44 protein-coding genes and 1 pseudogene are annotated in these 44,471 nt (G+C 59.5%); 15 read left to right on the top strand and 30 right to left on the bottom strand.

Translation table 11 applies throughout. The features are described 5' to 3' along the window. Positions 1-47: 47 nt before the first annotated feature. Complete coding sequence (locus tag AB6804_RS27080) at positions 48-455, bottom strand: phage integrase N-terminal domain-containing protein (RefSeq protein WP_370889065.1); 408 nt, start codon at positions 453-455, stop codon at positions 48-50. A gap of 1,803 nt (positions 456-2,258) precedes the next feature. On the opposite strand from AB6804_RS27080, the gene AB6804_RS27075 reads away from it, so the two are divergent. From AB6804_RS27075 to AB6804_RS27060, 4 genes are all read left to right on the top strand, one after another. After that, positions 2,259-3,275, top strand: coding sequence for a PRTRC system protein D (locus tag AB6804_RS27075; protein ID WP_370889064.1), 1,017 nt, complete (start codon positions 2,259-2,261; stop codon positions 3,273-3,275). Positions 3,276-3,283: 8 nt separating this feature from the next. Beyond that, on the top strand, positions 3,284-3,643 hold the full coding sequence (locus AB6804_RS27070; protein WP_370889063.1) for a hypothetical protein: 360 nt from the start codon (positions 3,284-3,286) through the stop codon (positions 3,641-3,643). 280 nt (positions 3,644-3,923) lie between these two features. Next, positions 3,924-4,076, top strand: a complete 153-nt coding sequence (locus tag AB6804_RS27065) for a hypothetical protein (protein ID WP_370889062.1) — start codon at positions 3,924-3,926, stop codon at positions 4,074-4,076. Beyond that, the gene (locus AB6804_RS27060) at positions 4,063-4,299 is read left to right on the top strand and encodes a hypothetical protein (RefSeq protein WP_370889061.1); all 237 of its coding nucleotides are present in this window, start codon (positions 4,063-4,065) and stop codon (positions 4,297-4,299) included. The genes AB6804_RS27065 and AB6804_RS27060 overlap by 14 nt, the downstream gene beginning before the upstream one ends. Positions 4,300-4,368: 69 nt before the next feature. On the opposite strand, the gene AB6804_RS27055 is transcribed toward AB6804_RS27060, so the two are convergent. The 7 genes and pseudogenes from AB6804_RS27055 to AB6804_RS27025 all read right to left on the bottom strand — a co-directional run bounded on the left by AB6804_RS27055 (position 4,369) and on the right by AB6804_RS27025 (position 9,670). After that, a protein-coding gene (locus AB6804_RS27055) for an IS3 family transposase (RefSeq protein ID WP_370889069.1) occupies positions 4,369-5,732 on the bottom strand; the annotation gives its coding sequence in 2 pieces (ribosomal slippage) (positions 4,369-5,261 and positions 5,261-5,732; 1,365 coding nt in all). An 83-nt stretch (positions 5,733-5,815) separates the two neighbouring features. Next, positions 5,816-6,040: a hypothetical protein gene (locus AB6804_RS27050; protein ID WP_035511697.1), complete on the bottom strand. Its 225-nt coding sequence runs from the start codon at positions 6,038-6,040 to the stop codon at positions 5,816-5,818. A gap of 107 nt (positions 6,041-6,147) precedes the next feature. Continuing rightward, a complete protein-coding gene (locus AB6804_RS27045; protein WP_370889068.1) occupies positions 6,148-7,230 on the bottom strand; it encodes a primase-helicase zinc-binding domain-containing protein in 1,083 nt (360 codons plus the stop codon). Positions 7,231-7,483: 253 nt separating this feature from the next. Next, positions 7,484-8,024, bottom strand: a pseudogene (gene ssb / locus AB6804_RS27040) (single-stranded DNA-binding protein). 11 nt (positions 8,025-8,035) lie between these two features. Further along, positions 8,036-8,821: a hypothetical protein gene (locus tag AB6804_RS27035; RefSeq protein ID WP_370889060.1), complete on the bottom strand. Its 786-nt coding sequence runs from the start codon at positions 8,819-8,821 to the stop codon at positions 8,036-8,038. 7 nt (positions 8,822-8,828) lie between these two features. Continuing rightward, positions 8,829-9,263 (bottom strand): hypothetical protein, encoded by a 435-nt coding sequence (locus AB6804_RS27030; protein ID WP_077161675.1) that lies wholly within the window; start codon positions 9,261-9,263, stop codon positions 8,829-8,831. Between the two features lie 107 nt (positions 9,264-9,370). Next, positions 9,371-9,670, bottom strand: coding sequence for a hypothetical protein (locus AB6804_RS27025; RefSeq protein WP_370889059.1), 300 nt, complete (start codon positions 9,668-9,670; stop codon positions 9,371-9,373). Between the two features lie 383 nt (positions 9,671-10,053). Between AB6804_RS27025 and AB6804_RS27020 the strand changes: the two genes are divergently transcribed. From AB6804_RS27020 to AB6804_RS26995, 6 genes are all read left to right on the top strand, one after another. Further along, on the top strand, positions 10,054-10,773 hold the full coding sequence (locus AB6804_RS27020; protein WP_370889058.1) for a nuclease-related domain-containing protein: 720 nt from the start codon (positions 10,054-10,056) through the stop codon (positions 10,771-10,773). 214 nt (positions 10,774-10,987) lie between these two features. Further along, positions 10,988-12,373, top strand: a complete 1,386-nt coding sequence (locus tag AB6804_RS27015; protein ID WP_370889057.1) for a hypothetical protein — start codon at positions 10,988-10,990, stop codon at positions 12,371-12,373. Positions 12,374-12,431: 58 nt separating this feature from the next. Then, positions 12,432-13,622: a hypothetical protein gene (locus tag AB6804_RS27010; RefSeq protein ID WP_370889056.1), complete on the top strand. Its 1,191-nt coding sequence runs from the start codon at positions 12,432-12,434 to the stop codon at positions 13,620-13,622. Between the two features lie 21 nt (positions 13,623-13,643). Continuing rightward, entirely contained in the window at positions 13,644-13,814 is a 171-nt protein-coding gene (locus AB6804_RS27005) for a hypothetical protein (RefSeq protein WP_370889055.1), read from the top strand. Between the two features lie 3 nt (positions 13,815-13,817). Further along, the gene (locus AB6804_RS27000) at positions 13,818-14,192 is read left to right on the top strand and encodes a hypothetical protein (RefSeq protein WP_370889054.1); all 375 of its coding nucleotides are present in this window, start codon (positions 13,818-13,820) and stop codon (positions 14,190-14,192) included. 209 nt (positions 14,193-14,401) lie between these two features. After that, positions 14,402-15,400, top strand: a complete 999-nt coding sequence (locus AB6804_RS26995; RefSeq protein WP_370889053.1) for a CAP domain-containing protein — start codon at positions 14,402-14,404, stop codon at positions 15,398-15,400. A gap of 831 nt (positions 15,401-16,231) precedes the next feature. Here AB6804_RS26995 and AB6804_RS26990 read toward each other — a convergent pair. The 18 genes from AB6804_RS26990 to AB6804_RS26905 form a co-directional block, all read right to left on the bottom strand. Beyond that, positions 16,232-17,515, bottom strand: coding sequence for a hypothetical protein (locus AB6804_RS26990; RefSeq protein ID WP_370889052.1), 1,284 nt, complete (start codon positions 17,513-17,515; stop codon positions 16,232-16,234). A 33-nt stretch (positions 17,516-17,548) separates the two neighbouring features. Next, the gene (locus AB6804_RS26985) at positions 17,549-18,178 is read right to left on the bottom strand and encodes a type 4 pilus major pilin (protein ID WP_370889051.1); all 630 of its coding nucleotides are present in this window, start codon (positions 18,176-18,178) and stop codon (positions 17,549-17,551) included. A gap of 12 nt (positions 18,179-18,190) precedes the next feature. Continuing rightward, positions 18,191-19,309: a type II secretion system protein gene (locus AB6804_RS26980; protein ID WP_370889050.1), complete on the bottom strand. Its 1,119-nt coding sequence runs from the start codon at positions 19,307-19,309 to the stop codon at positions 18,191-18,193. A gap of 12 nt (positions 19,310-19,321) precedes the next feature. Then, a complete protein-coding gene (locus AB6804_RS26975) occupies positions 19,322-21,748 on the bottom strand; it encodes an ATPase, T2SS/T4P/T4SS family (RefSeq protein WP_370889049.1) in 2,427 nt (808 codons plus the stop codon). A 3-nt stretch (positions 21,749-21,751) separates the two neighbouring features. Beyond that, positions 21,752-22,327: a hypothetical protein gene (locus AB6804_RS26970; RefSeq protein ID WP_370889048.1), complete on the bottom strand. Its 576-nt coding sequence runs from the start codon at positions 22,325-22,327 to the stop codon at positions 21,752-21,754. Between the two features lie 34 nt (positions 22,328-22,361). Further along, complete coding sequence (locus AB6804_RS26965) at positions 22,362-23,642, bottom strand: hypothetical protein (protein WP_370889047.1); 1,281 nt, start codon at positions 23,640-23,642, stop codon at positions 22,362-22,364. A 19-nt stretch (positions 23,643-23,661) separates the two neighbouring features. Continuing rightward, a complete protein-coding gene (locus AB6804_RS26960; RefSeq protein WP_370889067.1) occupies positions 23,662-25,287 on the bottom strand; it encodes a type II secretory pathway protein in 1,626 nt (541 codons plus the stop codon). A 5-nt stretch (positions 25,288-25,292) separates the two neighbouring features. After that, positions 25,293-25,961, bottom strand: coding sequence for a toxin co-regulated pilus biosynthesis Q family protein (locus AB6804_RS26955; protein ID WP_370889046.1), 669 nt, complete (start codon positions 25,959-25,961; stop codon positions 25,293-25,295). Between the two features lie 5 nt (positions 25,962-25,966). Next, on the bottom strand, positions 25,967-26,392 hold the full coding sequence (locus tag AB6804_RS26950; RefSeq protein ID WP_086968998.1) for a lytic transglycosylase domain-containing protein: 426 nt from the start codon (positions 26,390-26,392) through the stop codon (positions 25,967-25,969). Continuing rightward, positions 26,389-27,651: a TrbG/VirB9 family P-type conjugative transfer protein gene (locus AB6804_RS26945; protein WP_370889045.1), complete on the bottom strand. Its 1,263-nt coding sequence runs from the start codon at positions 27,649-27,651 to the stop codon at positions 26,389-26,391. Before AB6804_RS26945 ends, AB6804_RS26950 begins: the two co-directional genes overlap by 4 nt. Continuing rightward, on the bottom strand, positions 27,648-28,448 hold the full coding sequence (locus AB6804_RS26940) for a transglycosylase SLT domain-containing protein (protein WP_370889044.1): 801 nt from the start codon (positions 28,446-28,448) through the stop codon (positions 27,648-27,650). The genes AB6804_RS26945 and AB6804_RS26940 overlap by 4 nt, the downstream gene beginning before the upstream one ends. After that, entirely contained in the window at positions 28,441-29,691 is a 1,251-nt protein-coding gene (locus tag AB6804_RS26935) for a TrbI/VirB10 family protein (RefSeq protein WP_370889043.1), read from the bottom strand. Before AB6804_RS26935 ends, AB6804_RS26940 begins: the two co-directional genes overlap by 8 nt. A 2-nt stretch (positions 29,692-29,693) precedes the next feature. Continuing rightward, the gene (locus tag AB6804_RS26930) at positions 29,694-30,566 is read right to left on the bottom strand and encodes a TrbG/VirB9 family P-type conjugative transfer protein (protein WP_370889042.1); all 873 of its coding nucleotides are present in this window, start codon (positions 30,564-30,566) and stop codon (positions 29,694-29,696) included. 2 nt (positions 30,567-30,568) lie between these two features. Further along, a complete protein-coding gene (locus AB6804_RS26925) occupies positions 30,569-31,222 on the bottom strand; it encodes a type IV secretion system protein (protein ID WP_370889041.1) in 654 nt (217 codons plus the stop codon). A gap of 516 nt (positions 31,223-31,738) precedes the next feature. Continuing rightward, the gene (locus AB6804_RS26920) at positions 31,739-31,930 is read right to left on the bottom strand and encodes a hypothetical protein (RefSeq protein WP_370889040.1); all 192 of its coding nucleotides are present in this window, start codon (positions 31,928-31,930) and stop codon (positions 31,739-31,741) included. Between the two features lie 369 nt (positions 31,931-32,299). Next, positions 32,300-33,460 (bottom strand): hypothetical protein, encoded by a 1,161-nt coding sequence (locus AB6804_RS26915; protein WP_370889039.1) that lies wholly within the window; start codon positions 33,458-33,460, stop codon positions 32,300-32,302. 319 nt (positions 33,461-33,779) lie between these two features. Continuing rightward, entirely contained in the window at positions 33,780-34,814 is a 1,035-nt protein-coding gene (locus AB6804_RS26910) for a ParB/RepB/Spo0J family partition protein (protein WP_370889066.1), read from the bottom strand. Positions 34,815-34,819: 5 nt separating this feature from the next. Then, a complete protein-coding gene (locus tag AB6804_RS26905; RefSeq protein WP_370889038.1) occupies positions 34,820-36,043 on the bottom strand; it encodes a ParA family protein in 1,224 nt (407 codons plus the stop codon). 698 nt (positions 36,044-36,741) lie between these two features. On the opposite strand from AB6804_RS26905, the gene AB6804_RS26900 reads away from it, so the two are divergent. The 3 genes from AB6804_RS26900 to AB6804_RS26890 all read left to right on the top strand — a co-directional run bounded on the left by AB6804_RS26900 (position 36,742) and on the right by AB6804_RS26890 (position 39,225). Beyond that, a complete protein-coding gene (locus tag AB6804_RS26900) occupies positions 36,742-37,788 on the top strand; it encodes a helix-turn-helix domain-containing protein (protein WP_370889037.1) in 1,047 nt (348 codons plus the stop codon). A gap of 631 nt (positions 37,789-38,419) precedes the next feature. Then, complete coding sequence (locus AB6804_RS26895) at positions 38,420-38,692, top strand: DUF1778 domain-containing protein (protein ID WP_370889036.1); 273 nt, start codon at positions 38,420-38,422, stop codon at positions 38,690-38,692. Positions 38,693-38,694: 2 nt separating this feature from the next. After that, positions 38,695-39,225 (top strand): GNAT family N-acetyltransferase, encoded by a 531-nt coding sequence (locus tag AB6804_RS26890; RefSeq protein ID WP_370889035.1) that lies wholly within the window; start codon positions 38,695-38,697, stop codon positions 39,223-39,225. Here the strand turns inward: AB6804_RS26890 and AB6804_RS26885 are convergent. Both AB6804_RS26885 and AB6804_RS26880 read right to left on the bottom strand, forming a co-directional pair. Beyond that, the gene (locus AB6804_RS26885) at positions 39,188-39,658 is read right to left on the bottom strand and encodes a type II toxin-antitoxin system RelE/ParE family toxin (RefSeq protein ID WP_370889034.1); all 471 of its coding nucleotides are present in this window, start codon (positions 39,656-39,658) and stop codon (positions 39,188-39,190) included. The genes AB6804_RS26890 and AB6804_RS26885 overlap by 38 nt on opposite strands. After that, on the bottom strand, positions 39,655-39,912 hold the full coding sequence (locus AB6804_RS26880; RefSeq protein ID WP_370889033.1) for a type II toxin-antitoxin system ParD family antitoxin: 258 nt from the start codon (positions 39,910-39,912) through the stop codon (positions 39,655-39,657). Before AB6804_RS26880 ends, AB6804_RS26885 begins: the two co-directional genes overlap by 4 nt. Positions 39,913-40,407: 495 nt before the next feature. On the opposite strand from AB6804_RS26880, the gene AB6804_RS26875 reads away from it, so the two are divergent. Then, on the top strand, positions 40,408-41,220 hold the full coding sequence (locus AB6804_RS26875; protein ID WP_370889032.1) for a hypothetical protein: 813 nt from the start codon (positions 40,408-40,410) through the stop codon (positions 41,218-41,220). A gap of 381 nt (positions 41,221-41,601) precedes the next feature. Here the strand turns inward: AB6804_RS26875 and AB6804_RS26870 are convergent, their stop codons facing one another. Then, a complete protein-coding gene (locus AB6804_RS26870; RefSeq protein WP_370889031.1) occupies positions 41,602-42,018 on the bottom strand; it encodes a hypothetical protein in 417 nt (138 codons plus the stop codon). A 443-nt stretch (positions 42,019-42,461) separates the two neighbouring features. Here AB6804_RS26870 and AB6804_RS26865 point away from each other — a divergent pair, with 443 nt between their 5' ends. Next, positions 42,462-43,142 carry a hypothetical protein gene (locus AB6804_RS26865; RefSeq protein ID WP_370889030.1) on the top strand — a complete coding sequence of 227 codons (681 nt, stop codon included), beginning with the start codon at positions 42,462-42,464 and terminating at the stop codon, positions 43,140-43,142. A gap of 312 nt (positions 43,143-43,454) precedes the next feature. Here AB6804_RS26865 and AB6804_RS26860 read toward each other — a convergent pair. Next, positions 43,455-44,471, bottom strand: a 1,017-nt coding sequence (locus AB6804_RS26860; RefSeq protein ID WP_370889029.1) for an IS5 family transposase, incomplete at its 5' end; no start/stop codon positions are given.

The following is a 44,471-nucleotide window of genomic DNA, read 5'->3' as shown; positions in this document are numbered from 1 at the left end:
CAAATCGGCAGCTTGATGACCCCGGCGCTTCCACTTATAAACTCGATCTAACTGTCCGAACCAACGGCGCCACCTCTCTCCGACATCTTTTTGACGAGGTTCGGCTTGTTGATCCAGCTCGAGAACGCGCGGAAGTACGTCAACTTGTTTTCGATGGTCCCAGGACTCTGGCCGTCTTTGTGCCATAGCGCCACCAGACGTTCGATGTGCTTTTCCTTGAGCGCATACGGTGTTTGTATCGCGTAGCCGCTCTGGCGAAGCTCAACAAACGAACGGCATAGCTTTCGCAGTCGTGGACCCTGTGTCACGACCGATATTGGCTTAGTGCTGACGCGGGTGCGGCTGTGAACGCGGTTAACGTTCGGAGTGAAGATGTTCTCCAGGACATCCCTGAACGCGGGGGGAAGCTCGGGATAGCCGGCAACGATGCCCTTCACATAGACGGTTACTGTCATTCGGATGCTCCTTCCTCGTTTGTTGATTGCCGCTTCTCAGCCACGACATACATTGCCCGGCCCCTTTCGAACGCCATTGCCAACTGACCTGAACGCAAGAAGCCATCCGGGACTCCGCCAGCCGCGCACGCGCCACAAATCCATCCAGCCATCGCCGCGTGCCGAAGTGCTGTTCGCTTGGATCGGGTATCGTCGAAACCGTAGGTAATCGACAGCCGCCATAGGGACCACGCAACTTCAGCCTCGAAGGCGTGATCTATCAGCGTGAATATCCGACGTCGTTGCCTTTGCTTCGGGGCAATCGAAAAATGCGGTGTATGTGTCTGTTTGCATCGCTTCCGTCTTAGCGGCGCTTTCGTGCCACGGTGGCGACGCTCGATACTAGTTCCGCCTTGGGCGTCCACTCACACAGCAATCGCGTCAACGCATCGACGCCTGAAGTGTCGATCACATCAGCGAACATCGGCGCTCGCAGTTGCGCGGTGCCGGCTAAGCGCATGAGACGAAAGGGCAAGGCCGCTCTACACGAGGCTTGCTTGCGATACGCCATTTCTCGGCAGCTTTTAGCCTGCGCGTTCTCCCTATCTGCGGACGAGTCAGCGACCGTGCTTCGTCTAAGCGCGGTGCCAGTCATTGCCGCTGCGCGCATGCCCTCGGGAGCCTATCCCCGATTCTTGCCGCACAGCGCTGCGTATCCCCGCCGGGTCCTGCCTTCCTGTCCTTTAGCGATTCCATTCGATAGCCCCGCACGTGGAAGAAACGTGCATCGACCGCCGTATTGCTGCGTGCTGCCAGTCGTCACGCTTCGCGTGTTGACCGCCGCTGATTTGCTGCCGGCGCACATCCAACGCGGACCCGCTTCGCGGAATCTCTTGTCGTTGTGTACTTCCCGCTGCTTCCAGCAGTCGAATCGCGCCCTAATGGCTGCACGATTCGGCTATGCCGCTGCTACGGCTACCGCGCCGGCCCTGGACGCGCTGTTGCGCGCCGGTGTGCCCCGTCTTTGCGACGGCACGACCTCGGCCAAGTGCTCGGTAACGTTTTTGCGCTGCTTTTTTCCGGGTGCGCCGCCCGTTCGTCTTCCGTACAGGGAGCAGCTTTCCGCTGGTCCCCCATCCCAAAGCGCGTTCACTCGGTCGCGGTGTGTCGGACCTCATGCAACGTACCCAGCGTCGTGTGCTGTAAGGATGCGTCCATCCTCCTTGAGCTGGAAAAAGAGCAGCCACGGACAAGTGTCCGCGCGCTCCCAATCCGTCTCATCTCGGACACTCGGGCAAAACTGCCCGCAAACCCAATGGATATCGCGTGTCCAGCGTCCTCACTTTGGGTCGCTTTGAACTTGACTAGATTAAGAAAAAGGCCGCTTCATTTTGCGGCCGTGACAGAGGGGTTTTCGCTAGGCAAAGCGGTCCCCTCGATGGTCCTTTTCAGGAGGGTCGATGCGCATGCGCGCGGTTGGTAAGTAGAAGAATACCGGCGCCGTGACCGAGACTGAGAAGCAAAAGCTGTCTAAATGTTGCGAGCTTTTGCTTCCTTGACATCGCGACATTCCAGATAGATTAGGTCCGTCAGCAGCAGCGTTGGCCCCTAGCGGGTACCTGTAGGTTCCCTAACAAGACTGTGGCTCACTGTGCGTCACCACTTGGCCTCTATGAGGACCAAGCATGGGCCAAGCAGGGGACTTAGCAGCGAGCTTGCCCGTCCGAACGCGCGTCATGGCCCGTGGAGGGGCCACGCAGGGACCGGCCAGGGGCCAGAGCCTGTTTGTTGGCGATGGCTTATTTAAACTCTGGAGAGAGAATCATGAAAGCACAGGTTTTTGCGGTTGATGTTGGTTACGGCAACACTAAATGCGCGTTTCGTATGGGCTCGGACCTCGCGACGATGATGTTTCCGTCGCTAGCCCCGCTTCGCGTCAGCGAGGCGGTCTCGAGTTTTGCCAACGGTGTGCTGTCAGATCGCAAAGTGGCCGCCATCGAAATCGATGGCACAGTGTATGAAGTTGGCCCGGGTGTTGAGAGATCGTCAGCTTATGGGAACGCAGGCCGGACGCTGTCTGAGGACTTCTGCACAACGCCGAACTACGCGGCGCTGCTCTATGGTGCGCTTCATTTCGCCGGAGTGACTGACGTCGAGCGTCTTGTTCTGGGCTTACCGGTTCATAGCATCGGCAAGTACGCAGACTTCGTGCGCGACGCTTTCAGCGGCACGCTGATATTTGGTGAGCACAAGGTTCGTGTCGGCAGCGTGAAGGTCATCCCGCAGCCCCTCGGCTCGCTCGTCTCGTTCTCCGAGTACGGCGGCGATGAGTTCGACCGGGAAAACGAGCATATCGTGATCGACGTTGGCTATTTCACAACCGACTGGGTGGTCGCAAACGGCTTCACGATGAACGACGCGCGCAGCGGCGGGGTTCCGGGCGGTGCATCCCAAGTCTACAAGCGCATCGCGTCGTTGATCAGCGAAGCGCGGGGCGAGATCGTCACCGATATCGAGAAACTCGATAAGTGCCTGCGGACGAAGAAGCCTTTCCTTTTCTATAACCAGGAGATGGATCTCGAACCGTACGTGGAAAAGTCTCAAGCAGTCGTCCGGAGCACGGTCAAAGCGATCCAAGAAAAGGTTGGCGCCACCGGCACCGTTCGGTCCATCGTCCTGAGCGGCGGCGGTGCAGCTCTTTACGAGTCGGCAGTTCGGGTAGCGTTTCCAAAGAATCGGGTCCAATTGATGGATGCGCCGTGCTTCGCGAACGTGAAGGGCTTTCTGATCGTCGGCGAATCGACGCTCGCGCGCGAGCGCAAGCTCGGGGTGGCAGCATGACAACAAAGATGCTGATCAAGGTGACCGTGGACGAGGCTCTCTTCCCTGAGCTCTATCAGCGTCTGGATGAACACAATCCACGGTTGCGCGCGGCCGTGCTCCGCTCACTTGCGAGCGACACAGCACGGGCCGTGATCGGCGGGCGCGAGTTGGCCGGTGCCGGCAAACGTGGACGGTTGCCAGCCGATGCGGAACAGTCGGTCGAAGCGCTCTCGGCTCCAAAAGCCTCTGCTCTTCCAGTATCGTCCATCTTGACTGTTTCGGCGCATTCGGCAGTACCTTCCCGCGCAGTTGATCAAGATGTGATGTCACCGCTTTCCGATCGCTTCAATTACGATGAGATTGGCAATCAGTTTTCCGGTTTCTAGCTGACTGTAGCCCCGGCACCGGTCACCGCTTTTATCGTAGATATACCGTCTCCCCGACTGCGCCGCACTCGGGTACGCGCCCAGATGAGAAACGTAGAAACTCCATCCAAACCAACGAACGGTCCGGGTCAAGCGACTTCCTCGCAATATGGTGACAGTATCGCTGCGCGGCTTACTCGCGCGTCAACTCGCGCTGTGGCTTGACTTCGGCGCCTTAATGGCAAGATGGGTTCTAAGTGCAGCCGATGCACATCCTGATCAACGATTAATGAGACGCTTTATGGACATTCTCGATAACCTGGCGCAACTGGACTGGACGCGCGGCGTGCGCATGTGGGTTCTCGTGGCCGCCGCGCTGGCTGCGTGCGAGGCAGCTTATCTGTTTCATCGCGCTGTGTTCCGCCCAGCCAACGGAGCCGATGATGTACGGTAAATTCTTGGCCTTGCCCTTGATCACACGTCGGGCGCTGACTGCAGGAGCTCTTTTCTTCGTCGCGTGCGTCGCTGCCCGCTTGCCGGATACGCCGTTGTGTAACTGGATTTTTGGACTCTCGCTCGTCGGTTCCTTCTGGGCTAGCGGCGTGATGGTTCCGGCGATAAAGGTCGCGCTTTATGTGTTCAAAGTTGCCTTGAGAGTTAAGGCTAGTACATGGTGAGCACTGGAAGCTACAGACGAAAAAAAACCCGGCTCATTGAACTGACCCCACAAAGTTGGACAAGCAAGGCTAGGCGCCCGAGGGCTGAGTCCTGTATTGCACAGGACTCAGCCCTTTTAGTTTCAGCTTGATGCGGTCGTGGTTGTAGTAGTGAATGTAGTCGGCCAGTGCGGCTTGCAACTGCTCGACGTTGGTAAATCGCTGCAGCTTATAGCATTCGGACTTCAGCGTACCGAAGAAGCTTTCCATTGCGGCGTTGTCCAGGCAGTTCCCCTTGCGCGACATGCTTTGGGTTAGGGGGTGCCCTCCTAGCATCCGTCGGTAGGCGGACATCTGATACTGCCAGCCCTGATCGGAATGCAGCATCGGTCTGTCGTTTGTACCGAGCCGGGCCAATGCCTTTTTCAGCATGCCACTGACGAGTTCGAAGCTGGGACGCCTGTCCGTGTGCCAAGCGATGATCTCGCCGTTATACAGGTCCATCACTGGCGACAGATATAGCTTCTGGCCGCCGACGTTGAATTCGGTCACGTCGGTCACCCACTTCTGGTTAGGCCGGTGCGCTCTGAACTCCCGCTTGAGCAGGTTCGGCGCCACTCGCCCCACTTTTCCACGGTAGGAGCGGTACTTCTTCGGTCGCACCAGCGACTTCAACTGCAGTTGTCCCATTAGTCGTTGCACCGTCTTATGATTGATGCTCAGCCCCGCCTGTCGCATTGAGGCGGTGATGCGTCGGTAGCCGTAACGGCCCTTGTGATGGTCATACACCGACTGGATCCGATCCTTCAGCTCTGCATACCGGTCCCCCGCTCCGAGCACCTTGAGCTGATAGTAGAACGTGCTGCGTGACAGACCCGCAGCCTTCAGCAAGTCGGCCACCGGATGACGCTCTCTCAACTCCCGCACTATTTGCGCTTTTTCTTTTGCGCTGCCCGCTTCTTTGCCTTGAGCAGCGCATCGAATTTTTTTAGGTACGCCACCTCCGCGCGCAGGGACTCGTTTTCCTTGAGCAGTTGTTCGCGCGTACGGGTGTCTGGCGCAGCTTCTTCGGTAGTTTTTGGTGGCTCGGCGGCGGGCATCGTTGGAGGGCGCCCTCGACGACGGGGCGCCAATGCGTCTAATCCGCCCTCATGATACTGGCGTTCCCACTCGCGCACGCAATGGGTGCTGCGGATATTGAACCGGGCGGCCACTTGCGCAATGGACAACTCCTCGCGCCGCATGCATTCCAACACCGAGTGCTTGAATTGCGCATCGTAACGGCAATACTTCGGGCGCAAGCCCCCAACGCCATGCTGCTTATATGCCGCTATCCAACAACGTACCGTCTCGTGATGCAGGCCATACCGTTGAGCTAGCGTCCTCGCGCCGCTCCGCCCTGACAGGTATTCCCGTACTACCTCGAGCTTCAGTCCTTCACTATGCTTCGCCATGAAAAACACCCCAAAGGTTGGATCGATGTCCAACTTTTGGGGTGCAGTTCACATTGGCCGGGTTTTTTTCATAGCGATGGACATCAATGCAGCAGGGTCACCCCTTGTGCATTCGCCTGTCGACGAATGCAGTAAAACCAAGCAGTGTCCAGCGTGACGCCTTGTTTCTCCAATCGGGCATGACCGCCACGCTTCCTGTCGATCACGTCATAGGCTTCGGCCTCCGACTTCCCTACTCTGACCGAGCCGTTTTCGACGCCGGAAGTTGCCACGATCTCATACCGGCCAACAATCATGCTGAAGCTCATTTCCTCTTCTCCATTGGAAAAGCTCGGGCGGATTGCGGCCCCGGCGGGGACGAATCCCCACCGGGCAAAAACTTGCTGTTAGCGGCCAGACGGCCGCGGAATCACAATCAAACGTGCAGTGCTTCGCGTTCGTCGCGGCGCACCACCATTGCAACGGCAAGCCGATGCGGTGCCTGAGATGCACACCACTCGTCGGCAAAATCGGTTTCCCGCTTTTTAGGCCGGTGAACCATTGCCGTGTAGCCCTCGGCTCGCAGCCGCTTCGCCAGCTTCAATGCGGCATCGACGCCCGGCGATTTGCCAGTGCGGGGATCGACCGCATCGAAGTCCGCGAAGATATGGACGACTCGAATTCCGAGGCCGTCCGGCACAACGAAATCGGCGAGAAGGATTCGATTCAGGCAGTACCAGACCGGCACACCGAAGAGCATGTGCGCGGCATACGCCGTCTCGAGACCTTCCGCGACGCCAATTTCGCCATCGACTGGATCCATCAGCCGGACTGCGCCGCCGTTGAGCTTATGAAGCGTCACGTCGTTCAGCTTGGCCGGAAGGATCTCCCCATCGCTAGTGACGATCGACGCCTTCGCCGGTTTCGAGCGTTCAAGGAACGTGCGGTGCAGCGTTCCGAGTCGGCCGTCCGGCAATGTGAATCGAGCAAGGATGCCCGGCCACTGACCGATAACTTTCTTCTCGTGGCGGTAATCGAGCATTGCCATGCGCAGTGCTGCCGACGGAGCGACCGTCAAACCGGGCACCCGTTCGCGCAGGTATCGCGGAACCAGGCCATCGGAACCGACCAGCGTCGCTCGATCCCACATTGAGTCGAGGCGCTTGCGCGCCCACTCAGGATCGACCTTTCGGCCACGCGCCGGGGCTGCCGGTTGTGCTCGGCTCTGCCGTGCATCGGCCAGACTGCCGCCTTCAAGTTCGATCATGAGTTCGCGGAAGGTCATTCCGGCAGACTTGCAGATGAGCTCGAAGCCGTCGCCGGCTTTTCGGTCGCCGTCGTTGCACTTGCGGCAGACCCAGTCGCCGCGACCGCGGTTGTTGTCGTAGGTGAAGCGGTCGTTTCCGCCGCAGATGGGACAGGGTGCGCCCTTCCCAGTCAGTGAGCTTGCGGGCACTCCATACTTCTGGAGCAACGCAATCCACTGTTCCGGGGACAGCTTGACGTCCTTTACATTCATTGTCACTCCAGTTGTGGTGTGGTTGAGGTCGATGCCTGAACAGGCGGTGAAACCGTGCTCAAAAAAGCCGTCCGCCTCGCGCGAGGCGAGCACGGCGGGCGGCTTTTTTCAGCAGGGGAAGCGAAAGGCGGGTGTAGCGACAGAGAGGGCGCGTCGCGCAGGAAGAGCCGCTTCGCGGCTTCGCCGACCGTTTCCGGTTCGACGAAGCAACGAAGGTGAGAAGAAACAGGAAGCGAGGTGAGGTGTTACGGGATTAGATCGCAGCCCACTCGCGGCCCATCAGATGCGCCCTGAAGGGTATGTCGTCATCATCTGCGAAGCCGCCGCCTCCACCATACGATGTCGATTGCGGCTCGCGACTCGCCGGCGCAGGGTTGCTCGATCGCGGCTGCTGCGAACGTTCTTGACGTACAGGGCGTTGGCTCTCGAACCCGTCATTGGATGAACGATCGCCCGTAGAGCGGCCGCCGAGCATTTGCATTTGGTCTGCGACGATTTCCGTCGAGTACCGCTCCTGCCCGGCTTGGTCCGTCCACTTGCGCGTGCGGATTCTGCCTTCGATGTACACCGACGAGCCCTTCTTCAGATACTCGTTGACGATCTCAGCCAGCCGACCAAAGAACGACACTCGATGCCATTCGGTCTGCTCCTTCATTTTCGCCCGAGCCCTTGTCTTTGTAGCGATCGGTCGTTGCGAGTCGGATATTCGCGACCGCATCGCCGCTCGGCAGGTAGCGCGTCTCCGGATCAGCCCCGAGGTTGCCGACAAGGATGACTTTGTTTACTGATGCCATAACTAACTCCGTTAAGATTTTTTGGAAATAGACCAAAGCCACTTGTCCCACAGCACTTGCTCGCCGCGGGCATCTAGCTTGGGCCGTCCCTGTCCATCGACTGCCGGCACTTTAGTTTTGCCGATCCGTTTGACTTCAACGCGGTCCCCAATGCGACAGGCCGACTCTGCGATCGCGTCGCGGAGGCCCTCACCTTGGAGAACGTGCGTCTCGCCGCGATGCTCGAGCGTCACGCAAAACGATTCATACGTCTTGCCAGGGCGCTTGCCATCGGGGAATCGTTTCTCCCCCCACTCTCTCAAGACCCCGTACCTCGCGCGCTCGGTTCGCCGATGTGACGACTCAGCGGATCGAGGGGGCGTTGACACGGCGGCGTCCGCAACTTCTGGCCGGAGTCGCGCGTCGCTGACATTGACTGGTCGAACGGGTTTGGCGTCGGGCGAAGGCGTGTCTTGCGCATGAGCGCCCTTGAGGGCAGCCGCAATGGCGTCGGTCAACGAGCCCTTGTACTCGTGGAGCACTTCCCAGTGCGGCGCGAGCGCCGGTATCAGCTTCATGCCGACAGCCGTTGGTCGCAGCTCGTAGTCGAACGCCGGACGAAACTGCACGACGACGCCACCTTCATCACGGAACAGCATCGGCTGTCCTGCGATGGCGATGTGCCGTTCGTTGGCGCCGCCCTTGCCGACCTCAACGGGGGATGAATGGCTTGCGGGATTGCCGCTGCGACGCTGCGGCTGCGGCGTCACTCCGAAAAGCGTCCCGAGCAGCCGGCCGAATGTTGATGTGTTCATCATCGGCCTCCTACACCAGCGTGCCGAAGCACTCGCGACGCACCTCTTCCATGTCGCGCTTGAGCAGCGGGTTGCTCAGGATGATGTCTTGCAAGAATTCCGGATCGACGCCGTTGATCTTGCAGACATACCGATACGGCAGCGCCCCGCTCCAGAACTCCATGACCCAGCCGAGCGTTGCTCGGTAGTCTTCGAGTTCCATCTTCTTTCTGTTTCTGAGTCGCTCGCTGAACAGTACAGCGCAGTCCATCAACGACTCGGGCATGTTGTCGCCGCGTCTGCTGTCAGTCGCAAGACTGATCAACGCGTCGACCATTTTGTCTTTTACCGCCTCGCTCCACAGATGCGGATCGGGCAGCGGATCAGGCTTGGCTCGGGCACGCGTGATCGGCGCTGGAGGAGCGTCGAACATGTCCAGTTGCCATGCTTCTACTTCTGCTTGCATGGGAATCTCCGATAAACGGGAACCCATGCCCGCAACGGGATGGTTTCCCGTTGGGGTGAGGGGTCAAGACCGCCCGCGCGGGCAGTCTTGACATTCAGGCGTAGCGACTAGTCGTCGGTGCCTGTCTTAAGTGGAACGACCACTGCGGACTTGGCGTACTGACGTTTGATGGGCGTGACGTTGGCGTCGGCGGTAGCCGGAGCGACAACGGCGGGCGCGTGCGCCTTCAAATCCTCAGCTTTCTCTTCTTTCAACGCCGCTTTAATGGATCTCTTGATCCAGACCGCGACGGTGAACGAGACAAACAGAAAGGCGAAGAACGAGTGCGCGGCAAACCACAGGGCAAAGCAAACAGCGACCAACCAGCCGGGCGATTTCATCGCCTTCATTACCAACTGCTTCGGCATTTTTCTCTCCAGAAAAAGACGCACTAGGGGATGTCCAGCCAGTACAGCGCTGGATGGTTTTCGATGCTCGGGTGAGCAGGAAAAACAGGCGCGCGGAGAGACGCTTTCGTCACGGCTCTATAAGGCGTGGCGGAAGCAGCTCAATGCGGAAGGAAGAAGAGATCGCGAGCGCGCACTGATGCTTAGCTGCGGCTCGGGGTCGATGCGTCGTTGACGCGGGGATAACAGGCAATTTACGCGCAAGCGGGGAACGCGTGCGCGCGAAAGCTCCCAATTTCACACCGCCTTTCGATTTTCGGCGCGAACGTGGCAGCGCCGCGGTGCTCCCTTGACTTCCATTTGCCCTTGGCATGCTAGTTACATGCTCAACAGGGAGGCAGCGAATGTTCTTCGAAATGCTTGTCGCAGTCGGCGGCTACCGCGTATTCAAAGCCATCAAGCAGCGGAGCCGATCTCGTTCGCGCAGCGCCCATCGCGCAAAGCGCTCGTCGGACGATATCGGTGCGGCCGGCGAAGCTCTGGCTCAAGCAAAGCTTCGAACGACCCTCGAATGGCTGTGCGGCGACAACTTCTACCTGCACGAAGGGACGTTGCTTATAGAACATGCCCCCGGGACTGCATTCCCCACCGCAGAGATTGATCACCTCGCGATCACGCCGTTCGGCGTCTTCGTTTTCGAGACGAAGAATTGGTCCGGCCGCATCGCGCCGTCGAATCGTCCCGATACCCTGACACGGACTGCGCCCAACGGCAAGGCGGAAGACCGACGCTCGCCGATCGAGCAGAACCGCAGCAAGATCCGTTTCCTCCGGGAGCGGCTTCCTGCGATCTGGCCGGTCGCTGGCGCGGGTCTCTTCGTGTCGCCAGAAGTCGTGCTGGATCCAGAACTACCGACCGATCTATTGGCACTGGACGACCTCCCCCACTGGTTGCGTTCCAAGCGTGCGGAGTGCAGCGGCAGGTCGACGTTGGACGTCGCCAAGGCCCGCGAGGCGGTACTCATGTATGCGGACGCCTCGACCGAAGGTTTCATGGCGCACAAGATACGCGCGAAGCGAGGGATACCGGTAATTCTGGAAAGTTCAAGGCTTTCCGCTAGGTAATCGCTTCCAGGTTAAAACTCAGCAATCGCTTAAGTGTTTCACAAATGAACCGTTAATCGTTTGCAGAGGTGGACAAAAATACCACCTTTCACCGCCGGAAGGCGAAAGACGGGGTAAAAACGGCGTCTTTTGATGCCAGACGTGCTCGGGAACGCCGTTACGATCGCTTACATCTGTGAGAAAGAACGTCCTCCGACGGCAAAGGTTGCACGGAATGAGAACTGCCGCTGTGGCAAGCGATGCGCTCGCCCGCGGATGCGGCTGGTTATGTACCGACACCATTTTCTTACCCGCGAGCGAAGTCCTCGCGGGGTTTGAACGCAGCGCGCGGGGGCGCTGCAAAATCTGGAGAGAAGTTATGTCCTCAAGTAGTGACGATTCTAAAAAACAACTGCAACTGCGAAAAACGGAAATCCACGATCCGTTGGACGACATATTTGGCGGCGTTTCGGCAAGCGGTGCCCAGCGCTCGAAGATTGACATGGTTGCCCGGCAGATTTTCGGGGACAGCGACGAGTTCGCGGATCTCATCGCCCAGCTCGTCGAAAACATGGTGACGATTGGGGAGGCGAGAGCGCGAGTCTCGACCGACCTCAAAACGATCGGCGGTCTGCTGATGAACTCCATGCACCTGATCAAGAACGTGATGGTCGCAACGTCGGGGAACAAGACAACTTCGCTGCGGCGGGCCGCGACGTTGGGATACTCGTTCTTCGACTTGGCTCTCGGCGTGAAGATGCCGGCAGCCCGCAAGTACATGCGTTGCTACGAAGCGTTCCTCGACAACACCGAGGCTATCCGCGTATTCAACGTCGGCGAACTCGACATCCTCGCTGCGGACCACGTGACCGACGAGCAGGTTGCTGTCATTCTTGCGGCGAAGCAAGCCAACGAGCATATGACCCGCGAAGACGTTCGCAAAATGCTGGCGACGCTGCAGAAGCAGGAAGAGGCTCTCGCTGATCGCAAAGTCGAGGTAGACAACTACCAGGCCCTGCTCGAGGACAGCAAAACCGCTCAGCGAGTCGCGGAGGACGAAGCCAACCGCCTTCAGCAACAGCTCGATGCCACTGCGAAACTGATCGCCGAAAAAGAGGCCCAGCTTCAGCGTATGGACAGCTATTACACCGGTCGGCAGGCAGGCCTGGCCAACCTTGAAAAGGACCTTGCGGACAAGGACAAGGAAATTGCAAGGCTGAACGAGGAAAGAAACGCGCTGCTCAACCGTAAGCCGGAAGTCCAGATCAAGGAAGTCGAGACGACTCCCGCTGGATTTAAGAGCATTTCCGAATCACTGGAAAAGCGCAACGCTGAACTTAAACAGCTAGAAGAACAGTTGGTCGAGAGGGGCGCCGAGTTGGAACGGCTCGAAGCCGACAGGAAAAAAGAAGCCGGCGCCATCGAAGCTGCCAATCGCGTTCAAGCAGCGATGCAAGAAGCGTTATCCGCATTCGAGCAGTTCGCGGGCAAGCTCTCGCTGGCTCAGGTTGCAGTTCAAGCTTCCGATGGGCTTGCGCAGCACGAACCGTTGATCGAAACGCTCGCCGCAATGATGCGCAAGCAACTGAGCGAAATCGAGACGGGCTTGCGGAACCTGTAAGACGTAACGATGTGGCGGACGCGATGGGGTCGCTTCCGCCAGCAACAATATAAAAAATATGTCGACCACCACGCTTGATGTCGTTGAGACCAACATTGCCCTTCGGCCGTATCTCGCTGAGAAGATACAAAGGACCAACTTTTCGCTGACCGCGGTTATCCATAAGGTACTCGCGCGGTACAGCGGCGCCGAAGCATTCTTTGGCGTCTCGTTTGACAACATGGAAACGTTTAAGGCGCACGCCGTACCGATGGCGAAGCTTATGAACATGCCGTTCCTGGCGCTGTCGCCGGCGCTGCAGGACCCTCGGGATTGGGCGACGTTTGTCGACGGGATCATGTTTTCGACTGCTGTGTCGAAGCTGTCCTCAGCGATGCCTTTCGTCGACGACGTGACGGCGCGCGATATTTTTCATTTCAACTGCGCCTATGTTTCGCTGCTGAAAGACGTGCTCCACCAGAGCGTGCTCGCAGCGCCGCTCCTCGGTATCTCCTTCGAGTTAGCCGAGTACCTGATGGGTCTGCCGATCGGACGGCTGGAAGCAGCGATCGGTGGGATTCGCTTCCCGCTGTATAGATGGCGGTTCGACGACGAGCGGTTCTGGAGACAATACGGCGCAGATTCGCTTACCGAAGAGGCCGTCGCTCACTATGTCATGCGCACCTCGAACCTCAAGCCGAGCGGGCTACCTTTCAAGAATTTGTGGTCCGACCTGCGGCTTGACAGGGCTAGGCGTGAGATCTACGCGAGGTTGTTGATGACCCAGGGTTGTCGCGCTTCGACCGCCACAAACTTGTTTGGCGTGACCTCGGCCATCACTCGAAACACCTATCGAGAGATCCACGGCGTGAGCTCGCCATGTGGGAATAGTGCAAGCTCGTTGACGTGGTACGTCGAACGTCCCGTGCACCGGCTCCAAGCAACCATGCTGGTATGGCTTTATCGGTGCGCGCTGAACAACGGAGCGAACATCCCGGAAGCGCTGATTGCATCCAACGACGTTCTCGACAAGATGTTTGGTAGTCGGCTCGCCGTTTCTGCTGACCGCGCGAACCATCTCACCCGCTCCATGGCGATCGATTCGAGGTTGAATGTCGCGCCGTGCAGAACTTGCGCGACGGAGTACGTCTTGGCCAACGACGAAGGGAAGATCGAGTTAGCGAAGGACTTCGTATGTCCCGGTTGCACTGGCGATCTTAAGCCGCGCCTGACCGAGCCGAAGAGCAAAGGGCGCAAGACCAAAAAATAGTCACAGATAAAGGAGTTGTTGATGCCGCATGAATTCAACGTCGAGGCCGGTCTAGTGGTGTCCTCCCGCGACGGCCGCCCTCAGTTCGGCTGGCTCGACTTAGTGACCGGCGAGTACCACGCCGAGTCCGACGGACGCTGCATCACCGATGCAATAGGTGCGATCGAGTTCCAATCAGACGTGATGCACTGACTCATGCAGGACTTCGCTTACCTCTTTCCAGACAGCGTCGCCGCGTGGCTCGAAGGCCGCGGCGACGCGCGATTCCAACGGTACGAGAGGCACTACCGCGCCGATCGGGCGACGGCACAACCAAACGAAGCATTCGACCTTGAGCGAAGCAATGTTCGTTTCGCCCAGCAGTTCGGTTTAGGCCGGCGGCAGTTCGCGGCTGTGTCGAAAAGCAAAACATTTGGCGCGCTCGCGACTTTTCTCATTCTCCTTTGGGGCGGCGCCGCACTCCTCTCTTCAGTCGGCGCGACGCAGCCCGTCGCCGTCGCCGCAGTGCTCGGCGTCGTTTTCATCGCCTTACGGGTGAAGCACATCCGCGCCCGCGCTAACCAACGGTAGCAAACGGTTGCGCCCAAACAACGGTGCCTAATTTCGACCCCTTACCGGTTACTAAAATGCGTGCGCCGCCATTGGTCAACGGCGATTTACCAACGAGGAAAGCGGGTTCGAGGCGGACTTCCAAGACACCTTGACTTCGAACACCGCTCGATAAGATGAAAGTAAGCAGATCGCGGGGGCGACTGCAATAACTAGATCGGAAACAACAAATGACGATTCAGAAAAACTTCAAACTCTCGATGGCCGCGATCGCTGCATCGCTTCTGGTCGCTGCTTGCGGCGGTGGCGGTGGCGGCGGCAGCAGCGGTGCATCGCCTGCGGCCCCGGCAAGCGGTGCCAGCACGCCCGCGACTACGCCGAGTCCGGCCAATTTGACGACGCCTCAATACCCGGCTGACAGCTTCCATCTCGCCGCGTTCAATCTGCTCAACCAACAGCGCCAGCAATGCGGTTTCCCGGCCCTGCAGGAAAACACGGCGCTCGATCAGGCAACGGCGGCACACGCGCAGTACATGCAATCGAACAACGTCTTTAGCGATACCGAAGTGTCGGGCAATCCGGGCTTCACAGGCGCGACTTTCTCTGATCGCGCGGCGCATTTCGGATATACGCAGGACAACGGTTCAATTGGGGTATCAGGTGGTTTTTATACCGGTGCTACGTGGACGGAGACCCAGTATGGTGAACAAGCCGTCTATGGCCTAGTCTCCGGGGTGTATCACATCGCAATTGCGGCCTCGCCTACGAACACGGTTGGTATCGGCAAGGTCGCGACCACCTACAACGGTTTCCCCGAAGAGTTTTATTCGCTGAACCTGACAAACTATCAGCAGGTCACGACAAACTCACCGTTGACGTTCCCGTGCCAAGGAACGACAGGCGTTGCCTACTCGGCTGGTGGAGAAATCCCTGCCCCGCCCGCAACGTCCGGCAATTGGGGTACACCGGTCGCCGTCGCGGGCAACCCGACCGATACCATCGTCATGCAGACGGGCACGATGACGGATTCGTCGTCGCACGTGATCGCCTTGCGCGTTCTGGATTCCGCTAAAGACCCAAACAAAATTCTGCCGAAGTGGATCGGCGTCGCGTATCCGGCCACGCCGTTGTCTCCGAACTCGCAATACACGGTCTCGCTGACGGGTACGATCAACGGAGCTGCGTTTTCGCGGACGTTCACGTTCACGACTGGCAACATCGTCGGCTAGCAAACCAGCCCGCGTGGGAAAGGAAACCGCCAGTTTGTCTGGCGGTTTGTTTTGCTGCTGAGGATCGCACTAGCCGGTGACTAGCTCAACCGTTTGGCGTCGCATCGATGGAGCGAAAAGCCTCGCGGGCAAAGCAGCGCAAGGCGTCCCTGAATGTTCGGCCTCGGTCTCTTAGCCGCCACCACCAGACACGTAGGGTATGTTGTACATGGCAACGTATGGATTGTTGGCTGCGGGCACCCAGTCACCCGTGGCAATCACAAAGTTACAAACGACCGTATAGCCGTTTCCGGCGTACCCGCCCGACTGCCAGATGGGCCCCGTGGAAGTGTCATAGTAATACTGCGTTGCCGGGCCAGCGTAAGAGTTGTAACTGTGCATCCTTATCAAGTTTTCAGATGAGAGCGTAATGCCATCTTGACTAGCGCGCGCTTTGCACTGCGACTGAGGGTCTTTGATCTGTGGTTGACTCGGTTGGCACTGCTGTCCAACCCACGCCGCGCCGTTCCACGATGGAGCAGCGATCTGATCGGTCCCGCTCGGGCAGATTGGCGGTGGCGGTGGTGCAGGCGGCGCATTGCACGAATAGACCCATGCACTGCCGTTCCACGCGGGGCCGCTTGCGAACCCATACGCGCATGTTGGCTGCGGCGTGGCGCACTGATACCGCACAGCCATTCTTTGCCACGAATACCCCGGGCTACAGCCTGGAGTGGTCGGCACCGCGACCGGCTGATAGACGTCTGCGGCGTCGGCTCCGCTGCTCAAACCTACGGCGCACGCGACAGCAAGCACGGCGCCGGTAATCCCGAAACTGTTCATTCACTTCCTTTATTGATTGTTATAGGAACAACCAACGTCGATCTCGGCCGTAAGATTCAACTGATCCTGTATTTGAGTGTTACCGCCATCCGCGAGCACGTCGTTAATCACAAGCACCCACTGGCTGCCGTTCCAGCCCATCGTGAAGAAAGCACCACCAATCGGGGGATTGTGGAATGCGTAGTCGGTCGAGATGGTATGGGGAGTGATCCGATACCACGCCGTGCCCCCTGGCCCACACGCTGGAGGATTGACGCCCCATCCATTCTTCCACCCGCTGTAATGCGCATCACTGCTGTGATTACTGACCAACGTGCTCGCACCCACCCAATTGCCCCACTTATTGCACACGTACATGAGGTTGTTGCGGATCGTTACGCCGTTCCAGCCACAGTTCCCGGCAGCAGCGTTGATGTTCGCGACGTTCGTGTTCACAACGTTCGCATTCACCGTTCCGCTTGAATTAACGTCGCCGACATTGATGGGTGCCCCGCCGGTCCCCTGGTAGTTCTGCACGTATAGCGCGCCCTTGGTCCGAACCGCCGCGTTCACGCTATCGCCGTAATACGTAGCGCCGTTGTCGATCTGCAGGCTATTCCCCGCCTGCAACTTCATCACCTTGTTCGCGCCCAGCGTCACATTGCCGACGTTTTGCATGTCCTGATTGTTGGCGTTCATCGTGCCGGTCAGCGGTAACGCGCCATCGCGCCGGTAGTATGGTGAGTTCCCATCCGCGCCAAAACCGTTTATCGCCAAGACCATTCCGGCCTTGCTGCCCACTGGGTTCGGCAACGTCCACCCGCCATTGATGCCGGTGACCGTCGCCGGCGCTCGGTTTGTCGAGTAGCCAAACTGTGCGCCCCCGGCCGCAGCGAGAACACCGGCACCAGCGATGTCAGGCGTCTTTTCCTTCATGCTGATGAGCGGCAAACTCGGATAAATCTGCGAAGCGATATGGCAATTACCCGCCGCTGTTGAACAGTTGTCAGGCACGATGGACAGCGCAATCTGGTAAGTGCCGCCCCAGAACGGCCCGTTCTTAAACGCGACTTTGTTGTTGGCCTGCGCGCTCAGTTGAGCGAGTGTCGGTGCAACAACCGCAGTCGACGTTGTCTGCGAAAACCCCGCTGGAACCAGCGACGCGTAGTTGTTGGTGATGTAGCTGCCAAGCGCCGAATTGATCGACGCAATGTTCTGCCCTTCGATCTGTAGCAGGTCTTGGCGCTTGGCAGAAATGTCTTCCTTGATTCCCTGTACCGTCAGCAAGGCCGCGCCGATCAGGACGATCAACATCTCAAGAATGCTTCCCATATCGGCGCCCCGCGATTACGTGCGAGTGGTCCACAGCGCCATCGACGCCATTGCGCCGTTGGACGCGCACGCGGTCGCGACCGTCGCCGGATTGAACGTCGTGGTCGGCGAGAAAATCGTCGTGCCGTTCACCGTTACCTGCGTGTAGACGGTCACCAGCGCTGCGGCACTCAGCGAGCAAACCGTGGAAGTGACGGGATAGGTGAGAATCAATGAATCATTGGAGGTAACGAGCGTACCAACGGCAGCCGTCACGGTGCCATTGAACATGCCCTTAACTGACGATTTGTCCGATGCCACGCGCGAACCGGCCGAATCGAAGGCGTGGTTCTGCGCGAGCACGGTGAGCGTCTCTGCCGAGAAATCGGCGTCGTTCTGCGTCGCGTTCAAGAGGCCCGTGTGGAACATCTGCGCTTCGCTCTTGAACTGCGACGCGTGAATCAGATCGAGCACGTACTTGCCGCCCGCGTAGACAGCCAGCGCGAGCAACGCGGCACCGGCCATCACCGCCCCTGCTTCAATCATGGACAGCTCGCCTGACTGCTTGGTCGCACGCGCCATCTTGAGCATGCGTGCGCGGCGCGCCTTGATCGGGTCCATCTCAATCGCGTCGGTCTGGACTGCTTGCGTGTTTTCGTTGGTCATTTTGTGTTTTCCTTAGTAGCTAGATGCAGCGGGATTCCCCGATTTCAGGTTGACGGCACCCGTCACGACGTATGAGCCGATGCCGAGGGTCAGGAACAGTGCAGCGGCAAAGCCGAGCAGCATGAAGTGCGTCATTCGGGCGTTGCGCTTGACTGCTTCAACGACGCGATCCAGCGACTCGCGGCCAAGGCTCTTGATCGCGGCTTCGAACTGATCGCGGCCCGCGGCGTCGGTGATTGTGTCGACGATCTTCACCGAGAAGATGCCGGTGTCGAGCGCGCGCATCGGCTCGTCCGAGCGAGCCGTCAGGCGTCGATCCATGATCTTCAGATGCCAGCGCAGCCACGGATCGGCGGTCTTCAACAGCCGCTCGAGCGCGGCGCGTAGTGTCAGATTTGAATCGAACAGACCGGCCAGCGAGACGATCAACAGTGCAGCTCGCAGGTCGCGGCGATTGCGCCAAAGAAGCGGCATGCGGTCAAACTTGTCCCGCAGAGGCCCGGACCAACGCTTCAGGCTTGAGAAGTAAGCGAGCACGAGGCCGATGATTGCCGTGAGCGTGAGCCACCAGTACTCGTAGCAAAACGTGTCGACGTGGTAGAGAAACCGGCCAAGATCCGGCCATTGGTCGAGCGGCCGGACATCGAGCACCTGCGGGAAGATGACGCCGCCAAACAGCATGCAGTATGCGTACATGTAGACCAGCAGCAACGCTGGGTAGGCCATCTGCACCGAAGTCGTCGACGACAGCACGCGCTTAGCCTTCGCCGCCATTTCCGCCAGTTCGAAGCCACGCACGACCGAGTCTTCGCGTGATGATTCATCGGCAATGTCCAGCAGCGCGTACTCGTCGCCGGGGATGAATGGCTTGATAGCGAGCGAAAAGCTCTCACCGCGCTGCATCGTTTCCCGGATGCTGGCGAACACGCGCCACTCGATCTTGCCGCGCGTGTGGCTGCGCTTTTCGTACGTTTCAGGCCGGTCAAACAGCGTCTCGGTGTTGCGCAGGCCCTTTGCGGCGATATCGAGACGCGTCTCGCGGTAAAAGTCCTCGCGGACTTTCTGAAACCGCCAGCGCGCGACGACCAACTGCTGCCGCTTGGGCAACATCTTTGCGAACGTGGTGAACATGGAGGACCAGGGTTAGACCATCAAACCATCGACGCCGGGCATTACGCGGTACTGCGCGAACGACTGCATCGAGCGATTGATGAATTGTGGGTCAATCAAACCTTGCGAAGCCTTGAAAAGAGCGTGTTCATATAGCGTCTTTCCATTCATATCCGCGTTATCGAACCCGGTACGCCGCGCACCGCGCCAAACTTTGCGGGCGCCGGCCCAGTCGCGCTCGGCTACGCGCACCAGAAACTCGGGCGTCGGACGATAGAGTTCGGCGGCCAACGAGGGGCGCGTGGTGCCCCCCGCGGCCTTGCCATTGCGCGTGAACAGCCCTTTCAGCCGGCAGTGCTCGCAGCCGTCATAGTTGCGGCACGCCATGCGCGAGGTATCGAGGCCAAACTTCGTGCGCAGCAATTCGAGGTCGGCTTTCGGCATCACGTCTTCCGCCGGCAGCTTGCAGTGCTCACAAAGCGTCGGAATCAGCTTCTGGTTACCGACCGCATTGATGAAGCCTTCCGAAGCCAGCTCGTCGATCGGAAGCTGCAGCCGCCCGCCCGCCATACGCATTACCGCTGCAATGATGTCGCCGGCGTGCAGCGAGAAACGCACCGGGTGACCGGTCAGCGCCAGTTCGGCCACCAGCCCCATCACAACTCGGTCACGCACTTCGCCGATGGTCAAATCGTCCGGGTCCTGCCGCATCAGTGTGCGGATAACCTCCGCGTACTTGCGGTTCGCTTCGTCGTCAGTCTCGTCCGGGCGGCGGATGATCGAGTAGTCCGACAGCCACGGCATCGGATACTCCGACGGCTCGTTCACCGCGAACTGTTTCTTCAGTTCGCGATCCGGCAGCATGTAGGAAAGCGCGCGCAGCGTTGTCGTCTTGCCCGAGCCGGTCTCACCGGCAAGCGCGGTGATGCCCCCGCTCACGTAGTTCAGCGTCTCAATCAGCTCAAGCTGGCTTTTCTCGAATCCCATGTCCTTCGGCAGCAGCACCGAATAATTCTTGAAGTTGCCGTCGAGTAGACGCAGGGTCACGTCATACCCGCCTACCAGCGGCGACGACTGCCAACGCAAGTTGACCGTGTCGGTCTTGAAGACCAGCGGGATCATTGCCGACTGCGGCGCGCTCGGCTGAAAGCTGTTGCCCGAGTTGGTGTTACGCTGAACAAGATCGCTGTAAGCAGCAAACAACGCGCGACGCACGATCGCCTTGGGCATGCGGCTGAACGTGTACATATCGCCGTTCACGCGGAACCGGATTTCGACCTCGTTGTGGAATTCGCGTGGTTCGAAATGAATGTCGCTCGCGCCGTATGCGTGTGCGGCCTCAACGATGTCGCGGAAGTTGCCGATCGCGCGGCTGGCTTCGTGGACTGTGGAGTTGGCAGACACCGCGGCCTTACCCGAGTAGATTGCGGCGATCACTGCTTCCGTCGCAATCATCTCCTCACGTACGAGGATGTCGTTGTTGCCGAGATCCTTGATGAACGTTGCGTATTGGGCCTTCTCCGCGAACCGTGCGGTGGCCACCGCGATCGCCACGCCCGGTTGCAATTCGACGGCGACGAACTCCTTGCGTGCTGCCGCCGGAATGCGCAGCGCGGCGTCGTCGTCCGCGACAGTGAGAACGCGCTTGAAGTCAGGAAGCGAATCGGGCGACACGAGTTCCGGCCGACCGGATGCCAGGCCCCCGCCCTCGGTTCGCTCGTCGTCGTCCGCTGCGTATTCCTGCGCAGCCATGGTCGGCGTAGCCGCGGCCCTATGTTCGCTGGGACTTGCTGGTCGTTGTGGCACGGGTTCCGGTTGCTCACGGAACCGCTGGGCGTTAGCGTCGCTCGCGGCAACACCCGCGTGCTCGATCGATTCCAATGGCGCTCCCGCAGACTTGGGCTGCGGCTGTATCTGTTCCGTCTGCGGTTCAGCCTGAGGCTCACTCCGACCTTGCGCACCAGACGGCGCAACATGTGCCGTCATGGCTTGTTCGTTCACCGACTGACCGCTCTCCCTAGCGGCCATCGCAGCAGACATGCTCGCGTAGCTCGGTCGCTCGAAGCTCGGCGGGACGAACGGGCTAAAGGCGGGCTCGTCGTCGGCCGCCTCACCGTCAGGCTCCGACTGCGTCTGCACAGGCGGCAACGGCCCGCGCCAGTCATCGTCAAGCTCAGTGCTCTCGACGTCTTCAACATCGCCGCCCGATAGTGCGCGACCAAGGAACGTGACTTGGGGATTCACCGCACGCGGCCTCAAGGGCGACGCTTGACCCGTCGGTTCTGTGGGCGCTCTGCCTGCCGCTTTCTTCTTCGCCGCAATCGCCTCCGAAGCGGGGAATTTCGGCTCCGCACTACTGCCCGGCTCGATGAAGCTGGCGCGCGGCGCGCGAAAGCGCTTCAGGAAGCCACCGCGGGGTGCGTCTGGCGCGCCCTGCTCTTCTTGTGCAAACAGACCCATTTCTTATTTCCCAAACGGTACGAAGGTGGAAGCCGTCGAAGAAACGCCGCCCGGCGGAAGCGGCGAGGACAAATCCGTGATCGCTCTGACGGCCGGCGAATCCGGGAGCGCGACGGCGGGCGCGTCCGCAGGCGCTACGATCGTCTCGGTCCACTTGTGCTTGCCGTCGGCCAGATTGACCGTGAAGCCGTCGATGGACGCGACCGTCCAACCGTTCAGCAGTCGACTGCCTTGGCGTGCCGTGTAGGTCGTGCCTTGGTAGTCATAGAGCACGTAACAGCCGGACATGTGGGAGTACGCCCCAACGAAGGTCGCGGGAATGACGCGCTTGGGCGGCGCACTGGGCCTACGCTCTACTTTGGGCGCTGCCGGTGGCGCTGCGGTCACCGACGCAGGCGTCGGCGCACCAAGCGGCGAAGCCAGGCCGACTCCGTTGCCCGGTGCCGCTGATCCGCCTTGGCCACCTTGACCACCCTGCGGACCGCGCATCGAGTCGACAAGCTTTGCTCGCGCGAGCTTGTCAATGTCGTCCAGCGTGAGATGACTTTCCTGCGAGATTGCCGCGCCCGCCACTAGCATGAGCACACCGAAGCAGGTGGCACGTGCAGGCCACTTAGTTGAGAACATAGTATTTACCCTTCGCAGTGAAATGCACCCCGGTTCCGTCCTCTTTCAACTCGACGTCGAGGGTGTCCAGTGCCATGTTGTCCGGCAGGCGCGCGAGGAGCGCGCTTTGCCATTTGTATCCGTCGATCTGCCACGTGCCGCGCTGTACGAGCGGCCCCTGCACTTCGCCGGCCATCGGCTGACGAGGGATGAGGCGCTCGACCGGCTTGATATCAACGATGTAGCCGTGGCTATCGAGCGTGTCGGGCTTAGTGGAGAGCTTCTGTGGGTCGGTCTGCAGCGCTTTGATCAGCGCCTGCTGAGTCGGCCAGGTCTTTTGCTCAGCGAGCGCGACCCGTTCCGCGACCGTGACCTCGGGCCCACGCGCGCTCAGATGCCAACCGTCGGGGTTGAAGACGACAGGACGCAGCGACTCCGGCGCGCGTGCATCAAATTCCTTGAAAGTGCCACCCTGCCGCTTGTAGGTTGCGACGCAAGGACCCGCGATCGTGCAGGAGGCCTTCTGAAACTGCCATCCAGCGACGTTCGTTTCCTGCGCGCCAAAGCTTGCCAGCAGCTTCGGGGCAAGCTGGCTCGCAAGCGGAGCAGGCGCGGCAAGCGTGCGCACCACCGCCGACTGGTATTCCTGCATGAACGTCGGCGGCGGCGCTGGCGGCGCTGGCGGCGGATTGAGCACGTCAATCAATTGCTTGCCGCCGAAGAACACCGCCGCAAGGATGACCAGCAACGGCACCGTCGTCGGCATGGCGACCGGGATCTTCTTGATGAGGCCGACTTTGCGGGCAACAATCAGCTCGCGCAGATCGAACACCTCATCGACCGCATGGAGTTGCGCACCGTGCCCGAGCGTCGCGAGTTCGAGCCCCGCCTTCGCACAGGTGTCCTCGATTGCTTCGCGCTTGTCGGCGAGCGCGTTAAGCGCGACCGCCTCGTCAAGCGCAACGGCGCCGCGTTGCACCAGCACCAGATGCACGAGTTCATCGTTCTGGATGAGGACAAGCACGGCGGGCCGGCGCCAGACGCGCTCAAGCGACGCGATGCGCGCGGCGGCGGAATAGAGCTTCCCGCCCTTGCGCTGCCCTGCGTCAAGCTCGCAGAAGCCGACAATGGTCTCGCCCTTCGACTTGAACTCGGCATAGTGCGTCGCGCCGGACTCCTCGACGTAATGGCGGCGCTCGGCGCGGGCACCCTTGGCGGAGTAGGCGCGCCAGTCCAGTCCGAAGACGAGCTTCGCGCCCTTTTCTCCCGGTATGGATTCGAAGTGCATAGGCATGCTTACCCCGCGCTCACATCGACGGGACGACGGTCGCCGTCAGCATGATCACCTGGAAAGTACGACCCTTATTCCACGCGCCCGAAAGACCACCGATGCCGTTGTTGCTGCTGCCGTCGTAGCGATTGCCCACCGCGCCGTACAGCACAACCGTCTGTCCATCGGACAGCGCAATGGTCTGGTCGTCCTTGTTGCCGATGATGTCGGGCAACTGAATCTGCTGCAGTGTGTCGCCCGAGCCGGTGCTGATGGTCGTGAACGGACCATTCAGCTTTGAGCTATCGCTCCAGTAAGAAAGGATGATCTGGTTATGGTCGTTGACCGACGGCAGGATATTCACGAAGTCACCGACCGTCACGGAACCCGGTTGCAGACCCGGCACGCCAGCAGTACCGCCCGAGATGGAACCGAGGCTAGGCGTCGTTGCGGCGAGGTAGCCCTTTGTCTCGAAGGAGCCGATGGACACCGGCAGGCCGTTCAAGGTCAGCTTCGTCTGGGTGTTGTCCTGCACGGTCTTGCCGAACGCGTTGAGGTCGCTGACGATGGCGTTGGTGCCTTCCATGGGAGAGCCCGGCTTCAAGACGGACAGGCCGACAGTGCCGCCAATCGCGGTCGCCAACGACGTAGGGGAAGCAACCGTAACGGCATAGCGCTTCAGCCCGTCCGAAATGCGGTTGAAGACGATGTCCGCGCTCACGCCCGCTTGCGACGAATTACTGAGATCAACTTGCAGGGTACGGACCCGCAGGGCGACCTGACGCGTCGAAATCGCGTTCTCGCGCGCGAGCAATGCGCCCATGCGATCGACGGCTTCCTTGGTGTCGTGAACCATCACCAGGCGGCTTTGTGGATTGACCACGACTTCGCCGAGCGGCGACTTCAGCTTTTCCAGCTCCGACTGGATGATCGCAATTTGGTCAAACGTGCCGTCGCGTCCGGTGGACGTGATTGACGAGAACGAACCGGTATTGCCCGACGTGCCGCCCGTGGTGCCGCCGGACGCCTGGTTGCCGGTCGACGTATCCGTACCCTTTGACATCGTGGACTTGATGGACACCTTGCCCGGGATGGCCGCGATCGCGAACGTCTTCGTAACGAACCGGCTGATGGAAATGGTGCTGCCGTCGAACGTCCAGTCGAGGCCCAGGTTTTCCGTCACGCCACGCAAATACGCGCCGACCTTGCAATTACACGCCTGCGCATAAACCGGCTCGACATTGGACTTCCCCATCGCTTGCGGTGGCATCGGGGCACCCTGCCCGCCACCGCTGGTTCTGGGAATCAACGCGTCGCGCCGAATGAAGACGTCCGGGCTCAGATGCACCGGATAACCGGTAGCCGTCGAAACAAGCGTAGCGATTTTGGACAGCGGAAGGTTCCCCGGAAAGACAACCGACTTCTCTCGGAAGACCGCGGGGAGCGTGGCTTCATAGGCGACCGGCACCAACCGGTCGCCGAGGAACGCGGTCGGCACTTCCTCAACGAGCGACATCGACTCAGGCGCGTTGCCCATTGCGCGCGTAGCTTCGGCGTTGGTCGCGTCGTAGGCATGGTTCACATCGGATTGCGACACGGCGCAGCCAGTCAGCGATGCGGCCACGAGAATGGCAATGGCAGATTTGATTTTCGTGAGACGCATGGCGGTTACTCTTGGCAGTTGGCTGCGCGTGCGACGACGCGGATAACGTTGTTGGTGTGCTTGCACACGCGCGTGGGCGTGCGCATGTGATTGGTCGCCAGCATCACTTGCGTGAGCACCGACTTGAAGTCGCCGGAGAACGTCGCGTTGAACTCGAGCGGCAGGTCGTCATCGATCTTCCAGGCGAGTTGCCAGCCCTGCTGCTGCAGCCAGCGATCGAGCGCGTTGCGCATGTTGATGTCCTGCGGCGTGATCGAGAAAGAAAGAACTCCACCGGGCGCCGTTGCGCCGGCTTGCGACGGCACAACGACCGGAGCGACGTCCAATGAGCCGACGGGTGACGGGGCGGCAGCACCCGAAAGCGCCGATTGCGCAGCGCCACCCATCGCTGCCTTCAGCGCGGCAGGAGAGGCAGGAGCAGCAGGCGCAGCGGGAACAACCGGGGCCGCGGCAGCCACGTGCGTAGCAGGTGCCACCATTGCAAGTTGTGTCACCGGCGCCTTTGCGACCGGCGCGGCGAGCAGTTGCCAGCCGTCACCGGGCGGCGGCGCAAGGCGAGACTGATCAGGTTCCGCTGCTGCAAGACCCGATACGGTCGTCAGTGCAAGACACGCGAACAAGTGGGCCACCATGCGCGCGGTGCGATGCGTTTGAAGAGAAAAAGTAGGCGTCATGTTGGTCAGTTCGCGCGTTGCAGGCGGCGGTAAATGTTGTTGGCGTAGATGAGCTGCTTATTCGACGAGACAGCGTTGTAGGCACCGACCGCTTTCCATGTCGGACCGAACTGCTTGATGTTCGAAGCCAGGATCCACGTCCCCACATAGGCGTTCACGCAGGCATCGAACAGGTGTTGGCGGGTGATGCCGAAGCGACCCAGTTTTGGAAGCCATGACGAGTTGATCTGCATTAAGCCAATGTCCTCGCTCCCATCGGTATTGCGGTTCGTCACATACGGGCGCATACCCGACTCTTGCTGCGCGATGGCGCGTACGACTTGAACGCTGACGCGGTGATAGCGCGCGGCATCGTCAAGACAGTCGGCACGCGCATGCACGGAGACGGCCGCGCAAAGCAGCGTCGAGATGTGAATCAAAGTCCGGTTCATGACGCGGGCCGATCGAAGAACCGCACTTCGTGCTTGCGCAGCACGTTGACGACGTTGCCGTCGGCGTTGACGATGAACTGGTCGGCGGTGCCGTTGAATTTGTAAAAGCGGCCCTTCTGCTCGCCGGAGCCCATGTGCGCCACGTCGGCGACCGTCACCTTGCCGACGGTGTCAGCGAACTTAAAGAACGTCCAACCGTTTTCGTCAAACACGCTTTGCAGAGCGGCCTTGTTTGCCGGGTCGAACTCGTAGACGGTTCCGGCGACACGAGCGACTTCGACCTTGTCGGTGGCGCTCGCGATCGTGAAACGCTCCGCGCGGTTGAAGGTCAGCACGTCGGTCGCGTCATCCCACTTCGAACGCAGCGACTTGCCGTCTTGCCCGGTCACCTTCAACTCAGTAGCTGGCTTTACGGAGAACTTGATTTGAATGTGGCTGTCGTCACCGTCGCGGATCGCTAGCGCGCCGAGCTTCGCGGCCAGGACGGACCCCGATGCGGCGGGCGCGTCTGTGTCGGTCTTCTTCGCGATATCTGCAATCGGGTCCGTGGCCGGAGTGACACTCGATGACGCGGTGGCGGGATTTGCTGCGACCTGCGATACAGGCGCAACGTAGTTGACGGCCACCGACTGCGGAGCCGAGCGGCGAAGTGTTACATGGTGAGAGTTGAAATCGACGTCGGCGTACAGGTCGGACGCGGCCACCAACCGATCGAGCGACTGCATCCAGTTCTCGCCATCACGTGTGCCGAAGCTCGCCGAGGTCGTCAGATCGATGTCTTTCTGTGCCGATCCCGTCCAGCCCTGCGGCACCAGCGCTTTAACCAGTTGCGCGAGCGGCAGCGTGGCGTTCAAAGGCCGCGTACTTTCGAGGCTGCTACGCGGCCCGATGAGCGCAAGGCGGCCAGAGAAGCCAGAGAAACCGGAGGGCGTGTCGCTGCGCGCCTTGTCGCCAATGAAACGATTGGCCTTCTTCCAGTAAGCGGTGGCGCTCGAGCCGCCCGCCGAGTAACGGATCACCTCGGGCGTGCCCGGCACAACGATGTACGGTCCTTGGCTGTGTCCCCCGTCCACGCGCAGCGACTGACCGGCACGCGGCTGGAAATAGGTGTCGCTGCCATCGTTGAAAACGAGTGCCGGTCGCTCAAGCACATTGCCCGCGATCTCATAGTCAAAGTCGAGCGGGTCGGTGCCAGCGGCCACCGCATTGAGGGTGACTGCCGCAAGCGCAAGCGTGAAAAGACAGAGCGTGTGCTTCATAGACCGCGTTCGATTTGAGAGAGGTGCTTCACGAAGCGCGCGAGGTATTCGCGGCCCGGGGCTGGATTGGCGCTGTGGTAGTACGCGACGGCCTTCACCGCGGAATGCGTGAGGCGGTAGTTCTCATTGAGGATGTCTTCGGCGACGCGGATGTTTGTCGCCGGCGCAAGGGCGTCCCACGCACTCGCGAAGCGCTTGCCGTGGTATCCCCAGTTCACTTGCATGATGCCGACGTCGAAGTTCGACCTGCCGTTGCTGATCAAATAGCTGACCGCGCGATACGCGTCTTCGCGAGTGCGAAAGAAGAAGCCGCGACCCGCGACATTCAACGTCCACGGCCATGCACGACCGTTGTAGGCCGACTCATTGAGTGCGATGCCAGCAAGGATCATCGGATCAACTGAGGTGTGCATCGCATCGAACGGGGCCTGCGCGGATGCGCACGACCAGCCGCCTCGCCGTTCCGTGATGCTTGCTTGGGCCTCATCAGTAAGGGTCGCGGGGCGCAGCCAACCGGCCTTCACGAACAGGCTCGCGAGGCTCACAGGCGTTCCGTCGATGCTGAGCGCGACACCGCTAGCCGTGGACTCAACCGATTGACCTTCAAATCGGTTAGCCCACGCCAGAAACGGCTTCAGCCCACATGCGTACACCGGCTCGCCGGGCAGCTCGACGATCGCGCGCTTCATGCCGTCATCGACCACGATGCGCGTCGGGCTAATGATCGAATCGATGGTCGCCGCGTGTGCGCCGAACGCTATCGCAGACAGACAGGCAGCCGCCCATGCCTTAGTCATGGTACGGCTCCATGACGATGTCCTGCGTCACCTGCACCAGAAACTTCTGGCCCGGTTCAACGGTGATGGTCGGTGGGATATTCTGGTTGCGCTGCATAACGGTCTGGGCCGTCGCGGCCGCGACCTGTCCCGCCGTGTCACCATAAGTCGTGACGCCGTTCGGCGTTGCGGTCGTCGCCGTCTTAGAGCTGCTGTCGAACGCCTTCAGCAAAACCGCCGTGATGAAGCCCGCACCGAAGATCGTCAGGAAGTGGTTGTTCACATCGCCCGAGAACCCGGCGTAGCCGTTCCGGTCGGCTCCTTGCATGCCGTTGAGCGGCACGCTCTTGCCGTTGGGCAGACGCAGACTCGTCGAAGCAACCAGTAGCCGCTCTTGGCCAACTTTGACGTCCGCGCTGTACATGCCATTGATGAATGCGCCTTTCGGGATCATCAAGCAGTCGCCGCGCAGGCTGTCATAGATGTCCTCGTCCACCATTAACGACACGCGACCCGGCTTGTCCGAGTTCAGCCCCTCCACCGTCTTGACGTGGATGACGTGCGGCGGCGTCAACGTGCAACCCGTCGACCGGCCATTGAACGTCGTGCGCTCGATGCCGCCTTGAGAACCCGCTTCCCGCAGGAAGGCGCGGTCGCGATCTTCGGGCGCTTGGCCCTGCTTGGCCAAGGCGATCGCCATCGCATCGGGGGTGTTAGCTCCGGCAGCGTTCCGAGCAGCTCGTACCTCATCCAACGAAGGGACGCCAGCGGGCAGTACGCCGTTCGCTTGGTTCGCCGAACGCGATGCGCCTGCCTGCTTGAAGATGGAGGACGTATAGATCGCGTCCTGAGCGGCTTGCCGGGAAAGCTCGCGCGTGTCCGTGCCCGAGCCTGCGACTTCTTCCTTGAAGTCCGCACCAGTTAGCATGGGTTTGACGGCGGGCTTCAATGCCGCTGCTTCCGATGCCGCAAGCGCGGCAGCCGCTGAAGCCGCTGCGTCGCGCTGCTGACGGATCATCTGGTCAATGTCGTTGTTGTTAGCGGCAGTAGGCGCTTCCGTACTCGACTTCAGCGCGGTCGCCTTCTTAATGCGCGCGTCTTCGTCGGCCTTGTTTGTCGCCTGTAGCTGATAGTAAAAGCCGAGGCCGCCGATAACCACCGCAGCCAGAATGCCGATGCTCATGATCGCGTTGCGCGGCGTCTTGCCTTTGACGAGGGTTTCTTGCTCCGCGGTAGGCGTAGCCGAGTCCGGTTTCTTGCCCACGATCAGAACACCCCAAGCAATCGGCGGCGGCCGCGCGTCACCTTGACCTCGTCCTTGCCGGAACGCAGAACGATCTCATCGGCCAGACGCTGAAGGACGAGGAAGTCCCCGCGGCGGATAAAGTTCGCCACGACACGATCGCCGTGGTCGAGAATGAACGGAACCGGCCACTCCTGTGCCTTCGCCGGCATGCGCATCCAGACCGCATGTCCGTCGTCGAAGACCGTCTCGGGCGTGAACTCGGCGCGACCATCGACGCTGTAGTCCCAGTTGAGCTTGTCCGGCGCGACACTGATGCTCCCCGAATCGGCACCGCCGCGAGCACCGTTAGCCGTCGCGTCCTCGCGAGCGCTGACGCGAGCCATCGGCGCGCGCGGGTATTGGAAGCGCACGGTCTGATAGAACATGCCGCCCGCCGGCGAAGCGATCAGCGTGAAGTCGTATTCACGCAGATTCGTCGTCAGATGCAGCGTGTTGACCAGGTCAGCCTTGTGCGGCTTGATGAACACGTGGTTCATCTTGTCGTCGTCAACCTCCCACTGGACGCTGTCGCCCATCGCCGGGTCAGCAATTAGCTTTTCGCCCTTCTCCAGCTCGATCGTCGTCAGCTTCAGCGGTGCGGTCAGCACGCGGTAGATCTGGTCGCGGCTGTACGGAAACACGCCGATGCGCGCGTCGCCGGGCATCGTCAGCGGGGCTGCTCCGCCGTTGAATGGATTGATCGGGCTCATGGGGTCGCCCGCAACCATCGCGGCATTGAACGCCGAATCGCTCGCGGCTTTCTTGGCCGCAGCCGGTTGAGCAAGCAACGCTGCGCACGCAGCGAGAACGCACATGCCGATGACCGGCCGTTTGTTGAGAATAGTTGCGGTCATGCTTATGCGGTCCGCTCAAGGCGGAAGAACGGAATGAAGATGCCGAAGGGATTCGTCGTCAGCGCCTGCTCAGCAGTGGGCGCGACGATTTGATAGCGCAGCGTGAGCGCGTACGACTTCACGTCCGGCTTACCCGTGGCGCCAGCTTGCGACGTCGTGGTCGTGAATTCGACAAGTACCGTCGAGTCTTCAAGCAACGCGATATTGCGCACGTCGACTTCGCGGATCAGTTTCGGGTTTGCCGTAATCTGCTGGAACGGTGTGTCGGCCTTCAGCCAGTCACGGAACTGACCGGCTGCCGCGCCGATCATCTGCGCCTTGACCGAGTTGATGTTGGCGGTCATGCGCGACGTTTCGAGGCGATCAGACAGCACCGGCTCGATCGTGAACCAACGAACCGCCATATCTTTGACGGTCGTCCGCACAGCTTGCGAGTCGGGCTTGTAGGCGACTAGCTCGGTTACGATCGGATGGCCGCCGGTATCGGCAGACACGCCCACAACGCGAGTAACCGAAGGCGGAGGTTGCCGCGTCCATACCGCGCCGACGGCGATCACGGCAAGGCCGAACGAGATGAGCATCCAGCGGTTAGCTTCGAGCTTTAGCTTCGTGCTTGTCTCGAAGATAACCTGGCTCGGATCTTCCTCCGCGTACATGCCTGGTGCCGTAGACAGCGCGGCCCGACGCTTGTTTTTAAAAAGACGCATGGCAACCCTTTTTGAATGGTCACCATTGAAACAGCACGAGCGTCCTCCGTTTTTTCGAAAGAAGGCTGATTTCGTGCGCCATTTCCATGGTCTAGCGCACAGTCCGCATCAGGACCGGCAGGCACACAAGGGGCGGTTGCCATAGTTGGCGGCATTTCATAATACGAAAAGCGTGCCGAATAGGGGGGATGTGCATATTCGGCACGTTTTGTAACAACGCCTTTTTCCTTTAAATTCAAGGACGTGATGTTGGGCGTCGCGAAAACGGGACACTCTCCGGAGAGCGTCTCTCATCGTCCCGGACTCGTTTGAGCCCTTGCCTTAGTGAGCCAAGAACCTCCCATGCCAAGTTGTGCGTCGAAGGCGGTTGAGTCAAAGCACCATCGCGGAGGCTAACGTCCTTGTCCGCGCCGGGCCGGAAGGTAGGCATCCATTGTTCGAGTATGCTGAAACCATCGCACGTACCTAATTAAACGGGCTGAAACTTCTTTGCCCGGCGGCGTCGATTCGTAGCACGCCGTGCTCCTCGATCGTCGAGATGTCGCCGTTCGCCCCTGCAAAGCACTGCCCTGCCAAGGCTCGCACCCGTTCCGTTTCCAGTTCCTCTTTTGCACGCTCATCCCTTTTGTGGGCGGCGGCCTTCTCATCAGCGTTCATTCGGGCTGCAAGGAACGATAATCAATGGGTCGATCCCGCAGCGCTTGTGGACACCCTGGATTGCAGCTGTCGTTGGGGCGTGTTGGATGACGTCTGAGAGCAGGTGTCATGTTGTATCAGTTTGTCGTTCGTATTACCGGAGTGAGATCTGAGTCGCCCCTCCCGGGCGATGAAGACTACAGCTTTTGTAACGTTTATGACGCCCGGTTTGCGATAGGAAGAAAAAGGGGCATTTCTCGCTTGCAAAACAGGCTATGGCACGAAAGGATTCAGAAACCCCTCAAGAAGCGTGAAACATTCGTTCTCGTACGAGGCTATAGCCCCGTCCAGTAAGGGTTTGGGGATTATCGGCCTTCGTTGTAGTGTGTTTCACGGACGACGGCACAGCGCACGCAACCGGCCCAGGTGTTCAGAAGCAAAGCTCGTTAGTTGGCGTGGCGGCTCGGACCGGATTGGGTCAAGCGTCTCTCGGGGAATGGCGAGTCTGGCCCCGGCGTCGCGCTCCCGTGACGATGCTTGTTTCGCGATGTGACCCTTTGCGATCGCCTGTACAAAGCCTTCGGCCCACTGCCCCACCGATCGACGCGTCACGCCTTCTGCGACGTTGAATACGACAAGCGTCGCGCCCGCCTCTGCGACCGTGTAACGGGTCTGGCCTGTCGCGTCAGCGAAGGTGTGACCGTCCATGCTTTGCACGAAGCTCTCTGCCTCCTTCCGCTTGCACGCGGCTGTCTGCGCCGCGTTGAGTTCAGCGACCTTGGTCCGGAGTCGATGACCGAAGTCCGTCGTGCTGGCCAACAACACCCGCAGGTAGTTGATGGGGCGCTTGGCTTGACGCAGGTGCTGCCAGCAGACCTCGACGACATCGGACAGTCGCTTGCCAGCCTCACGCGCTTCGCGCATGAGTTTGAAAATCAGGAAATCCACAAAACCCAGGGTCCGCAGACGCTGAAGATCCGCAGGCACCCGCCCCGGTTGTCTCTTTTGAAAAGTCTTAGGGTCAAGATCCTTAGTATTAGCACCGTCTGTCATATTGGCATACGGTGCCTCAAAACCTTGGGCGACTGGAACGACCACCTCTTCCCCATCCGTCTGATCATCGATGGCAGTGCTGGCAGTCTCCTCCTCAACGAGCCCAAGCAGGATCGTGGCCTTGGGCGTCAGATGCAGATAGGCACGCCCGAACAAACCCGCTTCGACATATCGACGCTGCGGCGGCCGCATGATGAGCCCAGCCTGCTCCAGGTCTGCGAGGCTGCGATAGAAGGTCCGCTCGGATTGCATCGCGCGTTCGCTCAAGAGCGTACGGCGGGCGAAGATCTCGCCATAGGGCTTGGCAGCATCGACGGTACGGGCCAACGCGCAGAGGACGGCGCGGGCGCGTGTGGATACGCCATCGAGGCGTGCTGCGCGATGCACAGCACGCAAGATGACCCATGGAAGATTCGTGGTGTCCGTAGAGAGCGATTCGGGTTCTTGAGGATGAGAGTCACCCTCGCCAGCCGCACGGGGTGCGAGCGCGATGCACATGTCAGTCGTCCATTTTCAGAGAATGGATGGGTTTCGCTTGACTGACTCACGTGATCCGCTACACTCGGAGGTGCTAACGCTCTTGCCGATTTCCAGTCGGTGAGTGTCGCGGGGTACGGTTTCCAGCCAAGCCCTCATTCAAAAGCCTTCGGTTGCCGCCGAAGGCTTTTGTCTTTCTAAGGTCAGGTTCGCGTCATGAGCTCGATTTGTAAGTCGTTGATTTTGAAGCCTTCCCCTGTGGGGAATTGCCCCGCTCTGTTTCAGTCAAAGCACCGTTACAGCTAAGTCGTTGTTTTATAGGGGTTCCCCATTGGGGAGGCTATTGAGTGCCGTTTGATTCGCCTTCTGCTTCAGTCTCAGCTCTGAGCAAGGCTTCAATCTTGTCTGCCCACTTGGCAGCCATCTGCTCGTTACCTTTGCCGCTGAATCTCAGGCCGATAACTCCGCCGCGCACTGATAGGTCGCACAGTTTTTTTCGACCTACCGTCACGGCTCTGGTGGGTGCTACGGCGGCCTTTTCTTTCCTAGGGCGTGCGAGCTGTAGCGCTTGCTTCTGCGTCATCGTCTCGTCGTTGACAAGTGCGGTGATCGCCTTTATCACAGCGTCAGCGTTGCCTGCAGTCGCCAATGCGGCGAATTCCTCAGCGGCATGTCCGCCCACGCGGTCGGGCCGCTGCGCGACGGTCTCGAGTGCTGCCGGCGGGAGCTTCTCAAACGCGAGAATGCGGGAGACGTGTGAGCTACTCAGCCCCGAAGCCTCGAGAATGTTGGCACGGGTATACCCGGACTCCCTCTGCAAGCGGATGAACTGCCGATATTTCTCGTAGTCCGGAAGAGACGGGGCGAGCAAGTTCGAGAAGGCTGCGCCAAGCTCCGCCGTTTGAGCCGATCCCGTATAGGGAATGCCGAGAATCTTTTTCCGACCGAGTTCGTCTCGATAGATCGCAACACGGTTGTTTCCCGAGACGATTTCATTACGGCCGTCATCCAGCGGTCGATAGACGATCGGGTGGATCAGTTCGTTCTTAGCGAGGTTCGCACGCAGTTCCGCGTATTCCGAGGGCGAGAGCTTGCGGCGTCGGCCGGGCACCTCCACCAGCGTTGAGATCTCAACCTCAAGCGCACCTGCGCCGGGGCTGTTCTGCTGGAGCGCCTCGATTTGCCGATGCGCTTCCTCTAGCGCTGCCTTGACCTCAGCCGCCTCAGCGACTGCGGCCGCTGCACGATCCTCTGCTTCGTTGATACGCGCAGTGATCTCAAACATCCGACCAGGTGCGCTGCGTGGCGCTCCAGCAGGTCGCCCAGGGCGATCGCCCGTTGGGGTCGGCTCAAGCGCCGCCGTCCTTTCAAGCATCTTGCTCACGCGGCCACCTCCAGGGGTTCAGACCAAATCTCTTGGAATTGATCGTCGATGAATTCTGCGAGGGCATCGAGTGGCGCTTTGAGTCGCTCATACTGCTCGCCGGTCATCCGCGTCTCACCATCTGCGTCGACGTCGAGTCGCTTGCCGTCGTAAATGGTCGAGAGCGCGCCAAGCGCCGCGGCTTGGACTTTCGAGTCAGGCACATGCAGCGGAAAGACGTGATCACCGTACGCTTTGCGAATCCAGCCCTGCACACCCTTAGACGCATCGAACGGTCGGACCTTCGTCATGAAGATGTTCACGAAGTCATACCGCTTCCCTTCCGCATTGGGCAACCGCCCGGCGATTTCGGAAAACATCTGCCAGAACTGCGTCGAACTCGCGAAATCTAGCGCTTCGGGCGGCAGCGGCATGATGATCGCATCAGCGGCCATCAGAACGTTGGTCGTCAGGTAGGAAAGGGCGGGCGGGGTGTCGATGATCACCACGTCGTAATCTTCCAGTAGCGGCTGTAGGCCATTACGCACGATGTTCCAGAACTCAAAGCGGGTGTCCTGCAAAATGTGCGAGGGAATGGCGTACTCCGCGTCCTGCAAGGTGTTGCAGGCGGCGATCAGATCGAGGTTCTTCCAGTACGTCTCTTTTACGGCGTAGTGAAGCGACGTCTCGTCGCCGTAGATCAGCGGCAAAAGCGTGTCCGTCTCCGCGATCTCCGCGTCCGGGGCGTATCCACACAACTGTGTGGCTGAGCCTTGCGGGTCCGCGTCAATCAGCAGAACCTTGCGCCCAAGGAGGGTCAGCTTCTGTGCTACGCTCACTGACGTCGAGGTCTTTGCCACGCCACCTTTGAAGTTGGCAAAGGCCACCACGCGACCACGTGCGCCCTGCGGACGCTTCGCGCGAAGGCCGGCCGCATCAATCCAGGTGAGCGTTTCCTCCAGCGTAAAGGTCTTCGCTCGACCCGGGCCGACTTGCGTACCAGCGGGCAAGCCGAGTTTGGTCGTCAGATATTTCATCCGCTGTTTGTCGAATCCACACAGCGTTGCGATATTGGCCGCGGTGAACGTGGGCGGGTGTTTGCGCGGGTAGGGCTCGAGCATCGTTGCTCGAACTTGGTCGAGCATATCCAACGCGCGCACAGCGAGGCCGTCTCGAATGTCAGCAATGGACATCGAAAGATCAACCTTCACCTTGGCGGTGAGCAGGTCGTTAGCAGTCACGTTGCCATCCAAGTTGTCCGAGAGTTTTCCGGGTTGGTGTGAAAATTCAGGCTAACCCGGAGAATAATGGCAGAGTTGGTAAACGGCAAGTTAACTTTTCGCCGGATCGCCCAACTGCAAACGGCGTGGTGCGGAGCGCTCCGGCCGAAAGCTCGAAAGAGCATCAAGAATACCGGCTCCTTCGAGTGGAATGCCGTCAAGTCGCGATGCTTCAGATCTCGGCCGACCGCGTCGCTCGCGTTGCGCTAAGCCCTGAGTAGGACGCAGGGCCGAAGCTGAAACTGATCGGCGTGACATTGGCCTCCCATGCAGCGCAGGCGATCGCCGTAACTGGTTTCGGTCTGCCAGCGGAGCTCGTCGGGCAACGAGCCCAGCGGGTTTCAAGCGTCGACAATCTTCCAGCGAAATCAGCAGTACGTGTTCGCATCCGCGCGCGTCCATGGCCGAGCTAACAATTAGAAAGACCCATGACCGGTAAACCCTTTAAGGAGACCGGTCTATATTGAGGAGATTTCGGGAAAAACGGCCTTAAATTCCTAGCAAACGCTGATGCACGGCACGATCGGAACGATCCGACCGGTAGTATGAATCGCAAACGGTTACACAAAGGCCGAAAAGAGCAAGGAATTCGCCGCCTTTCGCCGTTTCGCGCCGGGCTGCTAGATCAGATAATCGCCGCGGCAACAGGACAGAATACAATGACCGCACTCGCTGGCACACCGATATCTCGCGATCCTCTCGCACTTGCTGAGCTGTACCACTCAGGCCTTGGCACCTCATGGACAAATCGCCGCGAAGCGGTCACTGCACTCGCCCGGTTCACTCCGAAGGTGACTTCAGCAGCACTGAGTCGCGCCATTAATGTTTCGAAGCTGCCTCCCCCGGTGTTGGCATTGTTTGAAACGGCCGGAATTTGGCACGAGACGGCTCGACACCTTGCAGGAATAGTCAGAAAGCACGGTGCCGACGTCCTCAGTCAGCGTGCGATAGAAATTGATCCGCTAGGACTGCACTGGTCCGAAATCATCAATCTTCTTGACGGACGGGATGCTCGGTCGCCTCAGCGACTCTTTCGCGCCATTGCGCCGTTGACACTTGCCGCCGAGTACAAGAGAGGAATCGAGGAGGGACGATGGACGTCGACGACCACTGCCGTCGCCGCGTCTCCGACGTGGGACCGGACGGTTCTGCAAAAAGCGATCGCGATCGCAGAGCTCCCAGCCGAGGTCTTACAACTCTTTGAATTGAAGCGCCTCACATACGACCTCGGCGCTATCCTCGTAAAAATTCGAAACGCTATTGGCGAAAGCGAGATGACTGAGCGTGCAAAAAAAATCCTCGGCGCACCCCGCCGTAGAACGGCTGATGAGATCTTGGCGAACCTGCTCGATGTGCGGCCGGAGCAGGGTGTGGAATTGGTAGTTCGCCGAGAAAAGACGTCAATGGTCTTTGAGTTCAAGGTCGCGCTAAATGAGACCGAAGAGCTGATGACTGGTACCGACGAGATAGCAGCACTGGTCCAGGTAGCACTGGTGAACGTACGGTTCAAGCGCAACAGCGACCCCGATTCCGGTCGGTCCAAAGCACGCTGGGCTGACAGCAAAGACAAGCGCGCAATCGCCAAACGTATGGCCGCAGCTGGAAGGTCGCTTCGCGAAATCGGCGCCGATTTAGCGGTTCCAAAAACGACGGTTGCTCGCTGGATCTCGCATCAAAACAACGAAGGTCTCGGGGCCTCGCGCTAAAAGTCGATATACTGAGTTTCACCCGCCGTGTGAATGCGTGCAGGGAAGCGCCTGAGGGCATTGGAGCATGCAGGCAAAGGCGCTAGAGTAATGTATATCCGTACAGTACTGAGAACCTCATGCCACTTCCAAGTTTCTTGCCGGTCGGCTACCACGAGCTCAGAGTGCTTTGGTGCAGGTACAGGAAACGGGATCCTGACGTGCAGCGTCTCGTCCAATCTGCATCGGGCGGCCCGGCTCACAACGGCAATAGCATCGCTCCGGTCTGTTTCGGTCACTAATCGACCGAGCGAGCTAAGTAGCTCGCGCTAGGTACTAGAGAACTGGCCGCTGCCGGGATACCGCAGGCGGCCAGTTTCCTTATTAGCACCAACGCCACCGTGCAGCCGATGGCTTGCCCAGCACCAACGGTCCTGGGCTTTTTTTGTGCTACGGAAAAGGAGTCGTGAACGAATGACGACCGTGCGTCGCTTGAAAACGCTCGCTTCAACATGATTCGCGCCGACGGACAGATAGACGCCCAAAAGTTTCAAGAAGTCGACCAGCCCCGTACGCCTTCAATGTGCACAATTGACGCACCGATCCGGGGGATGTACACTTTGAAGGTGTACAGATGCTTATGGAGTCTGCCATGCCACGCGCTGCGGTTGAAGATAATCAGCGAATGAATCTACGGGTGCCCCCCGAGGTGAAGTCGCGCCTCGCACGAGCGGCGAGCCTTAATCATCTCGACCTGACGAGCTTCGTGACCCAAGCCGCGCTGCGCGAGGCGGATGCGGTAATCGCGGCGGCGGAGAAGATCAAGCTCTCCGAGGACAGCTATTTACGGGTCCTGTCTCTCTTGGAGAATCCGCCCGAACCAAATGAGAAGCTGCTAGCCGCCGCGAAGGCGATGCCGAAATAGGTATGACTTTTCAGACGTGGCATGAGGAAGCGATAGGGGAACAACACGCTCGTGGCGCTTTCGACTGCGCCGAAGAAGAGCTTAATGGCTACCTGAAAAAATACGCGCGACAGAACCATGAGAACGGCGGCGCTAAGACGTTTCTCGCCATTGAAGACTCAACCGGCCGCATCCTTGGCTATTACACCCTGGCACCCTGTTCGGCACTGTACGAGGAAACTCCGGAATCGGCTCGAAAGGGCTTGCCTCGCCATCCGGTGCCTGGCTTCCGCTTGGCGCGTCTCGCCGTTGACAAAACCGTTGGCGGGCGGGGCCTCGGTACTCAGTTGCTACTTGCGGCCGGGCGTCGCTGCATCAGGGTCGCCGGCGAAGTCGGCGGCGTCGCACTGTTTATCGACGCAAAGAGCGAAAGTGCGGCCAAGTGGTACGCGGCTAGGGGGGCATTGCGTCTAGTGGGCGTACCGGAAGGCCTCCCGATACCGATGGTGATCTCGCTCAAGACAATCGCGGCTGCTTTGAGAGTTGCGAATTAACTTTGATGGCGGAACGCATGGAACTGGCCGCTGCCGGAATACCGCAGACGGCCACTTTCCTTGTTAGCTCCGCACCGGCGTAGTCGATGGCTTGCCCAGCACATAGTTCTCGGGGGCTTTTTTTTCGTTTTTGCCTACGGAAACAGGTAGCGGCAATGTCTCGGGCACTGTGCAGGATGTGAATAACGGGGATGCGCTCGGGCTGCCCGTTGACACGGTAGAAAATCTGGTAGCTGCCGTGAACGCGATGTCGCACGCCACGATCTTCGTAACGAGGCACGAGAGGGTAGGCGAGGGGCATGTCTGCGAGGCCCATGCACTTGTCACCCAGGTCGCGAACGAAGCTCAAGGCGCGGCGTGGGTTGTCGCGCGCGATGTAGTCGCCGATGGCCTCAAGCTCGGCCTCAGCGCTGTGCAGGATGCGAACAATCATTCCTGGCCGTTCGCCATCGCCTGATACTTGCCTTCCAGCCGGTCAAACACTTCCTCGGCGGGTTTTCCCCGACCCGCATCTGAATCGGCGATGCCTCGCTCGATGACGGCATAAAGCGCGGCAAGCTGCGTCTCACGATCTTGGATCAGTCGCACGCCTTCACGGAGCACTTCGCTTTTCGAGCCATAGCGTCCTGATTCGACCAGCTTCGTAATGTACACCTCGAGCTGCTGTCCAAGGTCTGCGCTAATCATGGTTCCGCCCGCCTGTAAGCGTCCTGCGATTGATAATAGTTGATAAACGCACACAATTGCGGCCGCGCGACTTCCTTGGAACGTATCAATGTCCGATCCGCGCGACGTGCCGGTGCGTCGTTGCGAGAGACGCTCCTGCCATCTAGGAGGCGCAGAACTCCCGCAATACGGCGGTGGCGTTAAACGCGTGCGCTGATGGTCACAGTCAGACGTTCTCGAACGTTGTGAGCACCGCCATTGTGTCGCGCTATGCAACACGAATAGGCCTACGTTATAAGCGCTCACTGATCGTGCCAGTTCTGGGGTGACTGGCGCGATTAGTTCGATCGTCGCACCACGCTTTCGTCTTGACCTAAGCGTTGCGCGGCCTCCAACGCCAAATCAACGTTCACACGTTACAACGATAACTAATAGGACCACGCTGGAGCAATTTCGGAAAAAACGTTATCAAAAGCAGCCGTCGCAACATTTTTAGTTTTTGGATTTGCGCTGAGTTTGGGTGGCTGTGCCGTTTCGCCCGCCGCTCAAGAGCGAGCCAGGGAAGGCGCGGCGCAAAACAAGGCTAAAGTTTATTATTCCAACGGTGCCAATACTTTTGCCTTGAAGATACAACGAAAAGCTGATGCGAACAGTCAGGATTCGGTGGAGATGATCGACTCCACTGCCAAGCATTCAGGCATTGGCAATGAGGTTTTGCGGTTCTGGCGGTTGGACGAAGCTGGTGGTGCGCCGCTGTACGCAAATATTGTGGATGTTGATTCGATCCACTTTGACGCCACCGCACAGGGTGCGTCGTACGTCACGCTCAAGGCAGATGGCGCGCGTATTCCAATTACTTCTCAGGCTTGGGTTTACGCCTGCGATCAGAAGCAGCAGAGAACCTGCGTAAATTGGGGCGGCGGGATCGGGTTGACCAAGGTGCGTGTACGTTCCCTTCATGGAACTGCAGTGACAAAAGAGGTGACGTACAAGGATATCAATAACGTGCAGCAAAATGTTTTCGATTGGGAGCTTTATCCATCGCAAAATGAGAAAGTCGTCGACATAACGGTGCTGAAATTCAGCGAGATTTCAACGCTCTATGAGGATAGTATTGTTGCGGCCGAGAAAGCTGACTGCGCCAAAAAGAAAGCCGACTTTGATAAGAACCACGCCAACGACCAGGCGCGTCAGACAGAGATCCTGACGCGATTGAAGACGATTTCGCAGCAGCGCTACCTTACTGCTAGCGAGCAGGCGGAGTACCAACGGGCAATGAGGATGGGTGATCAGCATTTTTCGCCGTTTGCGGAGTGCCGTATCGAGTAAGTTAGGCACGCCAATCGAGGAACCGCCGACCACCCGCTAGGAAGGTCGGCGGACTACAACTGCATCGCCTTACCTGCAAACGATGGAATTGCAAAGGCAAGCAGTAAAGCCGCGATGATTTTCATTTTTGGATAGAGAAGCGATAGACCGAAGGCGTAATATCCCGGTTACTACCGGGAGCTCTGACGGCCTCGAAGCCATTGTCGCCGAGCGTGACGCGACGTTTTACCCGGTAAGGGCCAACGTCTCGCTTCAATACGGCAACCCATCGTGCAACCTTTGCAGACAACGGGGCCGTTTATCGCCTTGCCAAAGATTCGAGGACGCATTGTTCGTGCCGTCGCCGTGACGCCGGAACCGGCCCTGACTGGCTGAGTCGTCTCAACGCGAAATGATCAATGAGCTGTGCATGCCCATTTCGTAGTGTCCGGGACGGTTGCAAATCAGCACGTAGTGCCCCGGCGATAGCGTCACTGACAGGCGCTTGGTGGAACGTCGGTCCAGATCCTCCAACTCGCCAATCTTCCTGAATCGGCTTTCCGTGACCTGGCCATTGCGCACACGTAACCGCGCCTCGTCCGTATCGGTCTTCAACACCACGAATTCATGTGCGGTATTGCTGTTTGCTTCATTCGTAACTTTGAAGGTGACCCGTCCTGCCTTCGCCGAGCCTGCATCCGTTCGGATGGAGTCGTCCCGGAGCGCAACATGAATCGTCTCGTCTGCCTGACCGCTGAGCGGGACAAGAAGTGTCATGGTCGCGAGCACGCGCAGTGCATCAATTTTTCCGACAGTCATTGTCGTTCTCCCAAGCAACGTTCTGGCCGAGCAACCGTTCAATGCCCGTCCCAGCCCGGCGTCCGCGAAGACACTCGAATCCACAGCCATGTGTGCGCCGCCAATGCAATTCGCATACTTCGACGTACAAAAGCGCAGGCGAGCATTTTAGCTATCGCTAAAGACGGCACGTGCTCATATGGGTTTCTCGTACCGGAGCCCGACAGTCTAAGCGCAGCATCAGTCGTCGTTATGTGCGGCGAGCCTTCTTCTACGAGCCGGTTTGGTTTGGGTAAAGGTTGATTCATGTCATGAAACGACCGCGCAAGCCGGGCAAACTGACTGCGTTGCCCGCACCCGGCCGATAACGAAGTGCCGAGATCGAACTTGCAACAGCGTGTCCGCGAGCACTGTGCACTTGCAGCTCAGGCGACCCACCGTTGCAATCTCAAGTCGAAGGGAATATGGACACCATTACACCGGCCGGACACGCTGAACGACAACATCGCCAACCGGTTCTAAACACCGTCGACCGCGTCTGTGAACTTTGCTTCGGTCTCTTCATGGCTCTGACTTTTATTGGAGCGGTCAAGGCAGTCACCGCCGGCCAAGACGCGGGTTCCAAGATGTTCCTGGCAGCGCTTGGGTGCAATCTCGCGTGGGGACTTGCCGACGCCGTGATGTATCTCGTGAGAATTCTCGCGGATCGAGGTCAGCGGCTGAAGCTTACTTCGGCTGTACGGCGGGAAGACAATCGGGCGCATGCGTGGCGTATGCTGCGCGACGCCCTGCCAGAGACGCTGGAGCCGTTTGTCGAAGACGCTGACCTAGAACGGATACGCGCGCGCTTAGCGACCACACGGACGGTGCCATCTCGAGCGGGTTTGGCGCGGGAGGATTTTGTCGGCGCACTCGGCGTCTTCTTGCTTGTGGTACTCGGTACATTTCCTGTCGCGGTACCTTTTCTTGTCATCAACGATCTCCCGACTGCACTCGTCGCATCCCGCATCCTGACCCTTCTGATGCTTTTCGTTGCTGGCTTTGCGCTGGGGCGCTATACCGGCGCCGGGCCGATCAAGGCTGGCTTCGCAATGATCGCCCTGGGGGTGGTACTGACCATAGCGATCATTGCCATAGGTGGGTGAACGCCGCGACCGCCGGGTGAGCGTTGGATTCAATGGTCGATGCAACACAACGAGCGCAGCGTGAACACCGGGATCGTTGCAAAAGGCGGAGGCGCGGGATTTACCATAGCGAGACAGAAAGCGTTGATTTGGAAGCGCTGACTTGCAGGAGAGTCGCTCCGGCCAACGGCGTCGTGGTCGCGCGTCCGAAAAGATTGGCCGTGCATCTGCTACTGCATTGAGCTTGCCTCTGAATAGTCTCACCTGCAAAATTCGATCTCGCTCGCGCGTGCTCCCGAGTGGTCGATCGGGGCGCAGTCCCACCTTTTCATCTCAGACGGTCGCGCGGGGCGCGAACAAGGCTTCGGGCGGGTCTTTGAACCAGCAGCGCAGCCACGCAAGAACAAAAAATATGGGCGCAAGCCCCAGGCGGACGATGGCGCGCAACAGCCAGCGCAAGTTGTAGCCCGCCGCGCACAACACTGCGTGTAACGCGTCGCCGATTTGCCCTTTTAGCCAGCAACGCCGCATGCCGTGCTCCTGTTTTACGTGCCCGATGATCGGCTCGATCGCTTGGCGGCGCTTTAACCACTTTCGCTGCGTACTGCTTAGCGCCTTGTGTTTACCTCGATGAATCAGCTGCACCGGCGCAACATCGGCATCCACACCGCGAAATCCGAGGTCGGCCAGCACAATCTTCGGCGTCGGCGTGCCCGGCAAATCCTGTAGCAAGATGTTCGTTTGTTCAAGTTGCGCGGCCAGCGTGTGCCCGTCGTAAGGGTTGCCTGCAAACGAGCGCGCACCGACGATCAGACCCTGCTTCTCCGTGATCGCGAGACTGACTTTGACACCGAATTCGTAGGGCTGGCGGGCCTTGCCTTTGGATATGCATTCCACTTCTGGCGCGTGAAGCGCGTAGAGTTTGTGCTTGTCCTTCGCACGCTGACGGCAGATACGCCAGGCGCGCTCAAGCCAGATTCGCAAGGACGCCTGTTGCTCGGCGGATGCACCCGATAATTTGCGTTCGATGTCACGCAGCAATCGTCCAAGTATCGTGCGCTGACGCTTGAGCACCCGGCGCAGACGCTTGAACTGTTTGGCATGCGCATAGCCGCCTGCGCGGCGACGCAACTGTTTCCCCTCGCGCTGGTACGTCTGCTTGAGCGTCAGTCCGGCGCGTTGGGCGAGCCTTGCGAGTTTTCCTCGTGCAACCTCCAGCAAGCGGCTGTCAGTCGGGTAGGCAATTGCTTTCTCCTGGACCGTCGTATCGACGATCACGCGCTCGAACTCGGCCGGCCTTACGGCTTTCATTTGCACGGCCGCCGCAATTGTTGTCGCGAGCATCTCCTC

The sequence above is a fragment of the Caballeronia sp. RCC_10 genome (assembly GCF_041360715.1).
Taxonomy (GTDB): domain Bacteria; phylum Pseudomonadota; class Gammaproteobacteria; order Burkholderiales; family Burkholderiaceae; genus Caballeronia; species Caballeronia grimmiae.
This window is presented reverse-complemented; position numbering and strand designations above follow the sequence as displayed.

Coding starts and splice junctions, on each gene's coding strand:
- AB6804_RS26980 (WP_370889050.1), bottom strand. CDS start 19,309: ATGTTCACCACGTTCGCAAAGATGTTGCCCAAGCGGCAGCAGTTGGTC.
- AB6804_RS27060 (WP_370889061.1), top strand. CDS start 4,063: ATGATGTACGGTAAATTCTTGGCCTTGCCCTTGATCACACGTCGGGCG.
- AB6804_RS26970 (WP_370889048.1), bottom strand. CDS start 22,327: ATGCTAGTGGCGGGCGCGGCAATCTCGCAGGAAAGTCATCTCACGCTG.
- AB6804_RS27000 (WP_370889054.1), top strand. CDS start 13,818: ATGCAGGACTTCGCTTACCTCTTTCCAGACAGCGTCGCCGCGTGGCTC.
- AB6804_RS26945 (WP_370889045.1), bottom strand. CDS start 27,651: ATGAAGCACACGCTCTGTCTTTTCACGCTTGCGCTTGCGGCAGTCACC.
- AB6804_RS27020 (WP_370889058.1), top strand. CDS start 10,054: ATGTTCTTCGAAATGCTTGTCGCAGTCGGCGGCTACCGCGTATTCAAA.
- AB6804_RS26920 (WP_370889040.1), bottom strand. CDS start 31,930: ATGAACGCTGATGAGAAGGCCGCCGCCCACAAAAGGGATGAGCGTGCA.
- AB6804_RS26885 (WP_370889034.1), bottom strand. CDS start 39,658: ATGATTGTTCGCATCCTGCACAGCGCTGAGGCCGAGCTTGAGGCCATC.
- AB6804_RS27065 (WP_370889062.1), top strand. CDS start 3,924: ATGGACATTCTCGATAACCTGGCGCAACTGGACTGGACGCGCGGCGTG.
- AB6804_RS26960 (WP_370889067.1), bottom strand. CDS start 25,287: ATGCGTCTCACGAAAATCAAATCTGCCATTGCCATTCTCGTGGCCGCA.
- AB6804_RS26870 (WP_370889031.1), bottom strand. CDS start 42,018: ATGACTGTCGGAAAAATTGATGCACTGCGCGTGCTCGCGACCATGACA.
- AB6804_RS26930 (WP_370889042.1), bottom strand. CDS start 30,566: ATGACCGCAACTATTCTCAACAAACGGCCGGTCATCGGCATGTGCGTT.
- AB6804_RS26880 (WP_370889033.1), bottom strand. CDS start 39,912: ATGATTAGCGCAGACCTTGGACAGCAGCTCGAGGTGTACATTACGAAG.
- AB6804_RS26895 (WP_370889036.1), top strand. CDS start 38,420: ATGCCACGCGCTGCGGTTGAAGATAATCAGCGAATGAATCTACGGGTG.
- AB6804_RS26950 (WP_086968998.1), bottom strand. CDS start 26,392: ATGAACCGGACTTTGATTCACATCTCGACGCTGCTTTGCGCGGCCGTC.
- AB6804_RS26925 (WP_370889041.1), bottom strand. CDS start 31,222: ATGTACGCGGAGGAAGATCCGAGCCAGGTTATCTTCGAGACAAGCACG.
- AB6804_RS26940 (WP_370889044.1), bottom strand. CDS start 28,448: ATGACTAAGGCATGGGCGGCTGCCTGTCTGTCTGCGATAGCGTTCGGC.
- AB6804_RS27035 (WP_370889060.1), bottom strand. CDS start 8,821: ATGATGAACACATCAACATTCGGCCGGCTGCTCGGGACGCTTTTCGGA.
- AB6804_RS26955 (WP_370889046.1), bottom strand. CDS start 25,961: ATGACGCCTACTTTTTCTCTTCAAACGCATCGCACCGCGCGCATGGTG.
- AB6804_RS26900 (WP_370889037.1), top strand. CDS start 36,742: ATGACCGCACTCGCTGGCACACCGATATCTCGCGATCCTCTCGCACTT.
- AB6804_RS27030 (WP_077161675.1), bottom strand. CDS start 9,263: ATGCAAGCAGAAGTAGAAGCATGGCAACTGGACATGTTCGACGCTCCT.
- AB6804_RS27050 (WP_035511697.1), bottom strand. CDS start 6,040: ATGAGCTTCAGCATGATTGTTGGCCGGTATGAGATCGTGGCAACTTCC.
- AB6804_RS26985 (WP_370889051.1), bottom strand. CDS start 18,178: ATGACCAACGAAAACACGCAAGCAGTCCAGACCGACGCGATTGAGATG.
- AB6804_RS26890 (WP_370889035.1), top strand. CDS start 38,695: ATGACTTTTCAGACGTGGCATGAGGAAGCGATAGGGGAACAACACGCT.
- AB6804_RS26995 (WP_370889053.1), top strand. CDS start 14,402: ATGACGATTCAGAAAAACTTCAAACTCTCGATGGCCGCGATCGCTGCA.
- AB6804_RS26915 (WP_370889039.1), bottom strand. CDS start 33,460: ATGTGCATCGCGCTCGCACCCCGTGCGGCTGGCGAGGGTGACTCTCAT.
- AB6804_RS27015 (WP_370889057.1), top strand. CDS start 10,988: ATGAGAACTGCCGCTGTGGCAAGCGATGCGCTCGCCCGCGGATGCGGC.
- AB6804_RS27005 (WP_370889055.1), top strand. CDS start 13,644: ATGCCGCATGAATTCAACGTCGAGGCCGGTCTAGTGGTGTCCTCCCGC.
- AB6804_RS26965 (WP_370889047.1), bottom strand. CDS start 23,642: ATGCACTTCGAATCCATACCGGGAGAAAAGGGCGCGAAGCTCGTCTTC.
- AB6804_RS27025 (WP_370889059.1), bottom strand. CDS start 9,670: ATGCCGAAGCAGTTGGTAATGAAGGCGATGAAATCGCCCGGCTGGTTG.
- AB6804_RS26865 (WP_370889030.1), top strand. CDS start 42,462: ATGGACACCATTACACCGGCCGGACACGCTGAACGACAACATCGCCAA.
- AB6804_RS27070 (WP_370889063.1), top strand. CDS start 3,284: ATGCTGATCAAGGTGACCGTGGACGAGGCTCTCTTCCCTGAGCTCTAT.
- AB6804_RS27075 (WP_370889064.1), top strand. CDS start 2,259: ATGAAAGCACAGGTTTTTGCGGTTGATGTTGGTTACGGCAACACTAAA.
- AB6804_RS27080 (WP_370889065.1), bottom strand. CDS start 455: ATGACAGTAACCGTCTATGTGAAGGGCATCGTTGCCGGCTATCCCGAG.
- AB6804_RS26990 (WP_370889052.1), bottom strand. CDS start 17,515: ATGTTGATCGTCCTGATCGGCGCGGCCTTGCTGACGGTACAGGGAATC.
- AB6804_RS26910 (WP_370889066.1), bottom strand. CDS start 34,814: ATGCTTGAAAGGACGGCGGCGCTTGAGCCGACCCCAACGGGCGATCGC.
- AB6804_RS26975 (WP_370889049.1), bottom strand. CDS start 21,748: ATGGGTCTGTTTGCACAAGAAGAGCAGGGCGCGCCAGACGCACCCCGC.
- AB6804_RS27045 (WP_370889068.1), bottom strand. CDS start 7,230: ATGAATGTAAAGGACGTCAAGCTGTCCCCGGAACAGTGGATTGCGTTG.
- AB6804_RS27010 (WP_370889056.1), top strand. CDS start 12,432: ATGTCGACCACCACGCTTGATGTCGTTGAGACCAACATTGCCCTTCGG.